Raw genomic sequence first — 57,671 nt, 5'->3', positions numbered from 1 at the left:
CGTGAGCTTCGGCTCCCTCTTCATGTTCGTGCCCGTGATCTTCATTAGCTGTATCTCTACAAGCTGAAAAACCAAATACTAATATTGCTGCGAAAAATAAATTCCTGAATTTCATAATGTTTAATTTTAAATTACAATTGATGTTTTAAAAGTTGTGCTTTTAGCTGAAAAAGCTCTTTTTGCATTTCCAGCATTTTGTTATGCGCCTGCCGGTAAAATTCCACTTCCCGGTAATAATCAAGAAACGAGAATTCTCCCAGCTCATAGGCTTTAAATAGAAGTTCTTCGGAATTCAGGTCTTTAAAGGTATCCCGGTATTCCTCGTATTTCTGCTTTATTAACTGGTATTGCCGGTAATTTTCCTGAAATCGGGTATAGAATTGGGCAGTCTCGGCTCCGGCATTAGCCTGCACGTATTCCAACTGAGCTTTGGCAGCTCTCACTTTATTCTTACTATTCCATAGCGGAATGGAAAGTCCCCCTAAAAAGCCGGAATAATTGGTCGAATTCACTCCCTGATAATTATATCCAATGGTAAGATCTGGCAAAATTTTATTCTTTTGCAGTTTCACCTGTTGTTCCGCCACCGCCTCCAGGGCAGTCAACATTTGGACCTCGGCATCTGCGGAAAGTTTTTCGTTCCAAAGCACCTGCATTTCGGCAACTTCAGCGTCTTCAATGAACAGGATTTCATCTGCCTGAACCGGATTTCCCCCATTCAGTTTCTGAAGTTCCATCAAGGTGTTCTTCATTTCAATCTCTATTTGGTCCAATTCAAATTGTTGCTGCAGCCAGGCAACTTTGGCCTTATTCAGCTCCAGGATCCCGATCTGTTCCGCATCGAATAATCGCTGGATCTGTTTATACACCTGTTGTGCCTGTTCCAAGCGCTGTTGCTCCAGCTCTTCTCGCTGCTGCAGAATTTGAAGCTCGAAAAGCTCTTTTTTGGCCTGCAGAAGGACTTCTTGGCGCATGGCGTCGTACTCTAGTTCGAGTAGCTTCTTTTGTTTGTCAATCCGTTTGCTGCGGGCCGCATAGACCGTCGGAAATTCAAAGCGCTGAGATATTTGATATTCATAATAATCTTCTGTCTCATGCTCCCCAAATGGTAAATAATATGCTGAAGCCTGAGGGTCCGGCAGATTATTTTCAGTTTTGTTTCCAAGCTTCTGACTGCGAATAAACGACTGATATGCCTGTAGCTGCCTGTTATTCTGGCTTATCTCCTTTAAAATGTCATTCCTTCCGGTATTCTGGCCAAATGAGCCGGTAGAGATAAGGAATCCGCAGAAAGCGGAAACTATATATCTGAACATAATTTTTGATTTTAGTTTAATCTATATGATAAGATCGGCCTGCTATTTTAAATAGTGGCCTGACTAGTTAATCAAACTAAGTCGGGAGGTCCCCGAAGTGAGAGTATGGATAAATAAGGGTTGAAATATTCATTGGGAGGCTGATAAATTTCAAAACTTTCTGAATCTTGATCAGCTAAAACCCAATTCTCTGAATAGTATTTATTTGAGGCTTTCTTTTTGGCTTCTGTCTTTTGCAATCTTACATCCTCGGAATATTCCTTAATAACCGGAATTTCATTCAAAGCAATCGTATGCGAATGAATGGCCAACAGATAGGACAAGAATCCCCCCTGCTTATCTTCTTGCTTCTTTTCGTGGTGATGATCTTCACCGGAATGATGATGATGCGCAACCTCCTTCTTCTCCTGCCCATGTGCATGGTGTGCATGTGGAATTATCTGATGAAGAGACATCAGCATAAAGATACCAAGGAGGAATAAAGCTTTTATTTGAGATTTTGTACGCACAGACTACAAAAGTAGTAATTTATCACAGAGATTTGAGAAAAAATAGTAAACCACAAGAACCTTAGCTCCTATGGTTTATACTTCAACTAATTAAATTGCTAACTATTTAAGTTATACATTTAAATAAAATTTCTTTTGAGTTAGAAAATCATGTAAAATACCAATTTCCACTACTTCGAGTTCTTCGAGGGTATCATCTTTAATAACTTGAACTTTTTCAAAGAAAAGCCGCAGATGACGATTAAGCTTAAAATCTTATGTAACAATTGTTACTGAAAGTCTCTTTATATAAATTTATTTTCATGAGTTAATCATTTAAAAAGAAAAATGTATGAAATATTATTTTGCCAAAACAGTGTCGGGAGAATTTGAAGAAGTAATTAAAAAAGTTACCAATGAATTGGAAAAGGAAGGTTTTGGGGTGCTCACCCAAATAGATATAGCAGCTACCCTAAAGAAGAAACTGGATGTTGATTTTAAAAAATATCAAATCCTGGGTGCCTGCAATGCTCCCTACGCACACAAAGCACTAAAAGCCGAAGATAAGATCGGTACTATGTTGCCTTGTAATGTAATTGTTCAGGAAGTGGCAAAGGGTAAAATTGCGATCGCTGCAGTAAACCCTTCGGCATCTATGCAGGCGGTAGGAAACAAAGATTTAGAAGAGATCGCCACAGAAATTGGAAATAAACTACAAAAAATAGTGGATAACGTTTAAATTAAACAACTTCGGAGTATTTAAATCTCGATTATCGAGTAAATTTTCCAGAATTTGGAGAAAGAAAAACGAACTCAAAAAACTAAAACTCAGAATTATACTGAAAGCCGGAAAACCGTATCGATTTGGAATTCTATCAAAGAAGGTATAATTCACGAAGGATGGCAGGATACGGTTTTATTAATGCCCGGAATGAAAATTCGTTTGATAATGGATTTCAACGATTTTAAAGGTCTTTTGTATATCATTGCCATAATCTGGAACATGAGGATATGGGAATGATGAGAATTTTCCTCATAAAATAAAGCCTTTCATAAGAAAAGGGATAGATATTATATAAACTACTTTTATAAAAGCTCCTTAATATCCTTAATGAGTTGAACAGGACCAGAAAAAATAAACTTTTTATAAATTTAAATAACCGATTTAATAATTTTTAAAACTAGAATATGAGAACAATAGTAAAAACTTTAATGATTATTGGAGTAGCAAGCACTTTACTTAGCTGTAAATCAACCTTCAATGCTGCCGAAACGATGGATGTAAATGAAAATCGATATGCGGTCTATCAGGAAATTATATCGAATCCGAATAATTTTAAGGAATTTATTGGCCAGGCTCAGCAAAGTGAAGAGGCTAAAAAAATCATGATACAGGAACACATGCAAATGATGGAATCGGGAAAAATGAAAGGTATGATGGCCAATAATCCCGAAATGAAAGAAAAAATGAAATCGCATATGCAAAAAATGATGGAGGAAAATCCTGAAATGCAGGAAATGATGATGAAAAAAATGATGGATAAGCAGGAAATGCGTCAGAAGATGATGGAAAAAATGCAGGAAAATCCGCAAATGCGTAAGCAAATAATGGAAAAAATGCACGGAATGATGCGAAAAAATCCGGAAATGCGTGAACAGATGACACAAAGTATGCAAAAAATGATGCAGGAAAACCCCGAGATGATGGAAAAAATGATGCAGAAGATGATGGAAAATCCAGAGATGATGCAAAAAATGAAAGATAAGATGAAACAAAAACCAGGAAATCGTAAAAACTAGAATTCTAACCGCAAAAAATATTCAAATACATACATTGAAAAATTAACTCCTAAATCTGAGGAAGAAGGATATTTAAAAACATTTGTGTCCGGTTAAATTTTTAAAAGCGGGATTCCCTTGATGGGTTTCCCGCTTTAGAGTAATTTGGTTTTTACCACAAAATCAAATACTATGAACAAAAGTACTCACTTTAGCGGACATCCAATAAATAAAAAATTAGGACTATCTCATAAACTGTGTAAATGTAAAACATGTAGGTTTGCCAACCTCCAAGTCTTTTAAATCTTGCCTGCAAATTCCAGACAATAATATTTACACAATGAAAAAGATTTATTCGATGATGAATTTTTAAAAGAGTTTAAATCAGGAGAAGAACTTGGAATTTTTTAATCAACTTTAAAAACGTGGATTGGAGAAAATGCTTGAGTGTGAATTGGATGACCATTTCGATTATGATAAGCACTAGAAGTCTAGATCTGGAGTTCTTTTGGTGAAGGCACTGTAAAGGTTCCTGAGACCGGGTTGGATCCTTTGTTCCCAAGGGACAGAACATGGTTGATGCCATCGAAAATATCAAGGAATGAGCAATAGCGATTTTGAGGAACACATCTCTGAGGTTAATGGTTTTGATGTCTCTACTCCCGAATTACAGACCGAATCAGCAGTGATATCGTTGCCGGGTAAAATCATCCTTTAAATACCTGTAGATATGTAGTTTGGAAATATAAAAAAGTCTTTACCAAAGACATTAAGCTCATTTATGATGCACTTCCCCAACAAGCAGCAGAAGCTGCTCTGGAGGATTTTGTCAACAAATGGAACTCCACATACTCTTATGCTAATAAAGCTGGAGAGACAACTGGAATGACCTTACCGTCTTCTATGAGTTCCGCTGGAGATCAGACGAATTATTTATTCCACCAATCGTTTTGAGAACCTGAACGGGAAGATCAGAAAGTACACCAACAACCAATTATCCTCACCAACCGATGATGCTGTAATCAAATCTGTATATTTAGCTCCGAAGGAAGCAATTAAAAAATGGTCAACGCCTATTAGAAACTCGGGAATCGTCCTCAATCAGTTCTTGACTATCTACGAAGAAAGAGTTCAGTTTTAGATTTTAAAGTCAAACACTTTTATTTTAAATTTCCACGCTTTAAGGGATAGTGTCTAAAATCACTTTTTTAAACTTTCAAACGTTACGGGAAAGTCTCACCTAATCAAAAATTTATCACACTATCCAAAGCTTCATCAGCATCTCGATGAATGAAATTGGCCTGATAATTCAGAGTAGTCTTTAGATTACTATGTCGATAGAGCTTTTGCAGCATCAAAGGATGAATTTTATCACCTGCAATATTCCCAAAGCTATGTCTTGCAATGTGATTGGATAAATTTTTATCTATACCACATTCCTCTGCAATTCGTTTTAGATATTTATTGAGAAGTTTGGTAGCATTTTTTGTTTTAATATAAATTTCTTCAGCATCTTTAGGATGGACATTTTTTAGAAAAGGAAATACATATCCATTATAAAGTATCTTGTCCTTTCTGTAATAGCTTAATATTTTTTCGGCTTTATCAGGAATTTTTAAGCTCAATGCCTTTTCATTCTTATTCATTACATAATAAAGACGATTATCTTTAAAATCAGACCATTTCAGTTTAACCACATCAGAAATACGTATGCCTGCAAAATAGAAAGCAAACAACCATACATTATGAGTATGCCAAATTGAAGCACCTTCTTCAAATTTTAGAACTTCTATTTTTTCAACCTCTTCTATAGTTAGACCGATTTTATTACCAGAACCAATTCGAATTTTCTCTTTTTCCCCTGCAAAAGGATAATATTTTTGATCAATAATACCTTCTTTTATTGCTAGATTAAAAAGTGTTCTAATAAAAATAAGCTGATTCGTAACAGTTCTAGTTGTTTGGTTTAAATAAGAAAGACAAAAAGTTTTATATTTATTTATAAATGCCTCATCAATTTCCTGAAATCGTAAAGCTGTACTTTTTTGAAAATAGTTCACTCCATCCATCCACATATATTCGGCCCTTTTTGCCCTACTTATACGCTCTCTACGTCGTTCTTTGATCTCTTTGATAACTGTAGATTTGTTTTTAGATTTTTTTAGATTTAAAAATTCTTCTAAATTATAGAGGATTGACAATTCAGATTTGGCTACAGAGAATGTCCCCCTTTCATATTTGTCCTTTATACGTTCAGCTGCTAATGCAAAAAAAGATTTTAAGCCTCCAGGACCTTTTAATTTTTGTTTGGCTTGTTTGGGAGTAATACGATCTTTCGACTCAAAATAAATATCATTGACCTCGGTCAACTTTTTCATCAAAAAATTGTTCAATTTTCTATAATTGGGATGAGTTCTCTTAACTTTTCCAGCAGTTTTATCCCAGTCCTTTTCAAAAACATATTGTCCAAGCCAATGATAATTTGTTTTATAATTTTCACTAATCCTCAATGCAAGGGGAATTGTGCCATCCTTTCTTATCATGTTCTTCCGTAAAACAATCTTTACATTAGCCATAATGATCTGATTTAAAACTTAGTAAAGATAGTGAAATGTTTAGGCAGTTAGTACAGAATAAGTACAGAATAGTACAGAATAAGTACAGAATAAGTACAGAATAATTTGATTTTAATACCTTCTAATTAAGATCAGGTATTATATAAAGCACTGTAAATCAAATATTTTGCATGGTTTTAGTTGAAATTGCATAGATAAAACATCAAGTTCATAACCCGGAGGTCACGAGTTCAAATCTCGTTCTCGCTACTAGCAAAACTAAAAATGCCGGAATGGAAATTCCGGCATTTTTTATGCTCCACATTTAAGCTATCTTCTTCAGTTAAAAATTAATCGTTTCTGAAAAAATCGAAATGACAAACGAATATTCAGATTAATGTAACGCATCATCGCAAGACGATGCCCCAAAAATGCCAATTATCGGCATATAGGCTTTCGTGCTCCCCAAAAAAACTAATGAGTGAAATAATACAGAGCTTTACCGGTAAAATATCCGGCCATTGAAAGAACGACCCCAAGAAAAATTAAAATTACAATCCAGTATAAAATTGTTTTCTTGCTCCCTGGACTCTTCAGATTAGCACTGAATATTAGTGGTTTTAAATACTTTTCCATAATCTCTAAAATTTAGTTATACTGAATAAGTGACGGGATAATCCATTTTATTACAAACTTTTCTAATTATTTTTAATTTCCCCATCGCATTTGATATGGATACCGTTCATAAATGGCGTTAGCTTCATTTATGGTGTAGCCTTTTTTTCCATTTATCTCTGCCAGTTCATCAAATTTCTTAGCTTCCTCAGGTCTTCCAAGTTTTCTTAAACATACTGCTTTATAAATCTGTACATCTGAGAATTCAGGATAAATTTTAAGAGCTAAATCAAATATTTCAATGGCCTCCTCATATTTTTCCTGCTCATATTTACTTAAACCAAAGTAGAACAAATCCAGGTGATGTAGCCAGTCCTCCCCTTTCTCCTTCAGAATATAATCAAAATCTGAATTAAAGACCTTTTCTGCTTTTTCGAATTCGTTAAGTTGTAGATATGAAAGTGCGATATAAAAATCGTAAGAATGATCCATTACATAACCATAACCATATTCTTTTTTATAATCTACAAAATCCTCTATGGCATCTCTATAGGTATTTGCAAAAATACATTTAGTAAAAGCCCTGTAATCCTGCCATTTCCGCCTGTCGTATTTCACTGCTTTATCTAAATATTGCAGACCAATCTCATATTTCCCTTGTTTAATAAGAGGCATTGCTTTTTGTTGCCACAGATATGCAATTGTTGAATCTTTGGCAAGACCTCTATCTATTTCCCTCTGCCATTCCTGCGAATAAATCTGGTATTTCCAGGCGCCGTTCTTTAAATGTTCTTCTATAATTTCCTGTTGCCGTTGTTTTTCTGATTCAGATAAATCAATTTTCTGAACAGGCCCTTCGGAAGAAGGTGTCTCTTTACACCCTAAAATTATCAGGTAAATAAAGATTAAAAGATATTGAAGCTTTATCTTCACCATAGTCTCAAATTGCACAGTCTAATCGATTCTGAAAATTATACTTCATTCAGATTAGTGCTCCAAAATAGCAATTTTCGGCAAACATTTTTTTCTTCTGAAGGTTTCCGTAATCCTTTACATTCTCAGTTGAAAAGTGATATTTTACGATTCTGAACTGGCAGCGTTCTTTTTTCTAATAGAAGAAAACCTGAAATAGGTCAATCCCTTCCACAACCACTCCACCGGCCCCTGCTTAAAATAATTTAACCAGTACTGACTGAATTTTAACTGTAAAAAGAAGATTCCGATAGCAAGAATTACATTTACAGCAGGAGTGGTTTTATCAAATAGATCTAATCCAAATTCATAGAAGAGCAACAGGCCAAATACCGTTTGCAGCAGGTAGTTTGTCAATGCCATTCTACCCATTGCTCCCAGCGGCTTCAATAGTTTCTGAAAATAATTACTTCTATACAAAAGTATAATCCCGGTAATATAAAAAATGGTGAGACAGGCATTATAGGTACTAAATAAAAAACTTGCAATCCATTTCAGTTCGGGAATTACTTTTATTCCGGGAATAGTGACAAAGTCAAGCAGGTACATCAGCATTCCTATAAACAGCAGGAAAAGAACCGCTTTTTCAGTTGAGGTGTTCCATTTTTCAAACTTCGGAATATTTTTTTCTATAGCGGTAAACAGTCTTGTACAGCCGGCATAAAAACCAAGGAGAAAATATCCGAAGGTCATTAAAAGCCTTCCGCTTTCTAACTGATACTCAATCTTTGCAGGCCAGGAATTCCAGTTATCCTTTAATACTGTTCTAAAACCTTCATTTTGTACAAGATCATAATAATTATGTGCCTCCTCTTCCATTGGTAGACTCACATCGGCATTAGTTTGTTCCGTCAAAAAAAGCTCAAAAATATGAGTGGGAAGATTAATGATTAGCAACAGAGAAAGTACCAGAAGCAGCTTAGGGGGAAGATTCCGAAAAAAGAGCAGTATCATTCCCAAAATAGCATAGATCGCCAGGATATCCCCGCGCCATACGATATGATGCACAATTCCTATAAGAAAAAGCAGGAACAAGCGCCAGCTATAAACTTTCAGATAACCAGATTTAGATTTATTTTTTCGGAAATGCAGGTAAAAGCTCAGTCCGAACAAAAATGAAAAAACAGAAAAAAATTTTCCGAATACGAGGGCACCAAAAATACCCATTGCTATTCCGTCTGGCTTACTATTATATTTCGAATATACCTCTGCCGGCAACGCAGCACCTGTATACCAAATGATCATATGAGCATATAAAATACCTGCCAGTGCAAATCCTCTCAATACATCAACGGTATCAATTCTGTCTTTGGATTTTGTAATAGTGCTCTCACCCATAAAATGCTATCGCACAGATTGTCAATTTTTCAGCAAATGTACGGCAAGAATAGTTTAGCCGAAAACAGGTGGGTATAGGGTTGCAGATTTGTTTGCTTAATATTTTTTTTGTCATCTAAACTTTGCTCCTGCTATTCACAGATCGATACGAGCTTTTACTAAACTCGAAAAAAAAGCGCAAGTAATAAACCTGATTATTGGCTTTATTTCTTGCGCTTAAATTAAACATATTGAATTAGCTACTGATTCAAGTTGTATTATTACTCAGTTTCTATAACCAAATCTTTAAAAGCTGATCCAAAAATTAAATAACTGGTATTGCCACCAATTGTACCTTCATTTTGCCCCCACAAGAATGGCCAGTCGTCGTAATTTTCAAAATGGTCTGGTTTCCTGAACAATATACCTGGCGCAACATTGCCTGGAATAAATGAAAAATCTGCCCTGTTATTCCCATAAAATACTTCTTTAGGACGAGCCGCACCTACGGTTGTCACTAACGAATAATTGTGGTATGGATGATTACCAAACAGCCAGTCGGTAGTTTTAAATGCGTGGCTGGCGTCAATAATATCAGGAAAATGTTTATTAGCAAAAGCAATGGTGGTACCAAAGTTCACAATGTATCCGCTTCCTGCCCAGTTTCCTAAACCAATAGGCACTCCGTAAGGGTTATCCTCTTCAAGCTCGTCGATAAATTCTTTGTACTTCCCAACATAAGGCCTGAGTTTTTCCTTAAATGACGCGTCTATGTCCCGCTATACAACAAGGAAGCATAATCAGTTTTTGTAACCGACCACCGCCTTCTGAAGAGGAACTAGTTTAACCTTACTTATATGTATTTCCGGGATAGTGTTTTTATCGAGTCTGTGATTATCAAAAACCTCAATAGCCGTTTTTAAAAAGCCGATTAACCCTATTCCAAGTACAATTGCTCCAAAAGAAAGTTCCTTTATTTTTTCATTTTCTGTAATAAAATATCCAAATATTCCATATCCCAGGACCAGAATTACTAACCCGCTAATAAGTCCTATCATCTTCTTTCCTTTCCTGGGATTTTCCCATATTTTTCTGGAAAAATTATTTTGTACTTTTCGGGTGTCCTGGAGTGTGGAAAAACTTATGCTTAATCCAGCAAAAATTAAAACATAATTATAATATTGTAATAAAACATCTAAATTATGAACAACATATTCGAAACCCCTCAGATAAGGTTTAATGGAAAAAAACAACGCAAGCAACATCAAAGGATATTGTAAATAGCTAATGATTTGAAAAATTCTTCGTATCCTCATTTTTTTAAATATTATTCCCATTACTGCTAACTTCCCTTAGAATAGGACGAGCTGGCGAGTTTATCCTACCCTTCATTAATCCGCAGGTTCCGATCAAAGGGAACAGCGCAGGACAATCCACTAAATACGAAAGCAGGAGTTTTTTATTCGAGACTAATTTAGGCATTGTCAATAAGATGTTGGCAGCTCGTTTTCGCTGTACGTTATTCTATTTTTGTATGATCTCTTATTTCCTCGAGAAGGGCTAAATCTTTGACTATTCCTCCCATCATACAGATATTGGTTCTAATAGTACCTTCATCATCATAATTCCCAAAAAAAATATAGCTGTAATCGATCTTATATAATCGATCACAATTGGTCCATTCCGTCTGATAATGGAATTTTGCATCTACTAATTGATCCTTTAAGTCCCCCTTAAAACTTTCAATTATTTTAAAAACAGGTTCAAATCCACCTATTTTTGCATAATCATCCCCTAATGTGTAATATTTGACATTCTCTGCATAAACCGGATCATTTTGATCCTCCACGCCAACAACGGTTCCATAAAAAATTACGTCAGCCTCCTCTACCATTTCTTCCATTGACATAGTTAATATGCATTCACAGGCGTACAGTCCGCCAGTAAGAAAAAGAAAAATTACTAATATTGAAAACTTAAATTTCATAGTTGTTTTTCAGCTTGCTGACAACTTTCCATTTTACAGTAGTTGCGGCTTAGCGATTTGGTTTTATCTGTTGAATACTGGATCTGGACGCCCATTTGTCGGCAACCATTTTTACTCCTTTGCGGTAAAACCCACTTTTTTTATAACCGATGTTGTGCGTTTAAGAATTAGTATTTTCTATCAACTTTATTTTTTTACTATTCCAATTTAGAATAACCCTATAATTTCTAAAAAAATCCAAACCAAACGCCTTATCTAAATATTCTTCTGAATACACCTTTACATTTTTTAGAGTAGAATTTCCGAATTCTATTTCATCAATTACACCTGTATAAGATTCCTTTGTTCTATTTTGTTTTCCGTAAATTCCAATACTCTGAGTATTAGATTTTTTGAAATCTGAAATTTCACCATTTTCTATTTGCTTTTTAAATTCAGAAAATGGTATTACGATATCTCCATTATATCCTAGATCTACTGTAAAATTCCACACCTTTTTTCCATTTATTTTACTGGCGATAGCAGGTACTCCTCCAACTCCAATAAACAGCTTATTCTCAATTACCTCTTCAGGTAAGCTTAATTTTAATTCATCATCAGTAATGGTAATTTGTTTTTGATTAAAATCTATATCCCAAATTGCGTGTTGCATCAAATTTGCCCCTATAAATCCGTCAACATTTAAAGAAGACCATATTGGTGTAGCGTTAAAATCATTTATCAAGCCTGTTGTTCCAACAAAACCTACTGTTCCAATTTTAATATTTTCTATTCTTGTATATTTATTTTGTTGTGATTCATTATAGACATCAGAAGCATTTACAGAATCGATAACCTTCATATTTAAACTTTCAGCCAATTCTTTTGATACAAGAGTAGGTGTTCCTGTGTCTAAAAGAAATTTATAAGTTTTATTTTTTATTTCTACGGGTACAATTATCCATCCTTTTTTCATCTCAAAAGGAAAAGTAACTTTAAAGTTTTCCTGTTCTGTTTTTCCTTCTTTAAGATATCCAGTGGCTTTACTAAGTGAACAGCTATTTATTAGTATAAAGGTTATCAAATAAATAAATACTTTGCCTATTTTCATTTTATAAATTTTGTTAATACATTTCTTATGGCTTGCGCAAAACGTCCTGTATAAAAAACAGTACGTGCGGGTGCCATTTATCCGTCGGTTCCGACGAAGGAAACCGCGCCGCATACTCTAATTTGAGAGCAAAGTAAGCATTGTTTTTTATATGCATTTTTAAAAATTTTTATTTTTTCCAAATGATATGAATTTTTGGCTCTGACCTGCAAGCTTAAAAATTTCTTCAATACGTTTTTGTCGGGTTTCAGGTCGTTTCGCGAGTACAAGTCTTATTAATAATGCTTTTCTTGCCGATTTACTTAAGCTTCGAAAAAAGTCCTTTGAACCACTTTGTTTTTTAAATGCCAATTCCAGGTCCTTTGGGATTATTAGCTCTTCCACTTGATCCAATATTGTCCACGAACCGTTTTGCTTTGCAGTTTTAATGCTTTTATAACCTGGTGCCATCATTTGACCATTCTCAATTAGACGTTGGACTTTTTCTTTATTTATTTTCGACCAGGTGCTTTTTGATTTCCGTTTACTGAAATACTGATGTGAAGTTATTTCATCAATTTTAATTTTTTTACTGTCTATCCAACCAAAACACAAAGCAACATCTACGGATTCGCTCCAGGTTAAGGATTTTTTGCCTGAGGCTTTTTTATAAAAAACAAGCCATACAGCTTGTTTGGAAAGATGATTTTTTGTTAACCACTTTCTCCAGGCTGTAAGGCTTGTTGGATAAAATATTTCTATCTCTTCTTTCTTCACTCTATTTCACTACAGTTGCTTCAAGTTCTACCGTTAATGTGGCAAAAAGTCCTTTTACTTCAAGTAATGTGGTAGATTGTTGAAGCTCGTACTTTTGAATAAAAGGAACGTAAACATCCATACAAGTTGTGAAAAATTCCTGAGTGGATGTGGTGTAAACATTTAATCTAACAATGTTTTTACATTCATAGCCTGACTCACTTACCAGTTGTTCCAAATTTGCGATAGTCTGGATTAGCTGATTTCGCATATCAGCGCTACTTGGTATTCCGTTAGCATCAATGGCTACTTGTCCTGAACAATAGAGTGTTCCTTCTGGCTGTTTAACTTCTACTGCCTGTACTGAATTTGTGTCTTTACCCCAACTCCAGGGATCAAATGATGTTTTTTGCATTTTATTTGTTTTTAAATTGAATCACAAAAATAAAATGCACTTGTGACAGCCTTATGTCAGGGGTCTGATACGAATTAATAATATTTATCAAAAAATTCCTGCAAGGTCAACTTATGGGGGGCAAATTTCTCCGGAAGAATTTCCATTTTGGTAATTCTGTCTAACCGGAAGTATCTAAATGCTTTACGCAAGCGACACCAGGCAATTAACAACCAATTCTCTGTCGTACTGATTACCGCGAATGGCTCAATAATTCGACTTGAAGTTATATTTTTTTCGTTTGTATAAGTAATTTTAGTCAAAAAGAAGTTGGTCAAAGCATATTGCAGTTGCGAAATATTATTGCTGTTTCTCTCTCTGTTCAGGTTTTGCTCAAAGCGGGTACGATCAGCCAGTAAGTTGGCTTTATCCTTATCAGATTGTCTCAGGACAGTTTTAATTTTATCAATAGCTTCTGAATAATCTTTAATAAATGAACTGTCCTTGTTTTTAAGAACCAATTGTTCCGCTAGTATGAGTGCATTTGCCTGAGCTTCAGAAAACATAACTGGCGGAATTTTGTAGCCTTCCATTAATGAATAGCCCTTTCCCTCTTCTGTGAAGATAGGAACTCCTGCTTGTTCCAGTGCTCTTATGTCCCGATAAATTGTACGTACACTCACATTAAATTTTTCAGCAAGGCTGGTTGCCGTCAAAAGTCGTTTTGTTTGCAATTGAGTTAAAATTGCAGTCAGTCGTGAAAGTCGTTTTGTATCCTTATCGTTCAAACGTCTATTATTTGTTTTGGTTACTTCAAATGACTCACAATATTCCCTATAAAAATCTTACGAGCTGGCGATTTAGGTTTCCGCAGGTTTTAATAAAGGGAGCAGCGCAGCACAATCAATTCCAGTTCGAGTATGAATTCTTACGTACGGCTTTTCGAAACTTTCCAATTTGGAATTAAGCTTAATGTTTTTTCAAACCCAATGGAGTTAGTTTGGTTTATTCTCAGGCTTTATTGATATGACAGTAAAGATTAAAGCCACTCCGATACCTATTGCAAAATAAGTATCAAAAGGGTCTTTTTCAGATATATATGACGAAATTCCTACTCCAATGGATACGATTCCGATTAAGATTAGGAAAATCTTAGTTGGTTTGTTCATAATTAGTTATCAGTTTAATCCTGGCTAATTTTTTACAATTAATGCTAACGCCTCGTATAACTCAAGTTGCGGTTTGGTGACTTTAATTTGTTCGTTAAAGACTGCTTTTTAAAGGTTATTAAAAACCAGCTTTTGCAATTGCTAAATCAGGTTTGTCGTATGATGAAAAATTTGTCTCGAAATTAGCTTAAGAACTTGTTTTTAACTCAGTTCTTTGCTTTTATACTTTGTTGTGGTGTCGTTTTATTCCTTAATATACTCACTGATATAGCAGTCGTAACAATCCCCAATTAAAATTAATTTGCCTCCACTAAACTCTATAATTTGTCTAAATCCGTTCTCTTGAATAACCATTTCGCGAGGTTCATTAAATATTACAGATTCTCTTGTTTCAGTAGAATATGCTGTTTGGAAATTCAAAGTTCCGTTCAAATAGCTTTTTATCGAATCAGCTGAAATATCTAGTTCTCTGTTGTCTCCAGTGGATTCAGGTGTTTCCGTAATTCCTGCTATTCCTCCTGAAGAACCTTCCCAAATCCATCTTCCAATTAATTCTGGATCAGGATTATTATCTTTTGAGCAACTCAAAATTGTTAGGCCGATAATAGTCAGAAGGATTATATTTCTCATTTGTTTTCTATTCTAGATTAAAACTTCTTTCAAATGCACCAAACGTCCCATAAAAAACTGTGCGAGCTGGTGAGCATGATTGTTCAGAAGACAATCAGCAAGCAAGCACGGAGTCTCGGTTCAAAACAAGATTAGCATAGTTTTTATAGTCTGGCAAACGTTTTCTTTAATAATAGAACATATCAAATGCTCCATTTCTTACTTCACGGATTTCATCACTATCATTTACAGCATCAAACCAAAAATCACCTCCTATAATTCTTTCTTCTCTATTATGGTATAGAATTTTTACTTCGCCTGTATAGTTAGAATTTGTTGCTCCATCTCCAAATTGTTGTGAACCGTACTCTCCAAAACTTTGTCCATTTTCCTCCTTTTTTAAAATAAAGTTTTGTCCAGTTAAGTCGTTTCTCGAATCAGCATCTATTAATAGTATACGGATATGCTGAAATTCTAATTCAGGATTTAAATCATTAGAAAAGCTGATACTGAAAATTGGTGTCCCATCAGGATAAGAGTCACCACGGGCTCTTGCGTTACCATAAAGTTCAAAATTTGGTTTTAATAAAGCCCCCTCAACTTCACAACTAATTCCGCCCATTCCGTCGAATTTATAATTATCAGAAATTTCAACATCATTGGGAGAACAACTTAAAAATATGCAAGTGAGTAGAATAAAAATCAGATGACTTTTCATGATTTTTTCTTATTGTAGGTTATTTCGCCTAAAGTTTCTTGTTGTTCAATGTTTTACATTGTATCAATAAAGTCTCCAGTGATTTTTAATTAAGTATTAAGTACTGCTTACTTAATATCTTGTTTGTTTCTACTAATATAGCAGAATTGCTTTAGAAAAACCATGAAAAAGAGAATATTAATCAACAAATCCTTCAACTTAATCTGCATTCACCTGAAACTGGAAGAGACGCGGATTAATGATTAGCTGCGCCCATGCCCAGTTGTTGGTATTGTCGCTGGTTGTTCCGCCTTTAATCAAACTCATGCTTTCTGAAGCGAACATATGGGAGTAACCAAGGTTAAGCACTACATTCTTCACCACAGGACGGGTGAAAACCACATCAACTTCGGTGCCCAAATACCTGTCTGCATCTCCAGCCAGGGCTGCATTCGAGCTAAAATAATGGGCTTTTAGAAGTAAAGAAGATGTTGCTCCGGTTTTTAAAACCGTCTTCGCATAAAAATCGTTTAATCCAACGCTGTTGGCATGATTGCCTACATAGAAGTAATCCATAAATCCGTTGAATTTGTGGTTGGTACCGTACAAAGGAAAAAAGGAATTATTGTCGCCTGTACTGCCCTGGTCGGTACCGCTAAGAAGTTCCAGTCCGAGACCAAAAAGAGTGTTTCCGGGCTTGTAAATTCCTTCCAGCGAAACCTGATATGCGCTCAAATCCTGAACAGGATTCGCCTGCCCAAACTGATAATAGGCACTACCCGAAAATTTCAGCACAGATAACGGAAATTGAAAATAAGATCCCGCAGTCTGCCTGTTATAAACCCCATCTGCAATATCCCCATCTGCCCCGGTAAATTTTTGGAATCCGTTATTTAAAAATAACAGGCTCACCGCGCTGTTACTCCAGGTTTTTTTAAGGTGGGCATATTGCATTGTTTTATAGGAAAAGAATCCGGATATGGTGTACGGAGTACCAAACAGCCGCTGTTCCTCCTGGCCATACGCAAATCCTAAATCCATAGCGAAAGTACCTTTGTTATACTGAAGAAGCGCCGCATCGTGAAACCGTCCCTGCATCGCCCAGTCCAGTCCCCCAAAAATCCGCTGATCGTCATAGGAAATCACCTGCCGGCCAACTTTCGCAGCCCAGTCGTCGCTCAACTGCATTCTTGCCCAGGCCTGGAACAGCGAAAAAGAATCATTACCATCATTAATCAAAATCTGCCGCGTATCTCCCCACGTGCTCACATCCTGTACACTCACCAAAACCTGCAGCCTGTCTGCCACATATCCGAAATTTAACCTGGAACGCTGAGTGACAAAGGCAGCAGGATCTGCATTATCCGGAAAGAGATTTCCGAAACCGTGGCGGTATTCAAAACGTGGCCTGATATCTGCATCCAGCGTAAAAGTCTGAGAAAGAGCAGTAGTTGAAAAAATAAAAAAGATCAGGAAAGTGTAGTAGTAGTTTTTCATAATGAGAAGTATTGGTTGGCTCAAAAATAAACATGTAAAATTAAATTTACGTATAAATACTTATATTTATTTTTATTCTACGTATTTGCATGCTATATTTGTATTACAAAATTAAGCGCTACGGAAAGAATAAGGAAGCTCCGGGCATGAAAAATTAAACAGTTTCAAGATGAGAAGTTCAGAAAACATAAAACCTAGAGTTACTTTAGTTGGTGCCGGGCCGGGTGATCCCGAATTGCTGACCCTTAAAGCCGTTAACGCCCTGCAGAATGCAAAAGCTGTACTTTATGATGCGCTGGTAAATGAAGAAATCCTGAAGCATGCGCCAAATGCCGTGAAGCTTTTCGTCGGGAAGAGAAAAGGTTGCCACTCTTATATGCAGGACCAGATCAACGATTTGCTTGTGGCTTATGCGTTAAGATATGGGCACGTAGTTCGGTTAAAAGGCGGAGATCCGTTTGTTTTTGGTCGTGGTCGTGAAGAAATGAACCATCTTTCTGAAGCTGGAATACCTTCGGAAGTGGTTCCGGGGATATCTTCGGCACTTTCGGTTCCTGCAAGCAACGGGATTCCGGTTACCCACAGGAAAGTTGCACAAAGTTTCTGGGTACTTACGGGCACTACCACCAATCACAAATTATCTGAAGACGTAGAACTTTCAGCAAAATCCAAAGCCACGGTCGTGATCCTTATGGGGATGAGCAAACTTTCAGAAATTGTTGAAGTGTTTACAAAACACGGAAAAGCAGAAACTCCCGTTGCTATTATTCAGAATGGGACAAAAGAAAATGAGCGTCGTGCCATTGGAAATATCTCGAATATACAGAAAAAGGTTGCGGAGCAAAACCTCTCCTCCCCTGCAATCATTGTTATTGGAGAAGTTGTGGAAGTTGGAAATGATCAATTATCTGCCCTTGTGGAAGATGATTTTATTTACCAGAACCTGGACATCGAACCTGTTTCTGCTTAATTCTTCGGAAGGATTTCAGTATCAATTCTCTGCAATCGTGATTTTTTGATGCCTATCAAAATTTGCCAATTATTACCCCTTTTTGCGCAAATTAATGTGTTTCTGATCAAAAAGCACCTCAGCTAAACACAATTTAGATCTGATATGGTGAATAATCTCTTCGGAAGTAGAAAAAAGCAGAATCTTGCCTTCAAACAAGTCTTTATTAAAGGATTTGAAGAGAATTTCAGAATTAATTGCTCTGTAAAACCTTATTTTTCTTCAGAATGCCACCAAAATTGACTTTTGGTGATCAGAAAAAGCTGAAATTTTCGATTTACAGATGATAAATATGATCTTCTTCGTCATTATAGGCCGATAATTGCCATTTTGGAGCACCGACTTATTTCCAGACAATCCCTTCAGCTAAATCCTGAAAAGTGATCTGCAGAAAAATTTCAGTTTCAAAGCGACACCCTTAAAATGGCAATTATCGATCTTTAGTAAAAACAACTGTTAATCCTAGTTCTTGATTCTTGTAGCAAAGCGATCCTGACTCTTTTCCAATACAATAATATTGAACCTAATCTACCTGCTTTACAAACACCTTCATTTTAAAAGATGCTTTGGGAGCTTCACAAACCGGACAGGCATATTCCTCCGGCAGCTCTTTAAACGCTGTCCCGGCCAGAATTCCCTGCGTCTCATCGCCATAAGCTTTGTCATAGACCGTCAAACACTCCTGACACTGAAAAACTTCGGCTTCCACAGTTTCTTTTCGTGGGCCAACAGGTTTTTCTTCTTCCTTTTTGTTTCCCAACTGCTCAAAATACATCTGACTTAACTCCATGAGCAGGCTTGGCAATTCCACTTTATCCACATCCTGCACATGGGTAATATATTCGCGCGTATTGGGATCAAAATCCTTCGCGTACAGCAAATTAAAGGTATCCCGAATCTCAAATTCGGTTAAATCCTGTGGAGTTTTGTTCTTCTCGATTACAATTGAAGTGAAATAATAAACCCTCCTGGTATAATTGGCAATTCCAAAGGTGAGTCCGTACGTACTAATATCGTTCTGATCAAAATTGGCGACAAGGTACTTTTTTAACCTCAATGCCTCGTCATTGGCAACCGGTAAATGCCAGTTAAGCTCCAGCATGGAATGGCGCACATTAATCCCGAATTTGCCCAGCAACTTTTCCCATTGCAGTTTTGTCTCTACGGGAATTCCCTTTACAATAAAGGATTTCCAGGGCGTGATGCAAATTCTTCCAATTTTCGACTCGGCGCACATATCGCACATCGCCTTCAGAAATTCCAGATCGTATTTGTTATTTCTCCAATACAATCCCAGCCAGTATTTTCCGGTTCCCGTACGGTTCATCCCCTCGTAATATGGGAAAGGATAAAACGGGACTTCCAGCGGTTTGTCTACAGTCCGGTTTTCGGTATCCACCGCGTCGCTCACCAAATCGAAGATCATTTCAATAGTTTCCGGCTCTTCCTGCAGGATATTTTCCACTGCCTGCCCTACTTTGCCAATGTCCCAACTGTAAATTAACGCGGGGTACATTTCTACCCTCTCCCAGTCTGGCAACCTTATGTACAAATACCAGTAATCTTCATGTTCTGAAGCTATAAAGTTTAAATGCCCAGTAAACAATGGTACCAGTCTTTGTCGAGGCTCTACAATATTAATTTTGAGGATTGGTTCATACCTTATTTGTTCCAGAATGTACAAATAACGATCGCCGGTGAGCCATGGCGTTGTTGGAAAAATATCTGTGGAAACATAGGAGGATACAATGTTCTCTATAGCATCGCAATAGGGCTTTACAATAGATAAATCTTCAAATTTCTCCAGATTTGTTTCGTCTGTAGCTTCCGGAAGTAAAATGTCCTGCCGCGAACCAAAAGAAATGGTTTTTAGCCCTGCAGCTTCAGCGGTTTCTGCGATAGATTTTAATTCCGCAGGTGAAAGCACACCGCCTTTTACGATTATTCTTGGAACATTTTTTCTCATGCCAGTTCTTTTGATGTGTTAAGTATTTCCCGGACTTCAGTTTTACAACTTCCGCAGCCGAGACCCGCCCCGGTTTGTTTGCAAAGCTCTCCAAAATTGGTGCAGCCTTTACTAATGGCTTCCTCAAGATTCCCGGCGCCCACCTGGCTACAGGAACAAACGAGCCTGCCTAAGACCGGCTTTTCATTGCCCGCACCACGGAGTAGTTTATCCCGTTTATCTGATAATTCAATTTTACTTTCTATAAGGTTCTTGAATTCGGCAAATTCATCTTTATTCCCCATCAACACAGCACCAATAAGAAGATCGTCCTTTACAATGCATTTTTTGTAATAGCGCTTCCTGACATCGGTAAAGACGATTTCTTCATAACTGTCGTCATTTTCCGGAATATTGATATCCCCAATGCTGCAAACGTCCAGATCACTAAACTTTAAAATATTCATTAGAACCGAACCTTTGTAGGTACTGCTGATGTCCCCGGCCATAAAATTGGCAAGAATAGCTGCCTGCTCCTCTGCTGCAGATGTTATTCCAAATAGCTTATTTTCAAACTCCGCGATCTCTCCCAAAGCAAAAATATCAGGATTGGAAGATTGCATATGCTGGTTCACTTTCACTCCTCGGCCACAAACGACCCCGCTTTCCTTGGCAATTTCAATATTTGGTCGCGTTCCGATCGCATAGACTATGGAATGTGCGGTAATTATCTTTCCGCTCTTTAATGTAACATTTAGTTCTCCTGTATCCTCATCGTCAAAAACAGTACTTACTTCATTATCAAAATAAATCTGAATTCCTCGCTCGGTCACGTCCTGCGCAAGCAATTTACTGGAAGTAATATCCAGTTGACGCTCCATTAGCCGAGACGAACGCTGAACAATGGTAATTTTGAAGTTTTTATGTTTTAAAGCTGCGGCAAGTTCCAGGCCTAGAAGTCCGCCGCCAACAATAACAACATGTTGCTGCTCTGGCGGAAGTTTTGTTGCTTCCATATAAGCTTTAAAATTATCGGCATCTTCCTTACTCCGCATCGTAAACCTTCCGGGAAGTTGCAGTTGCGCATCTTTGGGAGTGAAGGCACGGCTACCGGTGGCCAGGATGAGCTTGTCAAAAGTATGGGTGTTTCCCTTACAATCCAAAACCGATTTTTCTTCAGTATTTATTTTTGTTATGTGGGTTTCCGAATAAAGATTTATCCGCATCTTTTGCAGTTCCTTCTCTTTAATTTTTAAAAGCTGCTCCCAGGTTAATTCTTCAGTTATATACTCCGGAAGTAAAACGCGGTTATAAAAAGGATGAGCTTCCTTGGAAAATACGTGCAACTCGTCCTCGAGGTTATGTTCCCTATAATTCTGAATAAACCTGAAAGATGCGGCCCCTGCTCCTATTACCAGTATTTTTTCCTGTTTTTTTCTGAACCGGGAAACTGAAACCGCAGTATATTTAAAGTCAGGTTCCTTGGAAATTGGATCTACTTTTGTGTGGGTTAAATTGTTCGCCCGGTTAAGGTCGTTGTTCAGCTTTTTTCCCCAATGCATTGGCAGAAACACGACTCCTTCCCGCACATTTTCGGAAACTTTCGCACGGACTCTCACTGTTCCGTTCGGACTTTTAATTTCGGTGACGTCTCCGTCCTTGATGTGGTTGAGATATGCATCTACGAGATTCATTTCCAGGATAGGATCGGGATAATGTGTTTTGAGCCGGGCTACTTTTCCCGTACGCGTCATCGTATGCCATTGATCCCGAATCCTTCCGGTAGTTAAAATCAGCGGATATTCTTCATTTGGCTTCGCCGAGGTATTCTCCACACTTTCCGGAACATTGAAAATTGCCTTTTCTGAAGGGGTATAAAATTTCTTATCCTCGAACAGACGCTTGGTCCCGGGATGACGATATTCGGGCACCGGCCATTGGAAAGTACCTTCGTTTTTGAGTCGGTCATAATTAAGGTACGAGATATCGATCTTTGTACCTTTGGTCATCGCAGCGTATTCTTTGTAAATCTCTTCGGTACTGTTGTAATTGAATCCGCGGAAGCCCATTTTCTTCGCAAAATCGCACAGAATTTCAACATCGGGACGAGCTTCGCCGGGAGGATGAATTTCTTTATTCAGGTAAGAAATCCTTCTTTCCGAATTGGTCATCGTGCCCTCTTTTTCCAGCCATCCAGCCGCCGGAAGTACCAGATCTGCATACGCAACGGTATCAGATTTATGGGAAATATCCTGTACTACCACAAATTTGGCATTTTTGAGGGCCCGCTCTGCCTGCCTTGCATTGGGCATACTCACCACCGGATTGGTACAAATAATCCATACCGCCTTCAGCTTACCTTCTTCCAGCGCATCAAACATTTCTGTGGCTGTATATCCCGGTTTAGCTGAAATTTCTTCCACACCCCAATACTGCGCCACTTCTTTCCTGTGCTCTGGATTGGCAAGATCTTTATGAACGGCCAGCAGGTTTGCCATCCCTCCTACTTCCCGTCCTCCCATTGCATTCGGCTGTCCGGTTAAAGAAAAGGGGCCGGAACCGGGTTTTCCTACGTGACCGGTGACGAGGCTGAGATTCAGCAAAGAAAAATTTTTGTCAGAACCAACAGCACTTTGGTTAAGTCCCATGGCCCACATGCTGATAAAGCCTTTGGAACGCCCAATAATAGTTGCTGCTTTCTTAATATCACCAGCCGGAACTCCGCATAATTTCGCCGACTGATTTAGAGATAGCGACATTACTTTGTCCCTGTATTCCTTATAACCTTCGGTATGTTTCTTGACAAAGTTTTTGTCTACGTATCCTCTTTTTATTAATTGCCGGCCGATTGCGTGGTAAAGAATAACATCTGTCCCCGGAATTAGCTGAAGGTGCAGATCTGCAAAGTTTGCAGAATCGGTTTTCCGTGGATCAGCCACAATAATTTTTACATCGGGATTCTCCTCTTTATGCTTCTCCAGTCTTCTGAAAAGAATAGGATGGCACCACGCGGGATTTGCACCGGCTATTAGAAAACAATCTGCCAGTTCTATATCTTCATAACTCACCGGGACAGAATCTTCACCAAAAGTTTTCTTATACCCCACAACGGCAGAACTCATACATAACCGCGAATTGGTATCGATGTTATTAGTTCCCAGGAAACCTTTGGTAAGTTTGTTCGCAATATAATATTCTTCAGTAAGGCACTGTCCGGAGACATAAATTCCAACACTGTCTGGACCATGCTTTCGAATAATAGATTTAAAAACACCTGCAGCTCTTTCCATGGCATCGTCCCAGCTCACCCGTTCCCGGGGATGAGACCTGCTCCAGCGCATTTCGGGGTACAGAATCCTGTCTGAAGTATCATTAACCACATAGTCCAGGTTCATTCCTTTAGAACAAAGCATGCCCTTATTAACGGGGTGGTCTTTATCCCCCGAGACTTCTATGCGGTTTCGTGCGTCTTTCTTTACAACAACACCGCAGCCTACCCCACAATATGAACATGTACTTTTTACTTCCTTTTCGAGCATTTGCCGAATGTTTTTTCGAATTAAGGTTTTTTATAAAAAACGCTGCTTGACAGTGTGATTTTTAAAACCTTTTCTATTATTTAATCTTTTAGAGCTTAAAATTAAGCATTTGCGGGTGCAGTATTACCATATGATTCTTTAAGTTCTTCCCTCGCTGTCTGTTCGTCTTTTACAGAAAATCTTATTCCGAGTGACACAATTCCAGTGGTTACTACTATTAAACCTATTAAAAGATAACCTTCGGAAACAGCCTGAGATGCAGCCGCTGCCTGTGCAGAACTGACTACTTGTTCGCTTAATCCCTCAGTCGCTTCTATCGCTGCCCTTTCTGAAGCAGCCGATTTAAATTTGAGTAACATGGCGGCAAGAAAAGCTCCTACATTCCCTCCTGCTCCAACAATACCTGAAATTGATCCTATTGCTTTTTTATTAATAAAAGGTACAACAGAAAATGTAGCTCCCTCTGCCATTTGCACCGAAAGACTAAATAAAATCAAGAATGCGAAAGCAAGATATATTGTTGAGATACTTGAAAAAGATGCAAGCATTACTCCCTGTACCACCATAATAAATGATAAAAATAATACTCTTCCCCTTAATCCTTTAGACTTTCCAAACCGATCCCCAAAAAATCCTCCCAGGGTACGGGCAAAAATATTCATTAAAGCGAAAGAAAGAACAATATTACCGGCGGTAATTCTTTCCAGCTGAAAAGTGTTTTGCAGGTAATCATCCATCGTCCCGTAAACTGTAAGTTCTATTCCAAAACAAGCAGCATAAACTACAAACAGGATCCAAACCCTGTAATCTTTTATGGCGGTAAGAAAACCTTCCTGATCCTTTTTAAGTTTCGGAACATCCCCGGTTTCAGCGAGATCTTTAAAATTACCTTCCGGGGTATCCTGGGTAAAGAAGTAATAGACTACGCCCATGGTAAAACATAAAATTCCCGCAACAATAAGTGAATATCTCCATGCTTCTGTTTCAGCAGCACCAAGACCAATAACTATAGCTGCTATAATAGGCATACCAAGCCTGTTCGCTCCACCACCAAGATTACCCCAACCTGCAGAAGTTGCATTGGCCGTCCCCACAACGTTGGATGAAAACATAAGCGAAGTATGAACCTGTGTTATCACAAAAGATGCACCTATAAAACCTGTCAGGAACCGGCAGACCAGAAATTGAAAAGGTGTTTGCACAAAGCCCGTAAGTATTACCGGAATCGCTCCAAGAACCAGCAACCAGGTGTAACAGAGCCTGGGCCCATATTTATCACAAAGTTTACCTACCAATAAACGGGCAAAAACAGTTCCCGTTACTGCAAGAACGACAGAGTTCCATTTCTGACCCGGGGTCATTCCCAGATCACGCACAACGTCTGGCATAAATGGTACCACACCAAACCAGGCAAAGAAACAGAGAAAAAATGCCAGTGAAGTAATCCAAAAGGTACGTATGGGTACACTTTTGATGTCTCGTAAATTAAATTTGTTTGCTTTTGTAGAAGTTGATTTTTTCATGACGTACAATTTATAAGCGCTAAAATAAGTAATTATACTTATTTAATACTTATATAAATACGTATTTATTGAAAAAATATGTACTCTATAATTTCCTGCTAATTTTTCTACAATTCTCTAAAACAAGGTTCTAAAAATTCCTAAGTAAGCAATTCTTAATATTTGTCTTAGACATGTTCAGCTTATACAAGATCGTACTCGCGTGCTTTATTGGTAAGCTCAATCAGGTTTTTTACATCCAGCTTTTTCATTAAATTAAAACGGTGCACTTCTGCAGTCCTTTTGCTAATTGATAGCTCCTCACCAATCTCTTTGTTACTTTTCCCCTCCATAACAAGAGTAAGTATTTGAGTTTCCCGTTTTGTAAGGTTAAATGGATCCTCAATAGGTTTATTCGATTTCTGACCTGATGTTGACTTTCCATTAGAAAAATTATTAACTAAAATGGAAGAAATATCTCCGGAAAAATATTTACCACCATCGGCTACCCTATGTAGTGCTTTTAGAAATTCATCCTTACTTGCTCCTTTTAGAAGATAACCATCTGCACCTACTTCTACAGATTGTAATACGTATTCTTCAGAATCGTGCATAGAAAGCACCAGGGTCTTAATGGGTAAATCTTCTTCTCTTATTTTCTTTACCACTTCTATTCCTGTTAAGCCGGGCATACGTATGTCTACTACCAGAACATCAGGCTCAGATCTTTTTACGACCTCCAGGGCTTCCAACCCGTCGGTTGCTTCATCTATGATATCTATATCGGCTTCGTCTTCAAGTAAGGCTTTTATTCCATCCCTTACCAGCACATGGTCATCAGCGAGAACTATACGTATTTTATTCATTTTTATAATTTTATAGGTCTAAATTAATTAATTTCTTATAAAAGGTAAATTATTTTGTCAAAGGTATATTTAAGGTGATTTTTGTTCCCTTACCAACTTCTGAAGTTACAAAAAGTCGTCCCTGAATATATTTAATTCGCTCTCTCATAAATGTCATTCCCATACCTCCGGAATCTGGTCTGTTCGTTTTATTCTTAGTAGTTTTAAAACCTTTTCCATTGTCGTCTATTGTAACACTTAAAATCGTATTACTATGGGAAACAGAAACAATTATATGTGTTGAATCTGCATATTTAATCGCATTATTAATTGCTTCCTGGGTAATCCTGTATATATTAATTTCTGCAAGGGAATCCAAACGCTGGTTATATCCCGTTTTATCATAGAGGATGATATTCTTTCCCGTTAGTCTGGAAAGTTCCTGGGTGAGCTTCGTTAGGGCAGGTACGATTCCGTAATCTGATAATTCCGGTGGCATCAGGTTAAAAGTAGCTGTTCGCACTCCTTTTATAATTTCTCCTGTTAATTGCTTTAAATTCTCAATTTTTTTTGCTGCCTTCTCTGTCTGCTTAACATCTATACTTTCCAGGTTAAAATTTAAGCCGGTAAGCATCTGGCCAATCCCATCATGGATATCCTTGGCAATACGGTTTTGCTCATTTTCCTGATTCTCGATAATCTTGCTGGAAACCAGTTTCTGCTGATCAATTTTTTCCTGAAATCTCTTCTGTCGTAAATCTTCAATTTCAATCTGTGCTTCCTTACGCGTGGTAATATCTGAAGCGATCACCAAAATTTCCCAATTATCGGCAGTGGTACTAAATGGTATCAGGGCCATTTCCAGCCAGATCGTTCTGCCGTCTTCTGTAGTTGCTTTTACTTCTCCCTGCCATTCTTTTCTGAAGTTATCTTCCAGGAGGTGCTCTATATGCTTCCTCTCTTCTTCTTTAGCCGAAAGCAGATCGGAAAATTTATTATAATCCCCGTATTTTCTAAGCTTGAACAGCCTTGAAAATTTTTCTCCCAACTCCAGAATATTACCATCTACATCCAACCTGGCAAAAAGAAGAGTCTGATTCATTGCCTGGTTTAAAACCCGTAATTCTTTTACAGATTTTTCTTTGGCGTTGCTCAGCTCGTCAGCATCTTTCGCCATTTTTTTGGCATCCTTTTCTGCCTGCAATAACTTCTGAATCGTTCCCCTCACACCCTTTGCTGCTGGCAGGAATATAAAAAGAAGTTCACTTAACAGGATGATAAGGGTGATTGCCATTAAAAGCCATTCCAGGTTTTCCAGTCTCCTTACCTTTTCGCCGGCCTCTTCTTCAAACCGGTTAACGATCTGATCCATCCCGTGTAAAAATCCGGCTTCATTCCTGGCGACAGTAGCAATTTCTGCACGCATCCCTTCTGCAGATATTTGCGGATTTTCCTCAAGTTGTTCTATTATTGCTTCCGAAGAATTTGTAATATTCTGAAAAAAGGGATCAACTTCCTGAAACATTGCAGTAATTTCTGCACTGTTATTTCCCGGAAGGCCAAGGCTGTCGTTCCCCTGCCTTAAAGCGGTATGGGAAAATTTCCAAATATTAAGGGCAGCTTCAATACTGTCTTTTATATTTAGTTTTTCGTCCCGGTTTTCAACAATTAAAAGTTTGAGGGTTTCTTTCGTAAGTTTCTGACTTAACATTCTCTGCCTGCCGGCAATATTCACGACTGTAGAATCGCTTTCCTGGTCATCAAGATATTTATGGATAAGAATCTGACTTACAATTACTGAAAAAGCAATTGCGCTTAAAGCCAGTATGTAAAGTCGGCTTAACTTTTTAAAAGTTCTTTGATCTAAAGTAAATCCGTCACCTGGCATGGTAAAATATTAGGAAAGAGCCCTTGTTACCAGAGCTGCAGTTTCGTCTGGAAGAGCCAGTTTTAGAGCCTCTTCATGACCTTTTGTAGACATTTTTGCCCAGGTTTTTCTAATAATATCCAGCATCTTATCATCTTTACTGTCGTCTTTGAGTTTGGCTTCAAAATCTGATAGATAATACTGAAGAAAAACAAGACAAATCACATCTTCCAAAATCTGTGTCTCTTCGTCTTTTTTAATCTTTTTCTTCTGAATTAGAAAAGAAACCCTATCGATAAAACTATTATCGTAACCTACTTCTTCAAGAATTTCCCCGGTTATTGAGGCGTGCTTCTTTTTAAGATCATTCCGCCAGTTTAAATATCCAATCCTTGTCATGGGATATTCATCACGCGGAGTAGTCCAACGACAGATATGTTGTGCTCTTGCAGCAATCTGAAGCTCCTCTGAGGCTCCCGGTTCAAATTCCAGAAGTTGCTTTGTCATTCTTTGCGAATACAAAAGTTCTTTGGGATATGTTTTCCCTTCATAAACTTCTTTATGCGGATCTTCGGAATTTTTTTTATCTATAAGCGCTATTGCCTCTTCAAAATTATTCATATACTTCCCTAAATTTTAATCAGAGAATCCAATATAAACATTTTCTTCTTCAATTTTTACCGGATATACAGCTATTTTATATTCCTCTCCATTTATGTTAGAACCGTCTTCCAGGGAAAATGATTTCTTGTGCAAAGGACAGGCAACTTTGGGCGTACCTTTTGCATCCCCTATCATTCCGCGGGATAACACCATCTCCAGTTTATGCGGACAAAGATTCTGGCAGGCGTACCATTTGGATCTTCGGGAGAAATTAAAAACAGCTATCTGCTTCTTTCCGTATTTTATACAACCGCCACCGTCTGCAGGAAAGTCTGAAGTTTTCCCGGCGTGAAACCAGTTTACAACTGTAGACTCTTCAACGGATTTATATTGTTCTATCAAGTTATCTATCATATCTTAAAATTTAATTCACCTTCCAGGCTTTTGGCATTTTTTGATCACGCATTGGTACAAACTCAAGGTTATCATCTGATTCATCTGAATTCACGAAATGCCTGAATCTCTTCATCATTTCAGGATTTTCTATAGCTTCCTTCCATTCACATGCGTAATTGTCTACCAATCCCTGCATTTCCCTTTCCAGCTCTTCAGCTATTCCCAGAGAATCTTCAATAACTACTTCCTTTAAATAATCTATTCCGCCGTCCAGCTTGTCCAGCCATGGAGCCGTTCTCATCAATGGTGGCGCGGTACGTATGTAATACATCAGGAATCTGTCCAGATATTTAATACAAGTCTCGTCATCCAGCTGTTCTGCTAAAAGTATAGCATGCTTTGGAGTTGCACCTCCGTTACCGCAAACGTAAAGATTCCAGCCACTTTCCACAGCAATGATTCCGAAATCTTTTCCGCGTGCTTCTGCACACTCCCTTATGCATCCTGAGACGCCTCCTTTAAGTTTATGAGGAGATCGAAGTCCTTTATAGCGTTCCTCTATTCTAATAGCATAGCTCACGCTTTCGTGCATTCCATATCTACACCAGCTGGATCCCACGCAACTCTTTACGGTTCTAAGGGATTTTCCATAAGCATGTCCGCTCTCAAAACCGGCATCTATTAATTCTTTCCATATATGTGGCAATTGATGCAACTCTGCACCAAAAAGATCTATACGTTGTCCTCCTGTAATTTTAGAATACAAATCGTACTTTTTTGCAACAGCTCCTAAAACCATAAGTTTTTCTGGAGTAATTTCTCCTCCGGGAACACGTGGCACAACTGAATAAGTTCCGTTTCGCTGAATATTAGCCAAAAATTTGTCATTTGTATCCTGAATACTCACCTGCCTGTTAGCAGTTTCCATGTAAATACTGGCAAAAATTGAAGAAAGCGCAGGTTTACATATCTCACAACCGTCCCCTTTTCCGAAGAGATTAAGTGCCTCGTTGTAATCTTTGATTTTATTTATTTTTATAAGATCGTAAAGCTCCTGCCTGCTAAATTCAAAATGTTCGCAAAGCACCTCCTTCACCTCTTTTCCCATAGCTTTTAAAGAAGCATTCACAAGATCTACAACCATTGGTTTACATCCACCACAACCTGTTGTGGCTTTACTGGCTTTTATCACATCGGTCAGATCCTGACATTCACCACTTTCTATAGACTTACAAATTGCACCTTTGGTAACACTTTCACAAGAACAGATTTGTGCAGAATCTGGAAAATCCATGGCACTGCCCACAGCACCACTGCCATCTTTAGACGGAATAATTAAATCTTCCGGATTCTTTGGCAGTTTCATTCCGTTGATAAAAATCTGGAACAGATTATTATATTCTGAAGAGTCACCTATAAGGATCCCTCCCAGTAATTTATCACCGTCTTTACTGATGTTTATACGCTTGTAAATTCCGGAACGTTTATTCTCATAAACTATAGTAGCAACATCTTCAGTATCTATAAAAGGATCACCAAAACTGGCGACATCTGTTCCAATAAGCTTTAACTGCGTAGACATATCGATAACATCTACCATTACTTTATCACCACCGGTAATTTGTTCAACAGCTACCTGGGCCATATCATAACCCGGAGCCACCAACCCGTAAACACCTTCATTATAAAGAGCAACTTCTCCTATTGCAAAAATATCCTCTTCAGAAGTTTTCATTTTATTGTCCACCCAGATTCCTCCTTTTTTTCCGGTTTTTATTCCCGCCTTTACAGCTAATTCATCCCTGGGCCGTATTCCTGCTGATATAATCAACATATCTGTTTCCAAAGAAGTCCCGTCTGAAAAGTCCATGCGTTCCACACCATCTTCACCGGCAATTTCAATAGTTGCTTTCTCCAGGTGTACACCTATGCCCATGCTTTGAATTTTTGCCTTCAGCATTTCACTTGCCGGCTTGTCCAACTGCCGTGGCATAAGCCTGGGTGCAAATTCTATAACATCGGTTTTTAAGCCAAGTTCCTTGGCTGCATTTGCAGCTTCCAGACCTAGCAAACCACCACCCAGTACAGCTGCTCTGTTTTTTCCCTGTTCCTTCAATTTAGAAGCATATGCCTTCATGGCATCCAGGTCTTCTATAGTCCGGTAAACAAAAACCCCGGCTTTATCTGAACCTTCTACCGGAGGCACAAAAGGATATGATCCCGTTGCCAGGACAAGATAATCGTAATCGAAAACCTGATTTTTATAGGTCACTACCTGCTTCTCTTCAGGTTTGATTTCACTTATTAATTCTGAAGTACGTAATTCTATATTATTTTCTTCATACCAGCCCAAGGGAGCCAAAAGTAGATCATCTGGTGACTCGTTAGAAAAGTATTCACTCAGGTGCACCCGATCGTAAGCGGAACGTGGCTCTTCTCCAAAAACCAACACCTCAAAGTCTTCCCGCTTCTGGCTGGACATGAGCTTTTCACAAAACTTATATCCTACCATTCCATTTCCAACAACTATAATTTTTTTCATAACTAAGTATTTACACGACAAATATAGATAAAAATACTTAGTACTTATACTTAGTTTTGATAATTATTATTAAAATCACGAAATCTCATTTTACAGCATCATAAAAAAATAATTAATTATTACAAGCCATAAGAAATGAGAAATCTTCAAATTAAGATGATGCCCTTATGCGGTGTGAAAAAATCATAATGCACTTACTCATTTCTACTTTGCCGCTTTACTATTTATAATTTTTATTTATTATTTTAGCAAAGTCTATTCTAAAATTTAATCATATTTATGGGTTCTATTACTGAGAAGCCACATGACTTTCAGGCTGATATTGACGCGGTTAACCGAATTTCTATTGTTCCATCTATTCTTGACGTTATTTGCCGTACTACGGGTATGGGCTTTGCTGTTATTGCAAGGGTTACTGAAGATCGCTGGCTGGCCTGCAGCACCAAAGACGAACTATCATTTGGTCTTAAACCTGGAGATGAACTAAAAATAGAATCTACATTTTGCCATGAAGTCCGGCAAACCAGAAAACCCATAGTTATAGATCACGTAGATAAAGATGATACCTTTTGTAATCATCCTACTCCTTCTTTGTATGGATTTCAGAGTTATATTTCTATTCCAATTTATAGAAAGGATAATTCCTTTTTCGGAACCTTATGTGCCCTGGATCCAAAACCCAACAGCGTAAATACCCCCGAAATTATCGAGATGTTTAAACTGTTTGCAGATCTGCTTTCTTTTCATCTGGACACAATAGAAAGCCTGGATAATAAAACTGCAGAACTTGCAGAAGAGCGTGAAGTAGCAGAATTAAGGGAGAAATTTATTGCCATTCTGGGGCATGATCTTCGGAATCCCTTAGGAACAATAAGAATGTGTTCAGATCTTTTGCTGCAGCTTTCCACAGATGAGCGGTCATTAAAATATGCTGCTACCATAAAATCCACCTCTTACCGTATGCAGGCATTAATTGATAATATGCTGGATTTTGCCCGCGGACATTTAGGTGATGGTATTAAATTAAACAAAATGAAGGACTGTGAATCCCTTGAAAAAACATTAGAACAGGTCCTTATAGAAATTGCTGCAGTGGCTCCAGAACAGAAAATTAAGACAAAAATTAATCTTACCAAGGCTATTTCCTGTGACGAAGAACGCATAGCCCAATTATTCTCTAATTTGTTAGGCAATGCAATTAAACATGGAGACGAAGGGCAGCCAATATCGGTAAAAGCTTATACAGAGGATGGAAATTTTAAACTTGCCGTATCAAATGCAGGGGAAAAAATTTCTTCAGAAGTAAAAAAACATTTATTTGAGCCTTTCTACAGGCAGCATTCAGAATCTACAAGTGGCGGACTTGGACTAGGGCTTTATATTTCTTCTGAAATAGCCAAAGCTCATGGAGGCGAAATCCTTGTGGAATCCACAAAAGAGGAAACTACTTTCACTTTTGTTATGCCTTATGAGTAAGTGATATTATTCATCTGAAATTTCTTCTTCAGGAATCTCTGCATCGCGGTTTACATAAGCTGAAACAGAACGAATTACATTATTGGCAATTAAATTAATCTGCTCCTGGGACTTCTCATTTAAAGACCGGGTTTGCCCGTCATTATCAAAAAAGGACCATTCATTTGGGGCTCCTTCCAATGCGAAAGTAGGAGCATCGGGGCTACTAACTTCTACAAGGCCAATATCATAGCGAATCTCCTGATCCCTTAATCTAAAGCCAACTTCCATCATCACATCCCATTTATATACTTCTCCATCTTCTTCCAAGGCGATCCCCTGTGGTACAAACATCCTGAATTCTATATACTCATTAGATACATCCCTAACAATTGCAGATTCATAATTATCTATGGTATATTTTGCCCATAAGATGATTGACTCATACAAATCTGAATCTGTTTTACCGGTATATTCACGAACCACAGATTGCGTAAAACCTTCTGGGGTAATTGAAAATTTATCGGCTGTATTGGTACTTTGCGAAACTGAAATAAATGGGATTAATATCATTAAACCTGCTAGTAAGCTCTTCATTTTTATTCTTTTTTGGGTTTTATTCAAGGTAAGAAAAAGCATAATGATCTATTTTAAAAAAATCTCAATAAATTTCTCTAAATCCCGAAATCAGGTTAAAGATTTGCTAATTATTCACATCTATCTTGATATACCTTCAGGAGTTGTTATTTTAAGACCAACAAAAAATTCCTCTATATGCAGTACAAAAAACTTGGAAATACAGATTTACAGACCGCTCCTATAGTCTTTGGAGGAAATGTTTTCGGCTGGACTTTAAATGAAAAGAAATCTTTTAAAATGCTGGACGAACTTTTTGAAAAAGGATTTACAACTATAGATACAGCAGATGTTTATTCCCGCTGGGCAGAAGGAAATAAAGGAGGGGAATCTGAGCGGATAATTGGGAAATGGATGAAGGAACGCGGCGTTCGGGATAAAATCAATCTGGCTACAAAAGTTGGATCCAGCATGCAGCAGGGCGGAGACAAAGATATCTCACGCTCCCACATTTTGAAAGCCTCAGAAGATTCTTTAAAACGGCTGCAGACAGATTATATAGATTTATACTACACGCATTGGGATGATAACAAAACTCCTGTAGAAGAAACGCTGGAGACTTATCAGCAATTGATAAATGAAGGAAAAGTAAGATATATAGGAGCTTCCAATTTGTCTCCGGAAAGATTACAGACTTCTTTGGATGCTGCAAAACGAAGTAGTTTACCAAAGTATGAAGTTTTTCAACCGGAATATTCCCTTGTCGAAAGGGCAAAATTTGAAGGGAAAATCCGGGACATTTGTCAGCAGAATAATCTTTCAGTATTAAGCTATTTTTCACTGGCAAGTGGTTTTCTCACCGGAAAATACCAGGATAAAGAGGATATCCATGGGAAAGAACGGGCAATGTTCCTAAAAGATTATTTTAGCGACCGGGGCAAGAATATTTTAAAAGCGATTCATGATGTTTCTAATGAATACATGGTTTCTGAAGCTGCCATAGCACTTGCATGGCTCATGCAAAGACCGGGTATCACTGCTCCTATCGCCAGCGCAACCAAGAAATCCCACCTGAAATCATTTTTCCAGGCAATTGATATTGATTTATCCAAAGAACACATGCAACAACTTAATGAGGCCAGCGCGTATTAAGTTTATAATATGGAGATGAAAATTAAACCCAAGGCTTAAAATGGCAATTTTCGATCTCTATTTCTTATTTGTTCCCGGTTCTCTTGCAGCGTAGCGGTCTTGTCTCCTGTTTCTGTTCGTTGTCTGTTAAAAATAAATTAGATGCTCAAAATGCCATTTAATATCTTTTCACTTTCTTAATTGCTTACTGTATATTGTTAGCAGATAAGATTTCCAGCAACTCTTTAGCGTTTACCTTTTGTTGGTCTCCGGATTTCATGTTTTTCAGTGTAAATTTTTCCTGAACCATCTCTTCTTCTCCAGCCAACACCACAAACGGAATATCACGCTTATTAGCGTGGTTCATCTGCTTCTTCATTTTAGCCGAATCTGGAAAAAGCTCTGCAGTCACATCTTCTTCCCTTAGCCTTCGTACTGCCTTAAGAGCGTAAAGGGCTTCTTTGTCTCCGAAATTGATAAAAAGCACCCTTGTATTTTCGGTAACAGCCGGAGGGAACAAATCGAGTTCTTCCAGGACCAGAAAAATCCGGTCCAGACCAAAGGAGATTCCAACACCGCTCATGTTTTTAAGACCGAAGATTCCAGTAAGGTCATCATAACGGCCGCCACCGCCAATAGATCCCATTTTTACCTCCTGTGGTGCGGCAACTTCAAAAATCGCCCCAGTGTAATAATTGAGTCCGCGGGCGAGTGTTACATCAAGGTCGATAATTGCCGTTTTAAGGGGCATGCTTAAAATGGCATTTTGAATGAATTCAAGTTCTGCAATTCCGGCTTTTCCGGTTTCTGAAGTAGCCAGAATCTGCTTTAAAACATCAATTTTTTCTAAGAAATCCCCTTTTAATCCGAAAATTGGCTGAATTTTCTCCAAAGCAGCTTCAGAAATGCCCTTTTCAAGCATTTCTTTCTTCACGCCTTCCTCCCCGATCTTATCCAGCTTGTCCAAAGCGACTGTAAAATCGATTAATTTGTCTTTTTCACCAATAACTTCAGCAAAACCAGATAAAATTTTACGATTGTTGATTTTTATGGTCACCCCTTTCAGGTTAAGTGCAGTAAAAACAGCATCATAAAGCTGAACAAATTCGACTTCCTGCCACAAACTGTCACTTCCAACCACATCTGCATCACATTGAAAAAACTCTCTAAATCTTCCTTTTTGTGGCCTGTCTGCTCTCCAAACCGGCTGAATTTGATACCGCTTAAACGGAAATTCTATTTCATTTTGATGCTGTACAACATAACGCGCAAAAGGTACGGTAAGATCATAGCGCAGGGCTTTTTCACTAATTGAAGAAGTGATTTTGAGACTATCCTTCTCAGTATAAGCCTTTGCATCCGCCTTCCGGAGAAAATCCCCGGAATTGAGAATTTTAAAAATCAGCCTGTCCCCTTCTTCTCCGTATTTACCCATAAGCGTATCAGAATTTTCAAAACTCGGCGTTTCTATAGGCTGAAATCCAAATTTTTTAAACTGATGTTGAATATTTTCGATGATATAATTCCGCTTTGCCACCTCTGCCGGTGAAAAATCTCTTGTGCCTTTTGGGATAGAAGGTTTTTGTGCCATAAATTCTAATTAACGGCTCATGCCGCTGTTTTAATTTGATTATCTTAGACCACTGCATCAGTCTAACGGGGTGCAAATATCTTAATTTTTGAACGAACCTGAACAAATTTAAAATTTTAAGTAACAATACCAGTTTTCCAGAGTCTAACCTTTGAGTACGAAATAATTTTCCATGTTTTCATTACTAAAAGAAAATATACGCATTGCCATAACTTCTATTAGAAGTCAATCCCTTAGAACAATTCTTACGGTACTTATCATTGCTATAGGTATCACTGCGCTGGTTGGAATTTTGAGCGCTGTTGCGGCTTTAGAGAACACTATCGGGAATAATTTTGCTTCTATGGGAGCGAACACTTTTAATATACAACGTTATGATGTCACATTTCAAAGAAGTGGTGGCGGTGAGAGGCAAAAGGTGAATCCTGTGGTTACCTATCAGGAAGTAAAAAAATTCGAAGAGAATTTTATATATCCCTTTTCGCAAACGGCAGTTTCATTTACCGGAACAAGTGCTGCGGAAGTAAAATATCAAAATGATAAAACAGATCCTGAAGTGGCTGTTTTGGGAGCAAATGAAAATTATCTCTCCAACTCCGGACTAGAAATTGAAGAAGGTCGGGATTTTAATGTTTTTGACCTTCAGAACAATAATAACGTTGCCATAATAGGTGCCGACTTTAAAGATGGTTTGTTCAAGGGGCAAAATCCGGTGGATAAAACCATTAGCATACGCGGAGCAAAATTCAGAGTAATTGGAGTACTGGAATCCAAGGGTTCAACTTTTGGAAACAATCAGGATTTACGGGTAATAATTCCAATTCAACAGGCGCGTTCGCTCTTTACACAACCAAATATCAACTATAATGTAAGCGTAAAGGTCGATAATAAAGAATATCTGGAAGGAGCACAGAGTGAAGCAATTATCACCTTCAGAAATATAAGAAAACTGAATCCGGTAGAAGAAAATAACTTCGGAATCCAGCGTAGTGATGACCTTATTAATCGCATTCTTTCTATAACTGAATATCTTAATTATGCTGCCTGGGTAATCTCCATTATTACGATTTTTGGTTCTTCTATAGCTCTAATGAATATCATGCTGGTTTCTGTAACCGAAAGGACACGTGAAATTGGAGTACGGAAAGCACTTGGAGCAAAAAAAGGTACGATTGCAGGTCAATTTTTTATTGAAACGCTATTAATCGGGCAGCTGGGAGGAATACTAGGAATCTTACTCGGAATCCTGATTGGCTACGGAGTTGCAAAATTTGCTGAATTTGACTTCGCGACGCCGTGGGTTGCAATCATCTGGGCCACCGCTATAACTATATTTGTAGCCATTCTCGCAGGAAGTTTTCCTGCTATAAAAGCTGCAAAACAAGATCCTATTGAATCGTTGAGATACGAATAAAGAAATTGATAATTGTTAATTGTCAATTGAAGATTACTCCTGCACTACTTCCTGCAAGTACTTATAAAGGTCTCCTTTGGTGATGTTGGCTCCCTGGCGGATTAATGCAAAAATATCTTTATTCCTGTCATCACTTATGGCTTTAGTAGAAGTATAAATAGTAACATTATCGTCCATTAGATTATTTCTTAACCAATTATAGCCGGTTTTAGAAGTTATATCAATTTCCTGGCTATCTACTTTAATAGCAATAAGATTAATAGTAGCTGCAGTAATATTAAAGAGGAACATCTGGTTGGGAGAAAAGTGCTCCAGATATTCTACTTTGTTTAAAACACCTTCCCAGATAAGGTCACTAAAAAGATCAAGTTCCTTTTCGGCAACTTCGGGTTTATTTGCTTTTATATCCTCCCACTCTTCTGCAGTAATAGATTGCGTGGCCAGAAAGTTGATAAACTCCTGATGCATTTCTTCAAATTGTTCTTTTGTGAGTCTGCTATACTTCATAATGAAATTCCTGAAAAAAGAAAAGCCTACTCAATAAATGAGCAGGCTTAAAATTATAGTAAAATAAATTAAGCTTCACCTACCACGTCAAAAGTAAAGTTTGAAATTACTTCACGGTGAAAACGCAAAGTAGCTTCGTACTGTCCCAAACGCTTGATGTTTCCACCTGCGATGCTAATATATTTTCTATCAATTGTTACCCCTTCCTTAGAAAGAGCTTCAGCTAAATCTGCATCTGTAATAGATCCAAACAATTTATCTCCAGCTCCTGATTTTGCAGTAAGCTTGATCTCGATATTGTTAAGTTTTTCAGCCTGAGTTTTAGCTTCATCAATATTCTTCTGTTCCTTATATGCACGTTGCTTAAGAGTCTCTGCCAATACCTTTCTGGTTGACGGAGTTGCAAGTTCAGCATATCCCTGAGGAATTAGGTAATTTCTGCCGTAACCGTTTTTCACGTTTACAACATCATCTTTAAACCCTAATTTATCTACGTCTTTCTTTAGTATTAATTCCATAATTGCCTCTTTTTATTTTAATAAATCACCAACATATGGCATTAACGCTAAATGACGAGCTCGTTTTACCGCAACAGCCACTTTTCTCTGGTACTTTAGAGAGGTACCTGTTAATCGACGTGGTAACAATTTACCCTGGTCGTTTACCAATCCCATAAGAAAATCTGGATCTTTATAGTCGATATATTTAATACCAGACCTTTTAAATCTACAATATTTCTTTGCTTTGGTAGTCTCTATATTAAGAGGAGTAAGATATCTAATCTCTCCGTCTTTCTTTCCTTTTGCTTGTTGTTCAATAGATGTAGCCATACTTACGCTTTTTCCTGGATTCGTGATCTTCTTTTATCTGCCCAAGCTGCAGCATGCTTATCCAACCTCACAGTTAAATAACGCATCATACGCTCGTCTCTTCTAAATGCCAACTCAAGAGGTTCAATAGTCTCTCCCGGAGCTTCATAATCAAATAGGTGGTAAAAACCACTTTTTTTGTGTTGGATTGCATAAGCTAATTTTTTTAGCCCCCAATCTTCTTTGGCTATCATCTTGGCACCTTTAGAAACAAGAAATTCTTCATATTTCTTAACTGTTTCCTTTATCTGATCATCAGATAAAACGGGATTCAAGATGAAAACAGTTTCATAACGATTCATAAATATTTGTTTTAATTAAATTGGCTGCAAAAATAGAACTATTTTTTATATTTACAAAGCCTTATATTAAGGATAAAACACAGTTTTTAACGGTGAAAATTAAGTTTGTTTTGTATATAACAAATTTAATGTTTAATATTGTTTATGCCTAACCTATCCTTAAAAGCGTGGAAGAAATACTACTCAAATGTGCAGTTGTAGATGATTCGAGTTTACAGCGGCTATCCATTGTAAAACTTATAAAAGATCATCCTAATCTTAAGCTGGTGGCGGAATACAACAACGCCATAGAGACTAAGAACGGACTGCTTGACAATGAAACCGACCTGATCTTCCTGGATATTGAGATGCCGATCCTTTCGGGATTTGAACTTCTGGACGACCTTCCTAACAAACCACAAATTATATTTGTTACAGGAAAAACAAAGTATGCATTTAAAGCTTTTGATTATGACGCGGTTGATTATATTCACAAACCTGTTAATAAGGAGCGCTTTAATAATGCAGTGAATAAAGCTATTAACCTTTTCAAACTTAAACACCAAAACGCAGCACCAGAAGATGAAGATTTTATTTTTGTGAAAAGCAATCTAAAAAATCGTAAAGTTTATCTGAATAGGCTTAAATATATCCAGGCCCTTGGTGATTATGTGAAATTTATAACCGAAAAAGATAATTTTGTTGTGCTGGCCACGATGAAGTCTTTTGAAAAACAGCTACCAAGCGACCGATTTTTGCGTATCCATAAATCCTATATTGTAAATCTTGAAAAAATCGAAAGGTACAATAGCAAGAATATAGAAATAGACAAACAGAAATTACCACTTAGCAGGCACAAGAAAAATAATCTTGTAGAAGCTTTAAGCGCTATCCAGTAATATAAAAACAGGACCTCCCTACAGGTTCTTCTTTATAATCAACTTCTATCCTCTTTTACCAGGTTTACTCCTCACATTATAAGAATTCCCCACTAAACAGGATCTACATTTATCACCACTTTTACACTCCTGAAAGCTCCAATAGCTTTAAAACTGCTCATGATTTTATGCACAACCGTTTTTGTCTTTCCAAGGGATTGCTGTTGTGGAATCTTTAGTAAAATATTTTTGTAATATTCATTACGGATTCTCGCTACCGGTGGAAATTCTGGCCCCAGAACATATTGATCAAAAACGTTGCTCAAAGATTTTGCCAGCCAGTCACCAGCATCATTTGTTTTAAAATAATCCCTGCTCTTTAATGTAAAGCGTATAAGCCGGAAAAACGGCGGATATTTATAATTGTACCGCTCTTCCAGCTGATCCTTGTACATCCCTGCATAGTCATTGGTTGAAACCTGCTGAATTATCTGGTGATATGGATTAAAACTCTGGATTAAAACTTTACCCCTCTTCTTTGTTCTTCCCGCTCTTCCTGCCACCTGCAACATTAGCTGGAAGCTTCGTTCGTGAGCACGAAAATCAGGGAAATTCAACAGGTTATCTGCATTCATAATTCCTACAAGACTTACATGCCTGAAGTCCAATCCCTTCGTAAGCATTTGTGTTCCCACCAGAATATCAATTTCCTGTTGCTCAAACGCGTTGATAATTTTTTCGTAGCCATATTTCCCACGGGTAGAATCCTGATCCATTCTCCCGATTTTATGATCAGGAAATAAAGATTTCAATTCCGTTTCTATTTGTTCCGTTCCAAATCCTTTAGTAGAAATGTCGCTGCTGTCACAGGCCATACATTTTTTCTGCATAGCAATGTGATAGCCGCAATAGTGGCACCTAAGCTGGTTATTGTGACTATGATACGTTAAACTAACATCACAATTAGGACATTGTGGGGAATGTCCGCAGGTATTACACTCCAGAATGGGTGAAAATCCGCGCCTATTCTGGAAGAGGATAACCTGTTCTTCTTCTTTTAGTACTGTTTTTATTTCTTCCAGAAGCCGGTCAGAAAAATGGCCGGTCATTAATTTCTTCTTGTGTTTCGTTTTAATATCAACAATCTCAATTTCGGGAAGGAGCACATCTCCATACCGGCGATTAAGTTCCACGAGACCATATTTGTGATGCTGCGCATTAAAATAAGACTCTAAGGAAGGAGTTGCAGATCCCAGAATAATATTAGCTTTAAAAAGGTTTGCCAAAACCACGGCAGCATCACGGGCATGATATCTTGGTGCGGGATCAAATTGCTTAAATGTTCCTTCGTGTTCCTCGTCTACCACAATTAGCCCCAGGTCTGAAAACGGAAGAAAAATAGCAGACCTTGCTCCTATTACTATTTGTCCTTTATTATCATTGGCCAAAACATGCCTGTATATCTCTACACGTTCATTCATGGAATACTTACTATGATAAACAAGTACCTTTTCCCCAAAATAGCTCTGCAGCCGCTGAATGAGTTGAGTGGTAAGTGCGATTTCAGGAAGCAGATATAAAGCCTGCTTTCCTTCTTTTATTACTTCCTGAATTAAGCGGATGTAAATTTCTGTTTTTCCTGAAGATGTAATTCCATGAAGAAGACAAACCTCATCATTTTGAAAATTTTCCTTTACTTCCCGAAAAGCTTTCTCCTGGTATTCATTAAAAACAAGCTCTGAATTTTTAGCCTCTCCTGAAAAAATATTTCTATCTGTTTCCAAAAAGTACTCTTCCATAAAACCTTTGTTTATCAAACTCTTTAGAACTGTTGCTGAAGAATTGCTTTTTTGAATTAAATGCTTCACTTTAACAGGTTTCGAGCTATGAGCTTTCAAACTGAAATAATTAAGCACAATTTCCCTTTGCTTTGGCGCTCTCTCCAGTTCATCTAATAGCTTGTGCATTGCCTCCTCTCCCGCATGGGCTGCAGCCAGGCGCACAAACCTTACTTTCTTTGGCTTGTATTGCTCATAAACTTCCTGGTTTAAGGCTACTATTCCTTTTTCCACAAGTCTGTTAATAACCGGTAGTGCATTCTTTCTGTCCAGTAGCTGTGTGACTTCCTGAATCTTCAGAGAAGATTGTCTCTGCAGTGCTTCCACTACAAGATATTCATCATCATCCAAATCTTCCGTTTCGGTTTCCACAGAGGCAATTAATTTCACTATACTTTCACTCTCCAGTAAAAAAGCTCCCGGAAGTGCAGCACGTAAAACATCTCCTTCTGCACACATATAATAAGAAGCTATCCATTTCCAGAATTTTAATTGATGTCCTGTAATTAGCGCTGTCTTATCAAGAATTTGATGTATGGGTTTTGCTTCATAAATCTCAGGCGGATTTTGATGAATATCAGCCACTATTCCTGAATAGACTTTAGATTTCCCAAAAGGAACAGTAACCCGCATCCCCTTTTTTAGATATTCGGCTTCTTGTGGATCAACCGAATATGTAAAACGCTTACCAAGTGGGAGGGGCAAAATAACATCTATAAAAAACGACATGGACGAAATTTGTTATTCTTGTTTTATCTCCTGACTGTAAAAATAAAAAACCATTCCTGTTAAAGAATGGTTTAATATCTATATTTATGAAAGATAGCTATTTCAGTCTCTCCCAGACTTTCGTCTTGTAGAAAAAAGCTATATATCCACGAACATAAAGTTTATCCGGATTTTCCGGATCCAACCATATTTTACATTTATATTCCTTTCCTGATTCAGGATCTATTATAACTCCATCTTCATAACCGTCACCTTCCTTTTCCAGCCCTCTCATTATCACCAGTCCCTCCAACGGCTCATTATGAAGATCTCCTTCACACGCAGTACATTTTCTATCTCTATCTTCTTCCTTCATTATCTTCTCTATCCTTCCGAAGATCTGGTTATCCTGTTCATAAACTTCTATAATAGAATTTACTTTTCCTTCATCATTACGATTCTCCCATTTATCCAAAACTGTCTGAGCCAAAATCAGGTTAAACGAAGAAAAACCCATAAAAAAAAGAATAGATAAAAACGTTTTGATATTTGTCATTGTTCTTATGTGAAGAAATTATTATTTACCTAGCATAGCATCCTTTAAATCACCATCAGCAGGATCGTTCGCGAGCCAAATACCAAAAAGGGCTTTTTTAAATTCCATTCCTTCAATTTGTCCTTTCATTTGGCCATTTTTAATTAAAACCACTCCTTTTCCCGGCGCATGTATAATATCAAAAACGTCCCCTTTTTTAATCTCTTCCTGCAGAAATCCAATCACCTCTTTAATTTCGGAAGCAATGGGAGCTGTATTTCCATTGGTTGACTTTTCAAATCCTTCTTTAATTGCATCTATCATCTTCTCACTGCTCACCATCTTGGATACAATGTTTAACTTAATAGCCATAGGTTCACTAGCAGCCACAATTTTATTGGCATCAGCAGATTTTGCCTTTAAATACAACCCGGCGGCATATAAATCTATCCAAAACTTTTCTCTCATTCCTGCTCCATTGAGCACAAGGGTATGATCTTCAAAAGTGAATGTATTTGGTAAAGTAGCATCTCCTACAGTGGTTTGGGCAGATCCTAAATTAATGCTGCATATGACAAGCATCAGAAACATAAGTTTTTTCATGATTTTTTGATTTTTTATTACTTATAAAGTTATCATTTTTTCCTCTTCATTTTTATTAATGATGCATTTAATTCGAATCCTAATAATAATATGTTAGAATTCAGCCAGATATATACCATTAAAATTAAAAGTGCGCCAATTGATCCATATAATTCGTTATAAGAGGAAAAATTTTCTATATACAATCCGAAAACAAAAGTTGTAATCATAATAAGTACAGTGGTAAAGATTGCTCCTATAGAAAAAAATCTTGCTTGCCTTGCTTCTTTAGTTCCAAAGTAATAAAGAGTTGCCACGGCTACATATATCAAAAGGACAAAAGCTGTGTATTTTACAAAACCTGCCCCTTGTCCATTTCTTTCAACAAGGCCAAAACTATAAAGATCATCAACAGCGTAAGTAAGGTAAACCGTTAGTATAATTGTAATAAACAACAACAGTGCCATGATGAAAGACACTCCTATGGCAACAAAGTATTGTCGTACTATAGACCTATTTCGTTTTGTATGATAAGAAAATTCAAAACTGGTAAAAATAGCATTTATTCCATTTGTCATAAGGAAAATGGAAAGAATAAAAGAAATTGATAATAGTCCACCTCTTTGATTATCAGCAATGTCATATAAAATTTGGTCAAAGTAATCTACCGTATTTGGAGGTAGTAAATCGAGCATAAATGTTAGAAACTGGAGTTGAAAATCATCAATAAAATTGATATAGGGAACCAGGTTGAGGATAAAAAGTAAGAAAGGAAAAAGAGCCATAAAAAAACTAAAAGCAATGGCACTGGCTCTGGTAGAAAATGTTCCTTTAATTATTCCTCCAGAATAAATAATCCACAAATTATAGAGCGTCAAACCTTCGGAACCCGGGATTTGTATTTTCCTGGATTTTCTCTCTCCCCAATTGGAAAGATCTTTCAATTTAGAGTTAAACGCTTCTTTTAAAGCCATGCTTTTATATAGCTTTTAAGCTAAGATCCATATTATGGACAGAGTGTGTAAGCGATCCACTGGAGATATAATCCACACCACAATCGGCATATTTAGGGGCGGTTTCTAGGGTAATTCCACCACTGGATTCTGTAAGACATCTACCATTAATAAGCTTAATAGCTTTTCTTGTATCTTCGTAATTAAAATTATCAATTAAAATCCTGTAAACACCTTCAGACCGTAATATTTCTTTTATCTCATCCAAATTACGGGCTTCTACTATAATTTTAAGATCTAAATCCTTTTCTTTCAGGTATTTTTTTGTCTTGTCAATTGCTTTTGTAATTCCTCCAGCAAAGTCTATATGATTATCTTTGAGCATAATCATATCATAAAGGGCAAAACGATGATTTTCACCTCCTCCAATTTTTACTGCCCATTTTTCCAGTGCACGAATTCCCGGGGTTGTTTTACGGGTATCCAGAATTTGGGTACTGGTACCTTTAAGCCTCTCTACAAATTCTGCAGTTTTCGTCGCAATCGCACTCATGCGCTGCATACCGTTTAGCACCAAACGTTCTGCCTTTAAGATAGAACGGGAATGACCTTCAACATAAAACACAACATCACCTCTTTTCACTCTTTCGCCATCCTTGATCTGAATATCCAGAGTAAGCTCAGGATCTACAGAATAACAAACTCTCCTGGCAAATTCCACACCGGCAATAACCCCTTGCTCCTTGACCAGTAATTTTGCTTTTCCGGTTGCACTTTCAGGAATACAGGCAAGGGAACTGTGATCGCCATCTCCAACATCTTCTCGTATTGCATTGGTAATAATTAGATCAATTTCTTTTTCAAATTGTGCGGCTGAGATCATTTTCAATACTTATTTTTGTAAATGTAGCAAAGTCTGCGCTAAATCTACAGGATGACTATAAAATTACTTTGTATAGGAAAGACAGATAATAAGCAGCTTCAACAACTAATTGATATTTATCTGAAGCGGCTTCAGTTTTACAATAAATTTGAATTAGAAATAATTCCTGACCTGAAAAAAGCTAAGAATTTAGATGAGAATCAGCAGAAATTAAAGGAAGGAGAACTAATTCTGTCAAAACTTCAAAATTCTGATTTTCTCGTGTTGCTGGACGAAAATGGAAAGCAATTTTCTTCGGAAAGTTTTTCGGAATATATTCAGAAAAGGTTAAACAGCGGATTAAAACAGCTCATCTTTGTTATAGGTGGCCCATATGGTTTTTCTGAAGATGTTTACCAAAGAGCCAATGCTAAGATATCCCTGTCTAAAATGACTTTTTCGCACCAAATGGTCCGACTTTTTTTTACAGAACAGGTATATCGTGCTTTTACTATTCTTAAAAATGAACCTTATCATCACAAATAATAAATATGAAACTAGTTTTTGCCACACATAACCAGAACAAATTAAAGGAAATAAAAGCCTTACTACCTGAGAGCATAGAACTGCTTTCGCTTAATGATATTAATTGTGTAGAGGATATTCCTGAAACTGCCGATACCATAGAAGGTAATGCTTTACTTAAAGCAGAATATGTAAAAGAAAATTACGGCTACGACTGCTTTGCAGATGATACAGGCATTGAGGTAGAGGCTCTTGAGGGAAAACCTGGAGTTTTTTCTGCCCGTTATGCGGGAGAAGAAAAAAATGATGAAGCTAATATTCAGAAATTACTAACCAATTTAAAGGAGAAGAAAAACAGGCGCGCACAATTTAAAACCGTTATCGCGCTATGTTTAGAGGATAACAAGGATATTTTTACCGGAATTTGTAAAGGAAGGGTTCTGGAGGAGAAACGAGGTACTAATGGTTTTGGATATGATCCTGTTTTTAAGCCTGAAGGTGAAGAACTTAGCTTCGCCGAAATGGCAATGGGTAAAAAAGCGGCCATAAGCCACCGCGGAAAAGCATTTAAAAAGCTTATTTCATTCTTAAAGGAATAAGGAAAAAAAGATAATGCTCAAAGCTGCAAACTATTACGTACCTTTGCAACTTATTTTAAAGATATACATGAATAAATTCGAACAATTAGGTTTAAATCCCTCTATTTTAAAAGCTGTTGAAGATATGGGCTTTGAAAGTCCAAGTGAAGTACAAGAAAAAGCTATACCAATTTTACTGCAGGACGACACAGATATGGTCGCCCTGGCTCAAACAGGAACGGGAAAAACAGCGGCCTTTGGTTTTCCGCTAATTCAAAAGATCAACGCAGATGCGAGGCATACCCAGGCGCTAATACTTTCGCCTACACGTGAGCTATGCCTGCAGATCACCAATGAAATCAAGAACTACTCCAAATACGAAAAATCCATAAATCCTGTAGCTATTTATGGTGGTGCCAGCATTACAGACCAGGCAAGACAAATTGAACGTGGTGCCCAGATTATTGTAGCGACGCCAGGAAGAATGCAGGATATGATCAACAGAAAACTTGTTGATATTTCCAGAATAGAATACTGTGTTCTTGATGAGGCTGATGAAATGCTTAACATGGGCTTCTTTGAAGACATTACTGCAATTTTATCCCATACTCCAAAAGAAAAGAACACGTGGTTATTTTCGGCAACAATGCCTAAAGAAGTAGCTACAATTGCCAAAAAATTTATGCGTTCTCCTGTAGAAATTACAGTCGGAACAAAAAACATGGGAGCTACTAACGTTTCCCACGAATATTATTTGATTAATTCCCGTGACAGGTATGCAGCCTTAAAACGTCTTGCAGATGCCAATCCGGATATTTTTTCAGTTATTTTTTGCCGTACCAAAAGAGATACCCAAAAAGTAGCAGAAAGGTTAATTGAAGATGGATACAGTGCTGCTGCACTACATGGGGATTTAAGCCAGAACCAGAGAGACCTGGTAATGAAGAGCTTTAGAAGCAGGCAAATCCAGATGCTCGTTGCTACAGATGTTGCCGCGAGAGGAATTGATGTTGATGATATTACGCACGTAATCAATTACCAGTTACCAGACGAAATTGAAACTTATACCCACAGGAGCGGTAGAACCGGAAGAGCGGGAAAGAGTGGTGTTTCTATGGTTATAATTTCTAAAAGTGAACTTAGAAAAATAAAAAGCATTGAACGGATTATTGGCCAGTCCTTTGAGCAGAAAGATATTCCTGACGGAATGGAAATTTGTCGTGTTCAGCTTTTTCATCTTGCCAATGATATTAAGGACACTAAAATAAATCCGGAAATAGAACCTTACTTACCGAGTATTACTGAAGTTCTTCAGGATTTTTCCAAGGAAGAACTTATCAAAAAAGTTTTTTCGGTTGAGTTTACCAGATTCTTTAACTACTACAAAAATGCTCCGGATTTAAGTTCCAAAAATGCAGGAGGCGTAGCTTCTTCGGATACTAATTCCACACGTTATTTTATTAATGTAGGCTCTAAAGACGATTTTGACTGGATGAGTCTTAAAGACTTTTTAAAGGCTACTTTAGACCTTGGAAGGGATGATGTTTATAAAGTAGACGTGAAAGAAAGTTTCTCTTTCTTTAATACCGATGCTGCACATACAGATAAGGTACTGGAAACATTTAGCGAGTTTAAACATGACGGAAGACATGTTAATGTTGAAGTAACCAAAGACTCCGGAAAAGGAAATCGCGGTGGCGGTGGAAGCGGAGGTGGAAAAAGAAATTTTTCTGATAAAAAGCGATCTTTTAAATCAAATTCAGACGGAGGTTCACGTAGAAGATCCGGTGGAGATTCTGATTCTAAAGGAAGAAGCAGGGGGAAAAAAACGGGAAGTCGGAATAAGAATATTGAAAGCTCTATAAAAAGAAGACGTTCTAAGAACTAAATTCAGAAAAAGGAATTTCTGGCATTGTTTTTTATAGGTATTTTATATTTTAGGCCCCAATCGTTATGAAAAAGAACTTCCTACTCTTAATCCTATTATTTATTGGCTATTGCGGTTTTTCGCAGGATATAGTTAACGGGGTGGTAATGAATGCCGCCGATGACAGACCCATCGAAAGGGTTCATATTGTGAACCTTAATCAGGTAAAAGGAACTATAAGCAATGAGGAAGGAGAATTTGAATTACAGGCTACTGTTAATGACACATTATACTTTTCGTATCTGGGATTCAGGTCAATTAAGGTAAGGGTTACAAATGACTGGCTTAAATACGGCAATGTAAAAGTAAAGATGACCGAACTGGGGATTGCTTTGGAAGAAGTGGTTCTTAGTCCGGTTACACTTACTGGTTATTTAGAGATTGATGCCAAAAACATCCCGATTTACGAAAATTACAGATATAGCATTTCCGGTTTAAATACAGGATATGAAGGAGGTGATAATTCTCCCAACGCGGTTTCGCGGGTTTTGGGATCTATCTTTAATCCTGCCGATGTACTTCATAATATTTTTGGCCAGCGGCCAAAGCAGATGCGTAAATTGAGGCAGATGAAGGAAGAACAGGAAATAAGACAGCTTCTTCAGAATAAGTACGACCGGGAAACCCTTACTGCGCTTCTTCAGGTTGAAAAAGCTGAAATTAATGAAATCCTCCTAAGATGTAATTATTCTAAAGATTTTATGAAAACAGCCAATGATCTGCAAATTTTGGATGCCATAAGCGGCTGTTATGAGGAATTTAAGGTTCTTCAAAAAAGGTAATTTTTATTCTTCCAGCATCTTTTTAAGGTTCTTTAGACCTCTTTCAATATTTTTTGCGAGTAACCGCTCCACACCATAAAACAAGCTTATGATTGTAAGTGGAAAGGGAATGTGACCTTTTACACCCCAAACCATTTTTGTTTTTTCATGTTCTATTTCTTTTACTCCAATGTAGGTAAGCGCATTTAATTTAAAAGGCTTGATAAAAAGGATCTTTGTTTCCAGTACTTTGCCCTGTCTTACCTTTACAATTCTTTGGATTCCCTCCCCAACTTTTCTATTACCTTTCCAATAAAAAGAAGCTTCAGGTTTACCATCCGTTCCTTTATATTTTAAAATTGCGTCAGGATCTCTTTGAAACCATGGCATCCATAATGGTTGTTTCCTTAATTGCCTCACAAAACCATAAACTTCTTCCTTGGGCCTGTTAATTACAATGGTTCGGCTTAAATCGTATTCCTTTTTTGCCCATGCGTGCAAAAAAGCAAAGAAGGTTATAATAGCAATTATTATGTAAAAGAATAGGGTCATTTAAAGTCCTAATAAAATTTGAAAAGTTAAAAAATAAATTACAATCTCAGAAAGTCTTCTTTTAATTTGTCAGCATTCTTCAGGCTTTTTTCTGCCCATGCTAAATGTAGAACAAATTTCTCCTTCTCGCTAAGCTGCCAGTTATAAGAACTTACTTTAAGCCGGTAAACCAATGACTGCAAAATAATGGCTGCGGAAACAGAAATATTAAGGCTTTCAGTAAACCCATACATCGGGATCTTAAGAACGGCATCTGCATTTTCAACAAATTCCGGCGTTAATCCGTGTTTTTCTGTTCCGAAGAAAATGGCTGCGGGAGAGGATATATCAAAATCCTGAAGTAGATCTGCATCTCCATGAGGACTAGTGGCAACAATTCTATATCCTTTTTTACGCAAATGAGCAAGACAGTTTCCTGTAGAATTATATCTGTTTACACTTACCCATTTTTGCGCACCCATAGCAATTTCCTTATCTATCCTTCTCGGGTTCTTTTCTTCAATAACATGGATATTCTGCAGTCCAAAAACATCACAACTTCTAAGGACCGCACTGGTATTATGTAGTTGATACACATCCTGTGTCGCAACAGTAAAATAATTTGTTCTTTCAGATAACACTTTCTCAAACAGCATTCTTCTTCTTGGAGTAAGAAAGCTTAGCAGGTAATTTAGTAGTTCTTGATTCATTGAGTATAAAAGTAAAAAATACATTTAAATGTTCACATCTTTGATAATATTAAATCTTTAAGTTTAAGACTGAGTTTTTTCAGAAGGATAATATTGAGTATCTTCTATTCCTTAACAGTAAAAAACTTAATGTCAACTTTATGAAAAACCTTGTAGTCCTATCCGGTGCAGGAATTAGTGCAGAAAGCGGAATAAATACCTTTCGGGATGCCAACGGACTTTGGGAAGGCCATGATGTTATGGAAGTAGCCTCTCCCTTGGGATGGCAAAATAATATGGAACTAGTGCTGGATTTTTACAACAAGCGCAGGAAGCAACTTTTGGAAGTTGAACCCAATGCTGCCCATCACGCCCTGGCCAAACTTCAGGATGATTTTAATATGGAAATAATTACGCAAAATGTTGATGACTTGCATGAGCGCGCAGGAAGTAAAAACGTAATACACCTCCACGGGGAATTGCTAAAGGTAAGAAGTACTTTTGACGATAATCTCGTGATGGATTGGAAAAAGGACCTTAAATTAGGCGATTTTTGTGAACATAACCACCAGCTAAGACCTCATGTAGTATGGTTTGGAGAAGCAGTTCCTATGCTTGAAAAAGCTGCAGAAATTTGCTCTAAAGCAGATTTAGTAATTATAATTGGAACTTCTATGCAGGTTTATCCTGCTGCAGGTTTAATAGATTTTGCTCCTGAAAATATTCCGATTTACTTTATTGATCCTAAACCCAGCATTTCCGGCTTTAAGAATCTAACCATTATTTCTGAAAAAGCTTCTACTGGTGTTCCTCAATTAGTAGAAGAGCTGATAAAAAAGAATGTATAGTTCTTGAAAAAATCACATTAGTTCATCTTCAAAAAATTATTGGAAGCCCTATCTTTACTCCTTTAATTTTAAACTATTACAATGACAGCGCTTACTGCAATTTCCCCTATAGACGGCAGGTACCATTCTAAAACCAAAGAACTTTCTACTTATTTTAGTGAAGAAGCCCTTATAAAGTACAGGGTGAAAGTTGAAGTTGAATATTTTATAGCTTTATGTGAGCTCCCACTTCCGCAGTTAAAGTCTGTCGATACTTCTGTATTCCCAAAGCTAAGAGCCTTGTATGAAGATTTTTCTACTGAAGATGCACAAGCCATAAAAGAAATAGAAAAAGTAACCAATCACGACGTAAAAGCAGTAGAGTATTTTCTTAAAGAAAAATTTGATAAACTGGGGCTACAGGACTCCAAAGAGTTTATACATTTTGGACTCACTTCTCAGGATATAAATAACACGGCTATTCCTTTAAGCATTAAGGATGCTATTGCTGCTACTTATATCCCGTGTGTTAGTGATGTTCAACAAAAACTTACGCAGTTATCGCAGGACTGGTCTTCTGTTCCATTACTGGCACGTACGCATGGTCAACCTGCCTCCCCTACCCGATTAGGAAAGGAAATTGAAGTTTTTATCACCCGACTGGAAGCACAACTGGACATGCTGAATTCTATCCCTCATGCTGCCAAGTTTGGCGGAGCTACAGGAAATTTTAATGCCCATAAAGTCGCTTATCCCGATATTGACTGGAAAGAATTTGGATCTGGATTCGTGAAGAATAAGCTCGGACTTTATCATTCTTTTCCAACTACTCAAATTGAGCACTACGATCATATGGCTGCGCTTTTTGATGCCTTAAAGCGTATAAATACAATCCTTTTAGATTTAGACCGTGATATCTGGACTTATGTCTCTATGGATTATTTTAAACAGAAAATTAAAAAAGGTGAGATTGGGTCTTCAGCCATGCCGCATAAGGTGAACCCGATAGATTTTGAAAACAGCGAGGGAAATCTCGGTATAGCCAATGCTATTTTTGAACATTTATCTGCGAAATTGCCGGTGAGCAGGTTACAGCGTGATTTAACCGATAGTACTGTCTTAAGGAATGTTGGCGTACCAATAGGTCACACTCTTATTGCATTTAAATCTACTTTAAAAGGTTTAAATAAATTATTGCTGAACGAGGAGAAGTTAAATGCCGATCTTGAAAACAATTGGGCTGTCGTGGCAGAAGCCCTACAAACTATTTTAAGAAGAGAAGGCTTTAAAAACCCTTACGAAGCGCTAAAAGGACTCACACGTACTAACGAAAGGATCAATAAAAAGAGTATAGTCGATTTTATTGAAACCTTGGATGTTTCTGAAAACATCAAAAAAGAAATGCAAAAAATAACCCCGCAGAATTACACAGGAATATAATGGAATTTTGACATGGCGAACACAGAAACAGAAATTTTATTTTTCTGTTTCTGTGTTCGTTTCATTTAGATAGTACAAATTGTTGTCTGAATACCTGTCCAAAAAATTCAAAAGTTTCTTTTGCTTTATTTATAGCTGAAGCTTTTTCTTCTTCAGTAAAACTTCTGGAATTAAGAAGCTTTTTAAATTCATTCCAGGATTTTAAGCTATCCCGTTTGCCATTAAAGAAGTAATGGTTCTCTATTGGAGCTAATTTATCGCATTTTTTTAAGTTCCGGGAGATTAGCATTCCCCCCATGGCAGAACCTTCTACAACATAAGCCGCTCCAAGTGCTTCTACTTCAGAATTACAGTAAAATTCATTGCCGGGAAAGGAAGGTATTTTGGCAGGAAGATCAAGCTGCTTCAGATCCTTTTCCAGTGCCTTATGCTTTTCTCCTTCATATCCTGAAATCTGCGCAGCAATTTCCTTTTCTGAAATAGCATATGCCACATAATTCTGATAAAGAAGATTCTTGTATTGATCTATAGAAATGCTGTGATCCATTATTCTACCGGCGGCATTTTCCTGTTCTATCTGCTCATGAAGCTCTGCAGTAGATTCCCTTAACTCACTCAGCATCTCTCTCTAGTTTAATCTGGTCTATATTTGTCCTTATCTTGGCTAGATAATTCTTTTGCTCCTCACTATCGGCTTCAAAATCATCCAGGTACCGGTAAATCTGGTTTACAGCTATTTTATTTTGCCTTATTTTCTCCCTTAAGTCTTCCTTTTCGACCATATTAAAAACCACCTGCTTAAACAGCGGCTTTAATTTCTCGCCCATTATCCTCATATTTTTTTTCAGGACAAAACCCGATGCTCCTGTAAGAATAGTATTAGCAGCCAACTCCTCATCATCAATAGTTCCTGTTACAAAAATAAAAGGAATCCCGGAATCAAAATCTTTTACAAGACGGAGCACATCCAAACCGGTAAAAGCTGGTAAATTATAATCTGAAAGAACTACATCTGGCACAAAATTGCGCAGGAGTCTGGATACCTCCTCAAGGTTATCAGTAACCATTATTTCAGGTTTTTCTACGATTTTCCTGATGTGATAACTAATTAGATCAGCATCAGTCTTAAAATCTTCAACCAGTAATATTCTTAAAACTGTTTTTATCATTGCGAGAAAATTCTGCTGAAAATAAGAAAAATTTCAGAATTATCAAGAATCAATTATTCCTCTTTTAAAGTAAAGAAAAAAGTAGTGCCTTCTCCTAAAGCTGTTTCTACCCAAATTTCTCCCTTATGCTTCTCCACCACCTTTTTTGCAATCGCCAGACCTACTCCAGAGCCTTGATATTTGTCTCCTGCAAGTCGGGTAAAGACTTCAAAGACCTTATCTCCATGTTTTTGATCGAACCCAATACCATTATCCTTTACAAAAAATACAGTTTCTAAATTATTTTTAAACGAACCTATTTCCAGGAGCGGCTTTTCTTTTCCAGAAGAATATTTGATGGCGTTATCAATAAGGTTATTCATTAATTGGGAAATCATTCTTTTATCTGCCTCGATATTTGGCAAATTTCGATCTACACTTATTTCTGCATTGGGAAAATGAATTTCCCGATTTTTCGAGAGTATGATTTCATCCACCAGCTCCTTTAATGAAAATTTGTTTTTCACAAGGCGTGCCTGTCCTACCTTGGAGTAAGAGAGAATATCTTCTATAAGTACATCCATCCTTTCCACAGATTTTAAAATAACATTTACTGCATTCTGGCCAAAATCATCAAGTTTTGGTGCGTAATCTTCAGAAAGGATTTGTGCGAAACCTTCTATTCCCCGCAATGGTCCCCTAAGGTCATGAGAAACGCTGTAACTGAAAGTTTTTAGTTCTTTATTTGCTTCAGAAAGGTTATGGTTTAATTCTTCAATTTTCACTTTTTGTCTCTTTACAAGAACATGGGTAATAGTATCCTGCAAAGCTATCGCCGCTTCAAAATCATATTTTTCCCAATTTACTGCCACACCAGAGACTTCTTGTGCCCAACGTTCAAAAGATTTCCGGGGGCTCAAATATTCAATTCCGTCCTTTACAATACCGTTCTTTTGCGGATTACCGCCCCAATTTACTGTACTGGAACTTTGTGGTCTAAACCACATTATAAATTCCTCCTTCACCTCTCCAATACGCACACTTAATAATCCGGAAGCTGTTTCTTTAAATTCTTCAGCGGGAGTATAGTGTTTAGAAAGGTGTTTGGTTTGAAAAAATCTCTCCTTTTTCTCACCTAAAAAATTAAGGATAAGCAAAATAATTTCTTCTTCCGCAGGTGTACTGCCTACAAGTCTCAATTTTCCGTTTGAGTAAACTGCACCGCCGCCACAATTAATAATATCTGTAAAGCGGGAATTATTAGCTGTTATTGCCTCTATAATATCAGAACCCGAATTCATAAATGAAAGCAATTCTTTTCTGACTTCTTCAGATTTGGCGATTTCGTTTAGAAAAATATTAGAGGTTTTAAGTGCCAGTTTATTAGAAAAAACCTGGGTGAGAAACTTACACGATTGCCTTTGATGATAATTAATAAACTTAGGACTGTAATGATGGCAAGCCAGCAGACCCCAAAGCTTTCCATTTAAAACAATAGCAGCAGTTAGGGAAGCACCTACTTCCATATTTCTTAAATATTCTATATGAATAGGTGAAACTCCCCGTAATTCGGATTTGGAAATATCCAGCGGCTGATTTGTAATTGGTGAAATTGCGGGATGAATTTCCGAAGCTTTATGCTTAACATCAGCAATTATCCTTACACCTTGTTTAAGAAAAATTTCCCTGGCCGGCTTTGGAATATCTGTAGCCGGGTAGTGTAACCCAAGCCAACTTTCCAGTTCCTGTTCCCGTACCTCTGCCACCACTTCTCCATTCCAGTCTTCATCAAACCGATACATCATCACGCGATCGTACTCATATAAATAATTAACCAGCGAAACAGCCTGCTGGCACATCTCTTCTATAGTTTGTGTCTCATCAATTTCGTTATTGATCTTTACCAGCTGATCCTGAAATACAACAGGATCTATGGAATTACCAAAAGGCTCTATATCCAGGACGAGATGAGCTCCGGACATATGCGGAATCATAAAATAACGAGAGCCATTTAGATGCAATTCCTCAGGAAGCAACGGTTTCTTCGCTAAAACATTTTTGTGTAGCGTTTCTATTTTTTCTGAACGTAGTATAAAAGAAAGTGGCTTTGATAATACATCCTGAAGCTTAAAGTTTAAAGTTTCTTCAATATTCCCACTACACTGGGTTATTGTAAAATCTAATTTGTTACAGACCAGGATTACTCCATGGGCCTGAGATTGTGGTATAATATGAATAGGTTCTCTGTCGCAATTTGTTATATTCACGTTCCCCGGCACATCTGGGTCTACAGCCATATATTATCTTCTTTTGATTTTGAAGTAGAAAGTGCTTCCTACACCAGGTTGTGAATCGAGCCAGAGTGTACCTTCATGCAGCAATACTATCTTTTCTACATGGGCAAGCCCTACACCTGTTCCTTCATATTTTTCTTCTGTAGGAATACGGTTAAAGATAGTGAAAATCCCCTTCTGATCTTCTTCAGAAATTCCTATACCGTTATCCATTACAGCAAAGACCCAATATTCACCTTCCTGATATGATGAAATCCTGATTTCTGGATCGCGGTCTTTTGCTTTATATTTTAAGGCATTGCTTAACAGATTCTGGAAAAGTAATCTCAATTCTACCTCATAAGCCTTTATTTTAGGTAAAGAACCAACGTGCACTTTTGCCCGTGTGTCCCGTATTCTCTTGCCTAAATCGTACTTTACAACTTCAATTACTTCTTTAGTATTAACAAGCGTCTTTTTTGTATTCCTTCCAATCCTGGAGTGATCCAGCAATGCTTTTATTTGATTTGCCAGCCTGTTTGAGGCCTCATCGATATAAGAAAGGTACTCCTTACCTTTATCATCAAGTTTTGAGGCGTAAATTTTTCCTAAGATATCACTACCAAATTTAATTGTAGAAAGAGGTTCCTGTAAATCGTGGGAACAAATGGATACGAATTGCTCAAGATCCCGATTTGCCCTTACCAAATCTGCTTTTTGCTCTTTGAGCTCTTCCTGTACACGTTTTAATTCAGAAATGTCCACACAGGTAAACCTATGGGTAACACCTTTTCCTTCACTATCAACTTCTACAGTAGCATTCATTATTATGGGGATAATCTGCCCAGACACAGTTACCATCTCCTGCTCTACATTTTTTAGCTCACCTTTCTTCCTGAATATTTTATTTAACCTCAAGGCTTCAACCTGATATTCGGTGTCATAAAGTTCAAAAAATGCTTTGCCTATTAAATCATCTTTGGAATTATATCCTAATTTCTCCACAGCTTCTGCATTGCACTGTACAACTTCTGAAGTATTTGGATCTATACTGAAGTGCATAACAGGATCTTCTTCATAAAATGATTTAAACCTTTTCTCACTGGCAATCAATTTCCCGCGTGATTTTTCCAGCATTTCTATGTCTATGAAAGTAATAACCACTCCGCTTATTCTTCCTTCTGTATTTCGATATGCCGAGATTCTCCTCAAATAAGGCTTACCCTCTTTGGAAATAATTTGCTTTTCAAGTGTTTTTCCACTTTGTAAAACTCTCTTGCAGCGTTCAAGAAGGTTTGCTTTACCTATATGCCCTACAAAATGC

General features: G+C 37.4%; 56 protein-coding genes and 1 pseudogene (2 of these 57 cut by a window edge). 15 read left to right on the top strand and 42 right to left on the bottom strand.

Annotated features, from left to right (window positions below; all coding sequences use genetic code 11):
- The 3 genes from RM549_RS08980 to RM549_RS08970 form a co-directional block, all read right to left on the bottom strand.
- Positions 1-115 carry the start of a hypothetical protein gene (locus tag RM549_RS08980; protein WP_311683912.1) on the bottom strand. It extends 149 nt beyond the left edge of the window, so only the first 115 of its 264 coding nucleotides appear in the window; the start codon lies at positions 113-115; its stop codon lies beyond the left edge, outside the window.
- 16 nt (positions 116-131) lie between these two features.
- On the bottom strand, positions 132-1,316 hold the full coding sequence (locus tag RM549_RS08975; RefSeq protein WP_265164267.1) for a TolC family protein: 1,185 nt from the start codon (positions 1,314-1,316) through the stop codon (positions 132-134).
- 71 nt (positions 1,317-1,387) lie between these two features.
- Positions 1,388-1,771, bottom strand: coding sequence for a hypothetical protein (locus RM549_RS08970; RefSeq protein WP_311683909.1), 384 nt, complete (start codon positions 1,769-1,771; stop codon positions 1,388-1,390).
- Positions 1,772-2,156: 385 nt separating this feature from the next.
- Here RM549_RS08970 and RM549_RS08965 point away from each other — a divergent pair, with 385 nt between their 5' ends.
- The 4 genes and pseudogenes from RM549_RS08965 to RM549_RS08950 form a co-directional block, all read left to right on the top strand.
- A complete protein-coding gene (locus tag RM549_RS08965) occupies positions 2,157-2,543 on the top strand; it encodes a DUF302 domain-containing protein (RefSeq protein ID WP_265164270.1) in 387 nt (128 codons plus the stop codon).
- A 257-nt stretch (positions 2,544-2,800) separates the two neighbouring features.
- Positions 2,801-2,848, top strand: a complete 48-nt coding sequence (locus RM549_RS19485) for a hypothetical protein (protein WP_265165396.1) — start codon at positions 2,801-2,803, stop codon at positions 2,846-2,848.
- Between the two features lie 144 nt (positions 2,849-2,992).
- Positions 2,993-3,604, top strand: a complete 612-nt coding sequence (locus RM549_RS08955; RefSeq protein ID WP_311683905.1) for a hypothetical protein — start codon at positions 2,993-2,995, stop codon at positions 3,602-3,604.
- Positions 3,605-3,919: 315 nt separating this feature from the next.
- Positions 3,920-4,724: pseudogene (locus RM549_RS08950) on the top strand (transposase); the annotation flags it as partial.
- Positions 4,725-4,827: 103 nt separating this feature from the next.
- On the opposite strand, the gene RM549_RS08945 reads toward RM549_RS08950, so the two are convergent.
- The 14 genes from RM549_RS08945 to RM549_RS08880 form a co-directional block, all read right to left on the bottom strand.
- Positions 4,828-6,159 carry a tyrosine-type recombinase/integrase gene (locus RM549_RS08945; RefSeq protein ID WP_311683902.1) on the bottom strand — a complete coding sequence of 444 codons (1,332 nt, stop codon included), beginning with the start codon at positions 6,157-6,159 and terminating at the stop codon, positions 4,828-4,830.
- A 687-nt stretch (positions 6,160-6,846) separates the two neighbouring features.
- On the bottom strand, positions 6,847-7,689 hold the full coding sequence (locus RM549_RS08940) for a tetratricopeptide repeat protein (protein ID WP_311683900.1): 843 nt from the start codon (positions 7,687-7,689) through the stop codon (positions 6,847-6,849).
- Between the two features lie 141 nt (positions 7,690-7,830).
- Positions 7,831-9,063 (bottom strand): DUF418 domain-containing protein, encoded by a 1,233-nt coding sequence (locus RM549_RS08935; RefSeq protein WP_311683898.1) that lies wholly within the window; start codon positions 9,061-9,063, stop codon positions 7,831-7,833.
- 260 nt (positions 9,064-9,323) lie between these two features.
- Positions 9,324-9,725: a hypothetical protein gene (locus RM549_RS08930; protein WP_311683896.1), complete on the bottom strand. Its 402-nt coding sequence runs from the start codon at positions 9,723-9,725 to the stop codon at positions 9,324-9,326.
- Between the two features lie 117 nt (positions 9,726-9,842).
- Positions 9,843-10,358 (bottom strand): hypothetical protein, encoded by a 516-nt coding sequence (locus tag RM549_RS08925; protein ID WP_311683894.1) that lies wholly within the window; start codon positions 10,356-10,358, stop codon positions 9,843-9,845.
- A gap of 203 nt (positions 10,359-10,561) precedes the next feature.
- Positions 10,562-10,951 (bottom strand): hypothetical protein, encoded by a 390-nt coding sequence (locus RM549_RS08920; protein WP_311683892.1) that lies wholly within the window; start codon positions 10,949-10,951, stop codon positions 10,562-10,564.
- A 238-nt stretch (positions 10,952-11,189) separates the two neighbouring features.
- Positions 11,190-12,119, bottom strand: coding sequence for a retropepsin-like aspartic protease (locus RM549_RS08915; protein WP_311683890.1), 930 nt, complete (start codon positions 12,117-12,119; stop codon positions 11,190-11,192).
- Positions 12,120-12,278: 159 nt separating this feature from the next.
- Entirely contained in the window at positions 12,279-12,875 is a 597-nt protein-coding gene (locus tag RM549_RS08910) for a YdeI/OmpD-associated family protein (protein ID WP_311683888.1), read from the bottom strand.
- 1 nt (position 12,876) lies between these two features.
- Positions 12,877-13,269, bottom strand: a complete 393-nt coding sequence (locus RM549_RS08905; RefSeq protein WP_311683886.1) for a RidA family protein — start codon at positions 13,267-13,269, stop codon at positions 12,877-12,879.
- Between the two features lie 74 nt (positions 13,270-13,343).
- Positions 13,344-14,036, bottom strand: coding sequence for a helix-turn-helix transcriptional regulator (locus tag RM549_RS08900; RefSeq protein WP_311683884.1), 693 nt, complete (start codon positions 14,034-14,036; stop codon positions 13,344-13,346).
- 207 nt (positions 14,037-14,243) lie between these two features.
- Positions 14,244-14,417 (bottom strand): hypothetical protein, encoded by a 174-nt coding sequence (locus RM549_RS08895; RefSeq protein WP_311683882.1) that lies wholly within the window; start codon positions 14,415-14,417, stop codon positions 14,244-14,246.
- Positions 14,418-14,660: 243 nt separating this feature from the next.
- On the bottom strand, positions 14,661-15,047 hold the full coding sequence (locus RM549_RS08890; RefSeq protein ID WP_311683880.1) for a hypothetical protein: 387 nt from the start codon (positions 15,045-15,047) through the stop codon (positions 14,661-14,663).
- A 166-nt stretch (positions 15,048-15,213) separates the two neighbouring features.
- On the bottom strand, positions 15,214-15,744 hold the full coding sequence (locus RM549_RS08885) for a Riean_0653 family protein (RefSeq protein ID WP_311683877.1): 531 nt from the start codon (positions 15,742-15,744) through the stop codon (positions 15,214-15,216).
- A gap of 198 nt (positions 15,745-15,942) precedes the next feature.
- Positions 15,943-17,220 carry an alginate export family protein gene (locus tag RM549_RS08880; protein WP_311683875.1) on the bottom strand — a complete coding sequence of 426 codons (1,278 nt, stop codon included), beginning with the start codon at positions 17,218-17,220 and terminating at the stop codon, positions 15,943-15,945.
- A 169-nt stretch (positions 17,221-17,389) separates the two neighbouring features.
- Between RM549_RS08880 and cobA the strand changes: the two genes are divergently transcribed.
- Positions 17,390-18,190, top strand: a complete 801-nt coding sequence (gene cobA / locus RM549_RS08875; protein ID WP_311683873.1) for a uroporphyrinogen-III C-methyltransferase — start codon at positions 17,390-17,392, stop codon at positions 18,188-18,190.
- A 562-nt stretch (positions 18,191-18,752) separates the two neighbouring features.
- Here cobA and RM549_RS08870 read toward each other — a convergent pair.
- The 8 genes from RM549_RS08870 to nirB all read right to left on the bottom strand — a co-directional run bounded on the left by RM549_RS08870 (position 18,753) and on the right by nirB (position 31,468).
- Entirely contained in the window at positions 18,753-20,195 is a 1,443-nt protein-coding gene (locus RM549_RS08870) for a rubredoxin (protein ID WP_311683871.1), read from the bottom strand.
- Positions 20,192-23,713, bottom strand: coding sequence for a molybdopterin-dependent oxidoreductase (locus RM549_RS08865; protein WP_311683869.1), 3,522 nt, complete (start codon positions 23,711-23,713; stop codon positions 20,192-20,194). Before RM549_RS08865 ends, RM549_RS08870 begins: the two co-directional genes overlap by 4 nt.
- 101 nt (positions 23,714-23,814) lie before the next feature.
- Positions 23,815-25,236 carry an MFS transporter gene (locus tag RM549_RS08860; RefSeq protein ID WP_311683868.1) on the bottom strand — a complete coding sequence of 474 codons (1,422 nt, stop codon included), beginning with the start codon at positions 25,234-25,236 and terminating at the stop codon, positions 23,815-23,817.
- Positions 25,237-25,418: 182 nt separating this feature from the next.
- Entirely contained in the window at positions 25,419-26,081 is a 663-nt protein-coding gene (locus tag RM549_RS08855) for a response regulator transcription factor (protein WP_311683866.1), read from the bottom strand.
- Between the two features lie 49 nt (positions 26,082-26,130).
- Entirely contained in the window at positions 26,131-27,948 is a 1,818-nt protein-coding gene (locus tag RM549_RS08850) for a sensor histidine kinase (protein ID WP_311683863.1), read from the bottom strand.
- Positions 27,949-27,957: 9 nt separating this feature from the next.
- A complete protein-coding gene (locus tag RM549_RS08845; RefSeq protein ID WP_311683861.1) occupies positions 27,958-28,548 on the bottom strand; it encodes a DUF4202 domain-containing protein in 591 nt (196 codons plus the stop codon).
- 15 nt (positions 28,549-28,563) lie between these two features.
- Positions 28,564-28,941 carry a nitrite reductase small subunit NirD gene (gene nirD / locus RM549_RS08840; protein WP_311683930.1) on the bottom strand — a complete coding sequence of 126 codons (378 nt, stop codon included), beginning with the start codon at positions 28,939-28,941 and terminating at the stop codon, positions 28,564-28,566.
- A gap of 13 nt (positions 28,942-28,954) precedes the next feature.
- Positions 28,955-31,468 (bottom strand): nitrite reductase large subunit NirB, encoded by a 2,514-nt coding sequence (gene nirB, locus RM549_RS08835; protein WP_311683858.1) that lies wholly within the window; start codon positions 31,466-31,468, stop codon positions 28,955-28,957.
- Positions 31,469-31,747: 279 nt separating this feature from the next.
- Here nirB and RM549_RS08830 point away from each other — a divergent pair, with 279 nt between their 5' ends.
- Complete coding sequence (locus RM549_RS08830; RefSeq protein WP_311683856.1) at positions 31,748-32,944, top strand: GAF domain-containing sensor histidine kinase; 1,197 nt, start codon at positions 31,748-31,750, stop codon at positions 32,942-32,944.
- Between the two features lie 6 nt (positions 32,945-32,950).
- Here RM549_RS08830 and RM549_RS08825 read toward each other — a convergent pair whose 3' ends face one another.
- Entirely contained in the window at positions 32,951-33,520 is a 570-nt protein-coding gene (locus tag RM549_RS08825; RefSeq protein ID WP_311683854.1) for a hypothetical protein, read from the bottom strand.
- A 177-nt stretch (positions 33,521-33,697) separates the two neighbouring features.
- On the opposite strand from RM549_RS08825, the gene RM549_RS08820 reads away from it, so the two are divergent.
- A complete protein-coding gene (locus RM549_RS08820; protein ID WP_311683852.1) occupies positions 33,698-34,651 on the top strand; it encodes an aldo/keto reductase in 954 nt (317 codons plus the stop codon).
- A 184-nt stretch (positions 34,652-34,835) separates the two neighbouring features.
- On the opposite strand, the gene hisS is transcribed toward RM549_RS08820, so the two are convergent.
- Positions 34,836-36,221, bottom strand: a complete 1,386-nt coding sequence (gene hisS / locus RM549_RS08815) for a histidine--tRNA ligase (protein WP_311683850.1) — start codon at positions 36,219-36,221, stop codon at positions 34,836-34,838.
- 172 nt (positions 36,222-36,393) lie between these two features.
- Here hisS and RM549_RS08810 point away from each other — a divergent pair, with 172 nt between their 5' ends.
- A complete protein-coding gene (locus RM549_RS08810) occupies positions 36,394-37,635 on the top strand; it encodes an ABC transporter permease (RefSeq protein ID WP_311683848.1) in 1,242 nt (413 codons plus the stop codon).
- A gap of 33 nt (positions 37,636-37,668) precedes the next feature.
- Here RM549_RS08810 and RM549_RS08805 read toward each other — a convergent pair whose 3' ends face one another.
- The 4 genes from RM549_RS08805 to rpsF form a co-directional block, all read right to left on the bottom strand.
- Positions 37,669-38,142, bottom strand: a complete 474-nt coding sequence (locus RM549_RS08805; protein ID WP_311683847.1) for a DUF6495 family protein — start codon at positions 38,140-38,142, stop codon at positions 37,669-37,671.
- A 68-nt stretch (positions 38,143-38,210) separates the two neighbouring features.
- Positions 38,211-38,660 carry a 50S ribosomal protein L9 gene (rplI, locus tag RM549_RS08800; protein WP_311683846.1) on the bottom strand — a complete coding sequence of 150 codons (450 nt, stop codon included), beginning with the start codon at positions 38,658-38,660 and terminating at the stop codon, positions 38,211-38,213.
- Positions 38,661-38,672: 12 nt separating this feature from the next.
- Positions 38,673-38,972 (bottom strand): 30S ribosomal protein S18, encoded by a 300-nt coding sequence (gene rpsR / locus RM549_RS08795; RefSeq protein ID WP_311484368.1) that lies wholly within the window; start codon positions 38,970-38,972, stop codon positions 38,673-38,675.
- Between the two features lie 2 nt (positions 38,973-38,974).
- Positions 38,975-39,313 (bottom strand): 30S ribosomal protein S6, encoded by a 339-nt coding sequence (gene rpsF, locus RM549_RS08790; RefSeq protein ID WP_311683845.1) that lies wholly within the window; start codon positions 39,311-39,313, stop codon positions 38,975-38,977.
- 167 nt (positions 39,314-39,480) lie between these two features.
- On the opposite strand from rpsF, the gene RM549_RS08785 reads away from it, so the two are divergent.
- The gene (locus tag RM549_RS08785; RefSeq protein WP_311683843.1) at positions 39,481-40,191 is read left to right on the top strand and encodes a LytR/AlgR family response regulator transcription factor; all 711 of its coding nucleotides are present in this window, start codon (positions 39,481-39,483) and stop codon (positions 40,189-40,191) included.
- 92 nt (positions 40,192-40,283) lie between these two features.
- Here RM549_RS08785 and priA read toward each other — a convergent pair whose 3' ends face one another.
- The 5 genes from priA to nadC all read right to left on the bottom strand — a co-directional run bounded on the left by priA (position 40,284) and on the right by nadC (position 45,669).
- Positions 40,284-42,737 carry a replication restart helicase PriA gene (priA, locus tag RM549_RS08780; protein ID WP_311683841.1) on the bottom strand — a complete coding sequence of 818 codons (2,454 nt, stop codon included), beginning with the start codon at positions 42,735-42,737 and terminating at the stop codon, positions 40,284-40,286.
- 97 nt (positions 42,738-42,834) lie between these two features.
- Positions 42,835-43,272 (bottom strand): DUF2147 domain-containing protein, encoded by a 438-nt coding sequence (locus RM549_RS08775; protein WP_311683839.1) that lies wholly within the window; start codon positions 43,270-43,272, stop codon positions 42,835-42,837.
- A 21-nt stretch (positions 43,273-43,293) separates the two neighbouring features.
- Positions 43,294-43,854, bottom strand: coding sequence for a chalcone isomerase family protein (locus RM549_RS08770; protein WP_311683837.1), 561 nt, complete (start codon positions 43,852-43,854; stop codon positions 43,294-43,296).
- Positions 43,855-43,886: 32 nt separating this feature from the next.
- The gene (locus RM549_RS08765) at positions 43,887-44,807 is read right to left on the bottom strand and encodes a YihY/virulence factor BrkB family protein (protein ID WP_311683834.1); all 921 of its coding nucleotides are present in this window, start codon (positions 44,805-44,807) and stop codon (positions 43,887-43,889) included.
- Positions 44,808-44,811: 4 nt separating this feature from the next.
- On the bottom strand, positions 44,812-45,669 hold the full coding sequence (gene nadC / locus RM549_RS08760; RefSeq protein WP_311683929.1) for a carboxylating nicotinate-nucleotide diphosphorylase: 858 nt from the start codon (positions 45,667-45,669) through the stop codon (positions 44,812-44,814).
- Between the two features lie 51 nt (positions 45,670-45,720).
- On the opposite strand from nadC, the gene rlmH reads away from it, so the two are divergent.
- From rlmH to RM549_RS08740, 4 genes are all read left to right on the top strand, one after another.
- Positions 45,721-46,194, top strand: a complete 474-nt coding sequence (gene rlmH, locus RM549_RS08755) for a 23S rRNA (pseudouridine(1915)-N(3))-methyltransferase RlmH (protein ID WP_311683833.1) — start codon at positions 45,721-45,723, stop codon at positions 46,192-46,194.
- A gap of 5 nt (positions 46,195-46,199) precedes the next feature.
- Positions 46,200-46,772 (top strand): non-canonical purine NTP diphosphatase, encoded by a 573-nt coding sequence (locus RM549_RS08750; RefSeq protein ID WP_311683832.1) that lies wholly within the window; start codon positions 46,200-46,202, stop codon positions 46,770-46,772.
- Positions 46,773-46,839: 67 nt separating this feature from the next.
- Positions 46,840-48,639, top strand: a complete 1,800-nt coding sequence (locus RM549_RS08745; RefSeq protein ID WP_311683830.1) for a DEAD/DEAH box helicase — start codon at positions 46,840-46,842, stop codon at positions 48,637-48,639.
- 65 nt (positions 48,640-48,704) lie between these two features.
- Positions 48,705-49,460, top strand: coding sequence for a carboxypeptidase-like regulatory domain-containing protein (locus RM549_RS08740; RefSeq protein ID WP_311683828.1), 756 nt, complete (start codon positions 48,705-48,707; stop codon positions 49,458-49,460).
- Between the two features lie 3 nt (positions 49,461-49,463).
- On the opposite strand, the gene RM549_RS08735 is transcribed toward RM549_RS08740, so the two are convergent.
- The gene (locus RM549_RS08735) at positions 49,464-49,991 is read right to left on the bottom strand and encodes an SRPBCC family protein (RefSeq protein WP_311683826.1); all 528 of its coding nucleotides are present in this window, start codon (positions 49,989-49,991) and stop codon (positions 49,464-49,466) included.
- 38 nt (positions 49,992-50,029) lie between these two features.
- Positions 50,030-50,680, bottom strand: coding sequence for a TrmH family RNA methyltransferase (locus RM549_RS08730; protein ID WP_311683824.1), 651 nt, complete (start codon positions 50,678-50,680; stop codon positions 50,030-50,032).
- Positions 50,681-50,820: 140 nt separating this feature from the next.
- Here RM549_RS08730 and RM549_RS08725 point away from each other — a divergent pair, with 140 nt between their 5' ends.
- Complete coding sequence (locus RM549_RS08725; protein ID WP_311683822.1) at positions 50,821-51,507, top strand: SIR2 family NAD-dependent protein deacylase; 687 nt, start codon at positions 50,821-50,823, stop codon at positions 51,505-51,507.
- Positions 51,508-51,588: 81 nt separating this feature from the next.
- A complete protein-coding gene (purB, locus tag RM549_RS08720) occupies positions 51,589-52,926 on the top strand; it encodes an adenylosuccinate lyase (protein WP_311683820.1) in 1,338 nt (445 codons plus the stop codon).
- Between the two features lie 61 nt (positions 52,927-52,987).
- Here the strand turns inward: purB and RM549_RS08715 are convergent, their stop codons facing one another.
- The 4 genes in view from RM549_RS08715 to RM549_RS08700 are tightly spaced (at most 53 nt apart) and all read right to left on the bottom strand, a layout consistent with a single transcriptional unit that may run on beyond the window.
- A complete protein-coding gene (locus RM549_RS08715; protein WP_311683818.1) occupies positions 52,988-53,548 on the bottom strand; it encodes a biliverdin-producing heme oxygenase in 561 nt (186 codons plus the stop codon).
- Complete coding sequence (locus tag RM549_RS08710; RefSeq protein WP_311683816.1) at positions 53,538-54,095, bottom strand: response regulator transcription factor; 558 nt, start codon at positions 54,093-54,095, stop codon at positions 53,538-53,540. Before RM549_RS08710 ends, RM549_RS08715 begins: the two co-directional genes overlap by 11 nt.
- A gap of 53 nt (positions 54,096-54,148) precedes the next feature.
- Entirely contained in the window at positions 54,149-56,371 is a 2,223-nt protein-coding gene (locus tag RM549_RS08705) for an ATP-binding protein (protein ID WP_311683814.1), read from the bottom strand.
- Between the two features lie 3 nt (positions 56,372-56,374).
- On the bottom strand, positions 56,375-57,671 hold the 3' portion of the coding sequence (locus tag RM549_RS08700; protein ID WP_311683812.1) for a CheR family methyltransferase. The gene runs 2,342 nt beyond the window's last position; only the last 1,297 of its 3,639 coding nucleotides appear in the window; its start codon lies off the right edge, out of view — the gene reads right to left on this strand; its stop codon occupies positions 56,375-56,377.

Origin of the sequence: Autumnicola patrickiae, assembly GCF_031846525.1 — a bacterium.
GTDB classification, from domain to species: Bacteria; Bacteroidota; Bacteroidia; order Flavobacteriales; family Flavobacteriaceae; genus Autumnicola; species Autumnicola patrickiae.
Note: the sequence above shows the minus strand (reverse complement) of the source record. Positions and strands in the feature narration are given on the sequence as shown.

Excerpts from the sequence above, each read along its gene's own strand:
- RM549_RS08975 (WP_265164267.1), bottom strand. The coding sequence starts at position 1,316 with ATGTTCAGATATATAGTTTCCGCTTTCTGCGGATTCCTTATCTCTACC.
- RM549_RS08970 (WP_311683909.1), bottom strand. The coding sequence starts at position 1,771 with ATGTCTCTTCATCAGATAATTCCACATGCACACCATGCACATGGGCAG.
- RM549_RS08965 (WP_265164270.1), top strand. The coding sequence starts at position 2,157 with ATGAAATATTATTTTGCCAAAACAGTGTCGGGAGAATTTGAAGAAGTA.
- RM549_RS08955 (WP_311683905.1), top strand. The coding sequence starts at position 2,993 with ATGAGAACAATAGTAAAAACTTTAATGATTATTGGAGTAGCAAGCACT.
- RM549_RS08945 (WP_311683902.1), bottom strand. The coding sequence starts at position 6,159 with ATGGCTAATGTAAAGATTGTTTTACGGAAGAACATGATAAGAAAGGAT.
- RM549_RS08940 (WP_311683900.1), bottom strand. The coding sequence starts at position 7,689 with ATGGTGAAGATAAAGCTTCAATATCTTTTAATCTTTATTTACCTGATA.
- RM549_RS08935 (WP_311683898.1), bottom strand. The coding sequence starts at position 9,063 with ATGGGTGAGAGCACTATTACAAAATCCAAAGACAGAATTGATACCGTT.
- RM549_RS08925 (WP_311683894.1), bottom strand. The coding sequence starts at position 10,358 with ATGAGGATACGAAGAATTTTTCAAATCATTAGCTATTTACAATATCCT.
- RM549_RS08920 (WP_311683892.1), bottom strand. The coding sequence starts at position 10,951 with ATGTCAATGGAAGAAATGGTAGAGGAGGCTGACGTAATTTTTTATGGA.
- RM549_RS08915 (WP_311683890.1), bottom strand. The coding sequence starts at position 12,119 with ATGAAAATAGGCAAAGTATTTATTTATTTGATAACCTTTATACTAATA.
- RM549_RS08905 (WP_311683886.1), bottom strand. The coding sequence starts at position 13,269 with ATGCAAAAAACATCATTTGATCCCTGGAGTTGGGGTAAAGACACAAAT.
- RM549_RS08895 (WP_311683882.1), bottom strand. The coding sequence starts at position 14,417 with ATGAACAAACCAACTAAGATTTTCCTAATCTTAATCGGAATCGTATCC.
- RM549_RS08890 (WP_311683880.1), bottom strand. The coding sequence starts at position 15,047 with ATGAGAAATATAATCCTTCTGACTATTATCGGCCTAACAATTTTGAGT.
- RM549_RS08885 (WP_311683877.1), bottom strand. The coding sequence starts at position 15,744 with ATGAAAAGTCATCTGATTTTTATTCTACTCACTTGCATATTTTTAAGT.
- RM549_RS08880 (WP_311683875.1), bottom strand. The coding sequence starts at position 17,220 with ATGAAAAACTACTACTACACTTTCCTGATCTTTTTTATTTTTTCAACT.
- cobA (WP_311683873.1), top strand. The coding sequence starts at position 17,390 with ATGAGAAGTTCAGAAAACATAAAACCTAGAGTTACTTTAGTTGGTGCC.
- RM549_RS08870 (WP_311683871.1), bottom strand. The coding sequence starts at position 20,195 with ATGAGAAAAAATGTTCCAAGAATAATCGTAAAAGGCGGTGTGCTTTCA.
- RM549_RS08865 (WP_311683869.1), bottom strand. The coding sequence starts at position 23,713 with ATGCTCGAAAAGGAAGTAAAAAGTACATGTTCATATTGTGGGGTAGGC.
- RM549_RS08860 (WP_311683868.1), bottom strand. The coding sequence starts at position 25,236 with ATGAAAAAATCAACTTCTACAAAAGCAAACAAATTTAATTTACGAGAC.
- RM549_RS08855 (WP_311683866.1), bottom strand. The coding sequence starts at position 26,081 with ATGAATAAAATACGTATAGTTCTCGCTGATGACCATGTGCTGGTAAGG.
- RM549_RS08850 (WP_311683863.1), bottom strand. The coding sequence starts at position 27,948 with ATGCCAGGTGACGGATTTACTTTAGATCAAAGAACTTTTAAAAAGTTA.
- RM549_RS08845 (WP_311683861.1), bottom strand. The coding sequence starts at position 28,548 with ATGAATAATTTTGAAGAGGCAATAGCGCTTATAGATAAAAAAAATTCC.
- nirB (WP_311683858.1), bottom strand. The coding sequence starts at position 31,468 with ATGAAAAAAATTATAGTTGTTGGAAATGGAATGGTAGGATATAAGTTT.
- RM549_RS08830 (WP_311683856.1), top strand. The coding sequence starts at position 31,748 with ATGGGTTCTATTACTGAGAAGCCACATGACTTTCAGGCTGATATTGAC.
- RM549_RS08825 (WP_311683854.1), bottom strand. The coding sequence starts at position 33,520 with ATGAAGAGCTTACTAGCAGGTTTAATGATATTAATCCCATTTATTTCA.
- RM549_RS08820 (WP_311683852.1), top strand. The coding sequence starts at position 33,698 with ATGCAGTACAAAAAACTTGGAAATACAGATTTACAGACCGCTCCTATA.
- hisS (WP_311683850.1), bottom strand. The coding sequence starts at position 36,221 with ATGGCACAAAAACCTTCTATCCCAAAAGGCACAAGAGATTTTTCACCG.
- RM549_RS08810 (WP_311683848.1), top strand. The coding sequence starts at position 36,394 with ATGTTTTCATTACTAAAAGAAAATATACGCATTGCCATAACTTCTATT.
- RM549_RS08805 (WP_311683847.1), bottom strand. The coding sequence starts at position 38,142 with ATGAAGTATAGCAGACTCACAAAAGAACAATTTGAAGAAATGCATCAG.
- rplI (WP_311683846.1), bottom strand. The coding sequence starts at position 38,660 with ATGGAATTAATACTAAAGAAAGACGTAGATAAATTAGGGTTTAAAGAT.
- rpsR (WP_311484368.1), bottom strand. The coding sequence starts at position 38,972 with ATGGCTACATCTATTGAACAACAAGCAAAAGGAAAGAAAGACGGAGAG.
- rpsF (WP_311683845.1), bottom strand. The coding sequence starts at position 39,313 with ATGAATCGTTATGAAACTGTTTTCATCTTGAATCCCGTTTTATCTGAT.
- priA (WP_311683841.1), bottom strand. The coding sequence starts at position 42,737 with ATGTCGTTTTTTATAGATGTTATTTTGCCCCTCCCACTTGGTAAGCGT.
- RM549_RS08775 (WP_311683839.1), bottom strand. The coding sequence starts at position 43,272 with ATGACAAATATCAAAACGTTTTTATCTATTCTTTTTTTTATGGGTTTT.
- RM549_RS08770 (WP_311683837.1), bottom strand. The coding sequence starts at position 43,854 with ATGAAAAAACTTATGTTTCTGATGCTTGTCATATGCAGCATTAATTTA.
- RM549_RS08765 (WP_311683834.1), bottom strand. The coding sequence starts at position 44,807 with ATGGCTTTAAAAGAAGCGTTTAACTCTAAATTGAAAGATCTTTCCAAT.
- nadC (WP_311683929.1), bottom strand. The coding sequence starts at position 45,669 with ATGATCTCAGCCGCACAATTTGAAAAAGAAATTGATCTAATTATTACC.
- rlmH (WP_311683833.1), top strand. The coding sequence starts at position 45,721 with ATGACTATAAAATTACTTTGTATAGGAAAGACAGATAATAAGCAGCTT.
- RM549_RS08750 (WP_311683832.1), top strand. The coding sequence starts at position 46,200 with ATGAAACTAGTTTTTGCCACACATAACCAGAACAAATTAAAGGAAATA.
- RM549_RS08745 (WP_311683830.1), top strand. The coding sequence starts at position 46,840 with ATGAATAAATTCGAACAATTAGGTTTAAATCCCTCTATTTTAAAAGCT.
- RM549_RS08740 (WP_311683828.1), top strand. The coding sequence starts at position 48,705 with ATGAAAAAGAACTTCCTACTCTTAATCCTATTATTTATTGGCTATTGC.
- RM549_RS08735 (WP_311683826.1), bottom strand. The coding sequence starts at position 49,991 with ATGACCCTATTCTTTTACATAATAATTGCTATTATAACCTTCTTTGCT.
- RM549_RS08730 (WP_311683824.1), bottom strand. The coding sequence starts at position 50,680 with ATGAATCAAGAACTACTAAATTACCTGCTAAGCTTTCTTACTCCAAGA.
- RM549_RS08725 (WP_311683822.1), top strand. The coding sequence starts at position 50,821 with ATGAAAAACCTTGTAGTCCTATCCGGTGCAGGAATTAGTGCAGAAAGC.
- purB (WP_311683820.1), top strand. The coding sequence starts at position 51,589 with ATGACAGCGCTTACTGCAATTTCCCCTATAGACGGCAGGTACCATTCT.
- RM549_RS08715 (WP_311683818.1), bottom strand. The coding sequence starts at position 53,548 with ATGCTGAGTGAGTTAAGGGAATCTACTGCAGAGCTTCATGAGCAGATA.
- RM549_RS08710 (WP_311683816.1), bottom strand. The coding sequence starts at position 54,095 with ATGATAAAAACAGTTTTAAGAATATTACTGGTTGAAGATTTTAAGACT.
- RM549_RS08705 (WP_311683814.1), bottom strand. The coding sequence starts at position 56,371 with ATGGCTGTAGACCCAGATGTGCCGGGGAACGTGAATATAACAAATTGC.